The following is a 57,671-nucleotide window of genomic DNA, read 5'->3' as shown; positions in this document are numbered from 1 at the left end:
GGCTCGGCGATCGTCCTGGTCGAGGCGTCGGACACGGACACGATCACCAAGGCGATCGAGGAGGCGTTCGCCGCCGCCGGTTACACGGCACCTCGGGTGTTCCCGGCGGTACCGTCTGCCGGGGCACGCCGCCTGAGCTGATCCCGCCCCGGCTCAGTCGAGCCGCTTCGTCAACGTGTACTCCGTGATCCCCGGCGGGTAGTCGGGGATCACGCACACCACCTCGTAGCCCTGCTTCCGGTAGAACTCCGGCGCCTGGAAGTCCCACGTCTCCAGGCGGCACGCCGTGCAGCCGCGGTCCTCGTGGGCCGTCCGCTCCGCCTGCGCCAGCAACCGCGTGCCGAGGCCCGCGCCGCGGTGCCGGTCGTCCACCCACAGGTACGCGACGTGCAGCCACGTCGTCCAGGTGTGCCCGACCAGCCCGCCCGCCACCTCCCCCGCCGCGTCCAACGCCCACACGTGGAGCGGAACATCGCGCTCCGCCGGTGTTCCGCGCAGGGCGCGCAGCACCGGGGACGCCGCCGTGTTCGTCTCGCGCAGCCGAGCCCGAAGCAGATCCCGCCGCTCCTTGTCGACTTCTGTCTCGATACGAAACATGCGGCTCACCATAAACGCGTCGGCCGACCAGTTCTGCAAATCTCCTTCCGCTCCAGGCCGGCAGCCCTACCCTGTGAACAGCATCGGTGGGGGCCGGTGCTGATCAGGGGGCGAGACAGTCGGGTACGGCGCCCGGGGCGGGGGTAGCAGTTCCAGCACGGCGGCGGCCGTGCCGCTGCGTTACCCGTCCCAGGTGAAAATCCGGGGAGCGCTCCGGGCGCCGTATCCGCGCCGGGCCGTCCCCCGAACAGTGGGGGTATCAGTGGTTCGCATCCGAGTTCTGGTCGTCGACGATCACCGCATCTTCGCCGAGTCCCTCGCCGCCGCCCTGGCGGCCGAACCGGACGTCGACGTGTCCGCGGCCGGCAGCGGTCCGGCCGCGCTGCGCTGCCTGGAGCGGGCCGCCGCGGAGGGCCGCAGATTCGACGTGATGCTCGTCGACGCGGACCTCGGGGGCAACGTCCTGGGCTCACGCCCGGCGGTCCCCGTCCAGGACGGCGACGAGGACGGCCTCGTCGACGGCATCTCCCTCGTCGTCGGCGTCCGCTCCGGCCAGCCGAGCGTGCGGACCGTCGTCCTCGCGGAGAAGGACGACCCGCGCCGCGCCGCCCTCGCCCTGCAGGCCGGCGCCTCCGGCTGGGTCGCCAAGGACTGCTCGCTGCAGCGGCTGCTCACGGTCATCCGGGGCGTCCTGCGGGACGAGACGCACCTGCCGCCCGCCCTGCTCACCGGCGTGCTGCGCGAGCTGACCGCGGCCCGCAAGCACCGCACCGAGAGCGAGCGTCTGGTGGAGTCCCTCACGCCCCGGGAGCGGGAGGTACTGCGGTGCATGGTCGCCGGACTGGGCCGCAAGGCCGTCGCCGAGCGGCTGTTCCTGTCCCCGCACACCGTCCGCACGCACATGCAGAACGTGCTGGGGAAGCTGGGCGTCCACTCCACCCTCGCCGCCGTCGCCCTCGCCCGCCGCGCCGGCGTCGGGCCGGTCGACCTAGCCGGGGATGTTGTCGAACGGGGCGGTCAGCTGGCGTAGCAGCGCGGCCAGCTCACCGCGCTGGGCCGAGCTCAGCTCGGAGAGGATCGCGCGCTCCTGGTCGAGGAGTCCGGCCAGGGCCTGGTCGGCCCGGTCCCGGCCCTCGTCCGTGAGCCGCACCAGCACGCCCCGGCGGTCGCTGGGGTCCGGGAGCCGCTCGACCAGGCCCTTCTTCGCCAGGCGGTCGATGCGGTTGGTCATCGTGCCGGAGGTGACCAGCGTCTGGGTGAGCAACTGGCCGGGGGAGAGCTGGTAGGGGCTGCCGGCCCGGCGGAGCGCGGTGAGGACGTCGAACTCCCAGGGCTCCAGGCCGTGCTCCGAGAACGCCAGCCGGCGTGCGCGATCCAGATGCCGGGCCAGTCTGCTGACCCGGCTGAGCACCTCGAGCGGTTCCACGTCGAGGTCCGGGCGTTCCCTGCGCCACGCCGCGACCAGCCGATCGACCTCGTCCTCCATGCGATCAGTGTAGTGGTTGTGTCGATGTGAAGTCTCTTGATGTAAGACATCTTGATGTTGAGTCTCTTGACGTCGAGAGACTTGCGGTACGAGGATGGCGAACCGTACGGAGGCGACGTCAAACGGGGGCGACGCCTCCGTACGACGGCGCGCGTCCGACGCAGCGGCGCCCGCTCGTCCGTCCGCTCGTCCGTTCGCCCGCTCGTCCGTTCGCCCGCTCCGAGGAGGCCCCGCCATGCCCACCACCGGCCCCACCTGGGACCCCGCCCAGTACCTCCGCCACGCGGACCACCGCGCCCGTCCCTTCACCGACCTGCTCTCCCGCGTGCCCGGACTTCCCGGCGACCCGCCCCGCATCGCCGACCTGGGCTGCGGACCGGGCAACGTCACCGTCCTGCTCGCCGAGCGCTGGCCCACCGCGCACGTCACCGGCTACGACAACTCCCCGGAGATGCTCGAGAAGACCGACGCCTACGCGGGCCCCACGGCCGGCGGCGGCCGCCTGGACTTCGCGCACGCCGACGCCCGCACCTGGGCGCCGAAGGAGCCGTACGACCTGATCATCAGCAACGCCACCCTGCAATGGGTGCCCGGTCACGCCGAGCGGTTCGCCGAGTGGGTGACAGCCCTGAAGCCGGGCGGCACCTTCGCCTTCCAGGTCCCCGGCAACTTCGCCTCCCCCAGCCACCGGCTGATGCGCGAACTCGCCCACTCCGCCCGCTGGAAGGACCGCCTCGCCGAAACCCTGCGCCACGACGACGCGGTCCTCACCCCCGAGGCGTATCTGCACCACCTCACCGCGCTCGGCTGCACGGCGGACGTCTGGGAGACGACGTATCTGCATCTGCTGCCGGGCGAGGACCCGGTCCTCGACTGGGTGAAGGGCACCGGACTGCGGCCGATCCTCACCGAGCTCGGGGAGGAGGCGGAGGAGTTCGTCGCCGACTACCGTGCGGCGCTGCGCGAGGCGTACCCCGCGACCGAGCACGGCACCGTGTTCCCGTTCCGCCGCATCTTCGCCGTCGCGACGAAGGGGGCCTGACCGGTGCTGACCGCCGTCGACCACGTCCAACTCGCCGCCCCGCCCGGCTCCGAGGACTTGCTGCGCGCGTACTACGTCGACGTCCTCGGCATGACGGAGGTCCCCAAGCCGCCGGTGCTCGCGGCGCGTGGGGGCTGCTGGTTCCAGGCGGGGGCCGTGCAGCTCCACCTGGGTGTCGAGGACGCCCCCGCCGGGGGCGGAAAATGTCACTGTCGGCCCGCGAAGAAGGCCCACCCGGGGCTGCGGGTCACAGGGATCGAGGCGTACGCGGCGCGGCTCGCCGAACGGGGGGCGCCGGTCACCTGGGACGGCAACCTGCCCGGGCACCGGCGCTTCTACTCGCAGGACCCGGTGGGGAACCGGCTGGAATTCCTGGAGCCGGTGGCCGATGCGCCCTGAGCACGTGGCACGCGGGTCGCGCGGGCGCGCCTCAGCTCTTGCGGTGACCTATGAGCCGCGGCTTCGGCTCCAGCCCGTCCAGCCCGTGCCACGCAAGGTTCACCAGATGCGCCGCCACCTCCGCCTTCTTCGGGCGGCGCACGTCCAGCCACCACTGGCCCGTCAGCGCGACCATCCCGACCAGCGCCTGCGCGTACAGCGGCGCCAGCTTCGGGTCGAAGCCGCGGCTCTTGAACTCGCGGCCCAGAATGTCCTCCACCTGCGTCGCGATGTCCGAGATCAGCGACGCGAAGGAGCCCGTCGACTGCGGGATGGGGGAGTCCCGGACCAGGATCCGGAAACCGTCCGTGTACTCCTCGATGTAGTCCAGCAGCGCGAACGCGGCCTGCTCGCACAGCTCACGCGGGTGCCCCGCCGTCAGGGAGCTGGTCACCATGTCCAGCAGGCGCCGCATCTCGCGGTCCACCACCACCGCGTACAGCCCCTCCTTGCCGCCGAAGTGCTCGTACACCACCGGCTTGGACACCCCGGCCTTGGCCGCGATCTCCTCCACCGACGTGCCCTCGAAGCCCTTCGCGGCGAACAACGTGCGACCGATCTCCAGCAGCTGCTGGCGGCGCTCGGCACCGGTCATCCGAGTACGGCGCGGGCGCCGCGGCTTGTCGCTGCTGGGGGTGCTGGAGTCGGTCGCCACACCGCCATCATGCCGTGTCGGCGGTCACCTTCCCGCCTCGGGAGCCACTCCCGTCACCGTTGCGACGCGAATCGATACGCGAGCGTGACGGCCAGCGCACGTCGTACGCCCACCCCAGCTGCTCGAACCAGCGGATGATCCGCGCCGAGGAGTCCAGCTGGCCCCGCTCCACACCGTGCCGTGCCGACGTCGGGTCCGCGTGGTGCAGGTTGTGCCACGACTCACCGCACGACAGGACCGCCAGCCACCACACGTTGCCCGAACGGTCGCGCGACTTGAACGGCCGCTTGCCCACCGCGTGGCAGATCGAGTTGATCGACCACGTCACGTGATGCAGCAGAGCCACCCGGACGAGCGACCCCCAGAAGAACGCGGTGAACGCTCCCCACCAGGACATCGTGACCAGCCCGCCGATCAGCGCGGGCAGCAGCAGCGACACGGTCGTCCACAGCGCGAACTGGCGGGAGATCGCCCGCATCGCCGGGTCCTTGATCAGGTCCGGGGCGTACTTGTCCTGGGGCGTCTGCTCCTCGTCGAACATCCAGCCGAGGTGGGCCCACCACAGGCCCTTCATCAGCGCCGGGACCGTCTCCCCGTACCGCCACGGGGAGTGCGGGTCGCCCTCCGCGTCGGAGAACTTGTGGTGCTTGCGGTGGTCGGCCACCCAGCGCACCAGCGGCCCCTCCACGGCCATCGACCCCGCGATCGCCAGCGCGATCTTCAGCGGCCGCTTCGCCTTGAACGAGCCGTGCGTGAAGTGACGGTGGAAACCGATCGTGATGCCGTGGCAGCCCAGGTAGTAGAAGAAGACCAGCAGGCCCATATCGAGCCAGCTCACGCCCCATCCCCACGCCAGCGGCACCGCCGCGACAAGCGCCAGGAACGGAACGGTGATGAACAGCAGCAGCGTGATCTGCTCGATCGAGCGCTTCTGCTCGCCGCCCAGCGTCGCGGAGGGCAGCGGAGAGTCGTCGTTCGCCTTCGGGGCGTCTTCGATCACATCGGAGCTCGTGGTCATGGGGCGTCCCCTGTGGGGTCGAGGGTCAAGACATATGCCCGGATACGGCACCCAGCGTGCCCCGCCACCTGGCGGGACACCTACGGTTCCGTAACCTACGGCGTCGTAAGTATGGCAGTGCGTCGCCCGGCGGCAAGAGCCCGAAAGCCTGCGCGTCCGCATCGCCACCTATCCTTGGAGTCGGTCGGACAGCGCGGTCCGCTCTGATTTCTTCCCGGATGCCCGGACCGTATGCGGCACCCGCCGCGCACGGCACCCATCCGGGTCCCCTCCCAGACGAGCTTCAACACTGCAAGGAGCCGCACCTGTGAGCAGTGCCGACGACCAGACGACGACGACCAGCAGTGAACTGCGCGCCGACATCCGCCGACTGGGCGACCTGCTCGGCGAGACCCTCGTCCGCCAGGAAGGCCCCGAGCTCCTGGAACTGGTCGAAAGGGTCCGCCGGCTGACCCGCGAGGACGGTGACGCCGCCGCGGAACTGCTGCGCGGAACCGAACTGGAGACCGCCGCCAAGCTGGTGCGCGCCTTCTCCACCTACTTCCACCTGGCGAACGTCACCGAGCAGGTGCACCGCGGCCGCGAACTGCGCGCCAAGCGCGCCGCCGAGGGCGGCCTGCTCTCCCGCACCGCCGACCGCCTCAAGGACGCCGACCCCGACCACCTGCGCGACACCGTCCGCAACCTCAACGTGCGCCCCGTCTTCACGGCGCACCCCACCGAGGCCGCGCGCCGGTCCGTCCTCAACAAGCTCCGGCGCATCGCCGCACTCCTGGAAACCCCGGTCATCGAGTCCGACCGCCGCCGCCACGACACCCGGCTCGCGGAGAACATCGACCTCGTCTGGCAGACCGACGAGCTCCGCGTCGTGCGCCCCGAACCCGCCGACGAGGCCCGCAACGCCATCTACTACCTCGACGAGCTGCACGTCGGCGCCGTCGGCGACGTCCTGGAGGACCTCACCGCGGAACTCGAACGCGTCGGCGTCAAGCTCCCCGACGAGACCCGCCCCGTCACCTTCGGCACCTGGATCGGCGGCGACCGCGACGGCAACCCGAACGTGACCCCCCAGGTCACCTGGGACGTCCTCATCCTCCAGCACGAGCACGGCATCAACGACGCCCTGGAGACGATCGACGAGCTGCGCGGCTTCCTGTCCAACTCCATCCGCTACACCGGCGCCACCGAGGAACTCCTGGAGTCCCTCAAGGCCGACCTGGAACTCCTGCCCGAGATCAGCCCCCGCTACAAGCGCCTCAACGCCGAGGAGCCCTACCGGCTCAAGGCCACCTGCATCCGCCAGAAGCTCGTCAACACCAAGCAGCGCCTCGCCAAGGGCACCCAGCACGAGCCCGGCCGCGACTACCTCGGCACCAGCGAACTCCTGCACGACCTCAGAGTCATCCAGACCTCCCTGCGCGCCCACCGCGGCGGCCTCTTCGCCGACGGCCGCCTCGCCCGCACCATCCGCACCCTGGCCGCCTTCGGCCTCCAGCTCGCCACCATGGACGTCCGCGAACACGCCGACGCCCATCACCACGCCCTCGGCCAGCTCTTCGACCGGCTCGGCGAGGAATCCTGGCGCTACGACGACATGCCCCGCGAGTACCGCCACAAGCTGCTCGCCAAGGAACTCCGCTCCCGCCGCCCCCTCGCCCCCACCCCCGCCCCGCTCGACGCGGCCGGCGCCAAGACCCTCGGCACCTTCGAGACCATCAAGCGCGCCCTGAAGGTCTTCGGCCCCGAAGTCATCGAGTCCTACATCATCTCCATGTGCCAGGGCGCCGACGACGTCTTCGCCGCCGCCGTCCTCGCCCGCGAAGCCGGCCTCCTCGACCTCCACGCAGGCTGGGCCAAGATCGGCATCGTCCCCCTCCTGGAAACCACCGACGAGCTCAAGGCCGCCGACACCATCCTCGAGGACATGCTCTCCGACCCCTCCTACCGGCGCCTGGTCGCGCTGCGCGGAGACGTCCAGGAGGTCATGCTCGGCTACAGCGACTCCTCCAAGTTCGGCGGCATCACCACCAGCCAGTGGGAGATCCACCGCGCCCAGCGCCGCCTGCGCGACGTCGCCCACCGCTACGGCGTGCGCCTGCGCCTCTTCCACGGCCGCGGCGGCACCGTCGGCCGCGGCGGCGGCCCCACCCACGACGCCATCCTCGCCCAGCCCTGGGGCACCCTCGAAGGCGAGATCAAGGTCACCGAACAGGGCGAGGTCATCTCCGACAAGTACCTCATCCCGTCCCTCGCCCGAGAAAACCTCGAACTGACGGTCGCGGCCACCCTGCAGGCCTCCGCCCTGCACACCGCACCCCGCCAGTCCGACGAGGCCCTCGCCCGCTGGGACGCCGCCATGGACGTCGTCTCCGACGCCGCCCACGCCGCCTACCGCAGGCTCGTCGAGGACCCCGACCTGCCGACGTACTTCCTCGCCTCCACGCCGGTCGACCAGCTCGCCGACCTGCACCTGGGCTCGCGGCCCTCCCGCCGCCCCGGCTCGGGCGTCTCGCTCGACGGCCTGCGCGCCATCCCCTGGGTGTTCGGCTGGACCCAGTCCCGGCAGATCGTCCCCGGCTGGTTCGGCGTCGGCTCCGGCCTCAAGGCCGTGCGCGAAGCCGGCCTCGACACCGTGCTCACCGAGATGCACGAACAGTGGCACTTCTTCCGCAACTTCATCTCCAACGTCGAGATGACCCTCGCCAAGACCGACCTGCGGATCGCCCAGCACTACGTCGACACACTCGTCCCCGACAACCTCAAGCACATCTTCGACACCATCCGGGCCGAGCACGAACTCACCGTCCGCGAGGTACTCCGCGTCACCGGCGAACAGGAACTGCTCGACGCCCAGCCGGTCCTCAAGCAGACATTCGCCATCCGCGACGCCTACCTCGACCCCATCTCCTACCTCCAGGTCGCCCTCCTCAAGCGCCAGCGCGACGCGGCCGCCGCAGGCGAGGAACCCGACCCGCTGCTCTCCCGCGCCCTGCTCCTCACCGTCAACGGCGTCGCAGCCGGCCTGCGCAACACCGGCTGACACCGCCCCGGACACGAACAGTGCCCCCGAGCCCGTACAGGCTCGGGGGCACCGTCACATCCCGCGGACGTCAGCCCCGGGCGGCCCTGCGGCGCCACAGCACCAGACCACCACCGGCGGCCACCAGCGCCGCCGCCGCACCGGACAACAGCCCCACCGGAGCACCACTGCCCGTCTCGGCCAGGTCACCGCCGCCACCCTGCGCCGAGGGCGACGCGGACACCGAGGCCGAGGGGACCGCGCCCGCACCCGACGACGAACTCGGCGAGGCGCTCGCCCCGGCCGAGCCCGACGGGGAGGCGGACGCGGACGCCGACACGGACGCCGAGGGCGAGCCGGACGGCGTCGTACCGCCCCCGCCGGAACTCTCGCACTCCGTCCAGAACACCTTGTGCTTGGCCGCACCCTTCTCGCCGTCGAAGTTCCAGAACAGCTTGTAGTGCCCGTCGGGCAGCGTCATGTCGGCCGTACGGCCATGGCCGTCGGCGTCCAAGGTGATCGCACCGCTCTTCACGGTCTCACCCTTGGTGGCGGCGGTCGGGGCCCACGCCTCGATGTGCCAGTCCACCTGCTGCCGGCCATCGAAGTTGAAGGCGTCCAGGTAGAACGAGCACACGTGCGGCTCGTTGCGCTGGTCGTACTCGTCCGTGGCGGACTTGTGGATCTTCACGTCGCCGTTGTCGCCCCGAGCCGAGGCATGGGCGGACGCATGGGCGGACGGAGCGGTCAGCAACGCTGCTGAGGCGACGGCGACGAAGGCACCGGCGCGCATGAGGGTACGCATGGGCAGTCCATTTTCGAGAAACGGAACGGAAGATGTGGAGGGGGCAGCCCAGCATCCTGCCCACGAACACCACACGTCAATCACGAAGCGACAACAGCCACTTCAATCACAACGCCAGGTGAGCCGACAGGAGTCACAGCGCCACGAAGGCAGCCGTCAACAACGCCACCCCCGCACCTGCCAGCACCCACCCCGTCCGCCTCAGCCGCAGACCGCCCGCCACCACCACCGACGCCATCAACAACGCCCCGGCCAGCGGAAGCCACGCATACAGCACCCCCGCCGGACCCGAACGCACCACATCGTCCGTACCCGGCTTCACCACCACGGCGTACGTCCGCCCCCGCCGCACCGCCACCGTCTGCTCGATCGTCACACGCCCACGCGCCGTCGCCCCCGCCGACACCGGCCTGAACGGACCACTGCACGCATCCGCCCCACACCGCGTCACCTCGACCGTGCCGCGCTCACGACCCTTGGTCAGCATCACAAGCTGAGCCGTACTCCACGACCCCCACACCCCACCGACCAGAATCAGCACGGCGACCGCGCCCATCACCACCACCCGGACCGACCGGAGCGCAGCGGACGAGGCCCGACGAGAACGGGCGGCGGTGGCAGACATGGCGGGGATCATGGGACATCCCCGCACACCCGGTCAACCCCGCAGGGCGACACCTCACGAGTTGTACGTACCCTGCGCCCGCTCCAGCCCGTCGATCACCAGACACTCCACCGCATCCGCCGCCCGGTCCACGAAGTAGTCCAGCTCCTTGCGCTCCGCCGAGGAGAAATCCTTCAACACGAAGTCCGCCACCTGCATACGCCCCGGCGGACGCCCGATCCCGAACCGCGCCCGGTGATAGTCCGACCCCAACGCCTTCGTGATCGACTTCAACCCGTTGTGACCGTTGTCGCCACCACCCAGCTTCAACCGCAACGTCCCGTAATCGATGTCCAGCTCGTCGTGCACCGCGACGACATTCCCCACCGGCACCTTGTAGAAATCCCGCAGCGCGGTCACCGGGCCACCCGACAGGTTCATGTACGACATCGGCTTCACCAGGACCACCCGACGGCTCCCCGGACCGGGCGGCCCGATCCGCCCCTCCACCACCTGCGCCTGAGCCTTCCCCGCCCGCTTGAACTTCCCCCCGACCCGCCCCGCCAGCAGATCCACCACCATGAACCCCACGTTGTGCCGGTTCATGGCGTACTCGGGCCCCGGATTACCGAGCCCCACGATGAGCCAGGGCGCGCCTGGATCGGTCGTCACGTCCACGTCTCCTCGATACGCGCCAGCCGCCACTCCCGAAGGAGCAGCGGCTGACGAAACGGTGTCGGTGAGGGATCAGGCCTCGGCAGCGGCCTCTTCGCCCTCGGCCTCGCCCTCAGCGGCCTCCTCGGCCTGCGCGGCCAGCACCTGCAGGACCACCGCGTCCTCGTCCACGGCCAGCGTCACACCGCTCGGCAGCGCGACGTCCTTCGCGAGCACCGACGCGCCGGCCTCCAGGCCCTCGATCGAAACGGTCAGCGCCTCGGGGATGTGCGTGGCCTCCGCCTCCACCGGCAGCGCGTTCAGCACGTGCTCCAGCAGGTTGCCACCCGGAGCCAGCTCGCCCTCGGCGTGCACCGGGATCTCGACCGTGACCTTCTCGCCGCGCTTCACCAGCAGCAGGTCCACGTGCTCCAGGAAGCCCTTGATCGGGTCACGCTGCACGGACTTCGGGATCGCCAGCTCGTTGGACTTGCCGTCGATGTCCAGCGCGATCAGGACGTTCGGCGTACGCAGCGCCAGCAGCAGGTCGTGACCCGGGAACGTCAGGTGCAGCGGGTCGGAGCCGTGCCCGTACAGCACACCCGGAACCTTGCTGTCACGGCGGATACGACGCGCGGCACCCTTGCCGAACTCGGTGCGCGTCTCAGCGGCGATCTTCACCTCGGACATCTCTCACTCCTCGTAGTAGAACGTAGGACAAACGGTCGGGGTCACCCGGCCACGAACGGCCTGCTACGAAGAGCGCGTCGATAACGGACCGCCGCATCCGAAAAACGAGTGCGGCCTCCCTCGCCGAGCAACTGCAGCAGTTTACTCGCACAAGGAGGCCGCACCCAAAACGATCAGCACCAGCCCCAGGGCCGGTAGGTACTACCGGTACTACTGCTCGTCGAACAGGCTCGTCACCGAACCGTCCTCGAACACCTCACGCACCGCACTCGCGATCGTCGGAGCGATCGACAACACCGTGATCTTGTCCAGGTCCTGACCCAGCTCACCCGGCGTCGGCAGCGTGTCCGTGAAGACGAACTCACTCACCCGCGAGTTCTTCAGACGATCCGCCGCAGGACCCGACAGCACACCATGCGTCGCCGTCACGATGACATCCTCCGCACCATGCGCGAACAACGCGTCCGCCGCCGCACAGATCGTGCCACCCGTGTCGATCATGTCATCGACCAGGACACACACCCGGCCCTCGACCTCACCGACGACCTCGTGCACCGTCACCTGGTTCGCGACATCCTTGTCCCGCCGCTTGTGAACGATCGCCAGCGGCGCACCCAGCCGGTCACACCAACGGTCCGCCACCCGCACCCGGCCGGCATCCGGCGACACCACGGTCAGCTTGTCCCGGTCCACCTTCCCGCCCACGTAGTCCGCCAGCAGCGGCAACGCGAACAGGTGATCCACCGGACCGTCGAAGAAACCCTGGATCTGATCCGTGTGCAGGTCCACCGTCAGAATCCGGTCCGCACCCGCCGTCTTCATCAGATCAGCGATCAGACGCGCCGAAATCGGTTCACGTCCCCGGTGCTTCTTGTCCTGCCGCGCGTAACCGTAGAACGGCACAATCACGGTGATGGAACGCGCCGACGCCCGCTTCAGCGCGTCGATCATGATCAACTGCTCCATGATCCACTTGTTGATCGGAGCCGTATGGCTCTGGATCAGGAAGCAGTCGGCACCCCGCGCCGACTCCTGATAACGCACATAGATCTCACCGTTCGCGAAATCGAAGGCCTTCGTCGGGACGACCCCGACACCCAGCTGCTGGGCGACCTCCTCGGCAAGCTCGGGGTGGGCGCGGCCGGAGAAGAACATCAACTTCTTCAGGCCGGTCGTCTTGATCCCGGTCACGACACTGTCTCCTCAGAGGTCATAACTCAGCTGGGCATCCAGAGGCCCCCACAGCCACAACGGCTGGAAACGGACAACCGTCTCAGCTGGTGGGGTGCGGGTGTGCACTTATCACGGTACGCCGTCACAGACGCACCTGATTCCGGTCAGCCCTCGCCATCCGACTCCCGGGAAGCCGCCTCAGCCGCCTTCGCAGCCGCACTCCCCGGACGCTTACGAGCCACCCAACCCTCGATATTCCGCTGCTGACCACGGGCCACAGCCAACGAACCGGGCGGCACATCCTTCGTGATCACAGAACCGGCCGCGGTGTACGCGCCGTCCCCGACCGTGACAGGAGCCACAAACATGTTGTCCGAACCGGTACGGCAATGGGACCCCACCGTGGTGTGGTGCTTGTCCTGTCCGTCATAGTTCACAAAGACACTCGCGGCACCGATGTTCGTGTACTCACCGATCGTCGCATCACCCACGTACGACAGATGCGGAATCTTTGTACCCTCACCGATCGAGGCGTTCTTCGTCTCGACGTACGTACCGACCTTGGACTTCAGACCGAGACGGGTACCGGGACGGAGATACGCGTACGGACCCACGGAAGCCTGCGGCCCGACCACCGCACCGACGGACACCGTGTTGTCGACCCGGGCCCCAGCACCGACCTCCGTGTCCTTCAACCGCGCATTCGGACCCACCTCGGCACCCTCACCGACATGGGTCGAACCCAGAAGCTGCGTACCCGGGTGGACGACAGCGTCCTGCCCGAACGTCACAGTGACATCGACCCACGTCGTCGCCGGATCCACCACAGTCACACCCGACAACATCGCAGCCGTCAGCAACCGGTCATTGAGGATCCGACGCGCCTCGGACAACTGCACCCGGTTGTTGATGCCGGCGATCTCACGGTGATCGGCGGCAACACACGCCCCCACCCGATGCCCGGCCCCCCGCAGAATCCCCAGCACATCCGTCAGGTACTCCTCACCCTGACTGTTGTCCGTCCGGACCTGCTTCAGCGCCTCCGCCAGCAACCGGCCGTCGAAAGCGAAAACACCCGAGTTGATCTCACGAATCGCCCGCTGGACGTCACTCGCGTCCTTGTGCTCGACGATCGCGGTGACGGCACCCGAGTCGTCCCGCACGATCCGGCCGTAGCCCGTCGCATCCGGGACCTCGGCCGTCAGCACCGTGACGGCGTTCCCGTCCTCACCGTGGGTCGCCGCGAGCCGCCGCAGCGTCTCACCGGTCAGCAGCGGAGTGTCACCGCACACGACCACCACGGTCCCCTCGACGGACCCGCCCAGCTCCTCCAGAGCCATCCGCACGGCATGCCCCGTGCCGTTCTGCTCGGCCTGCACGGCCGTACGAACATCAGGGTCGATCTCGGCCAGGTGCGCCGAGACCTGCTCACGGGCATGGCCCACGACGACGACGAGATTCTCGGGCTTCAACTCGCGCGCGGAGGCGAGAACATGCCCGACGAGGGAACGACCGCAGATCTCGTGCAGAACCTTGGGTGTGGCCGACTTCATACGGGTGCCCTCACCCGCTGCAAGAACAACGACGGCGGCCGGGCGGTTGGCGCTCACGGGGATGCCCTTCGGCTTCTGGGGGTGGGGTGGACACCCGCAGGATACCGGGGCGTTTCTCGGGGGACATGCGAGCGGGCCCTGACTGTGGGGTGTCACTAGTCAGGACCCGAACCAAGCATGTGCTCCCGGGGGAGGACTCGAACCCCCATGATCAGAACCAAAATCTGACGTCTTGCCCTTAGACGACCCGGGATTACCGCTATGTCCGATTTGCTAGATCGGCTGCGGTGACAGCCCCTACTATGCCGTACCACCAGCCTTCGATGCGACGGTACAGGTCCGCTGCGCCGCGCACGTCGACTCGGAGACAGCCGTGATAGGTCTCGTCTGTGTTCTTGCGGTTCGTACTGGGGTTGTGCTTCTTGAGCGTCGTCTTCAGAAGTACCTCTCGTTCTACGCCCACGTGAGTCGCCCAGAACTCCTCGGCGGCCGCCACGTCTGCGGTCTCGTGAATGTGGACGGCGAACCTGAGGCGCTCCGGCTCGACCCCCAGTAAGTTGAGCCAGGCCAGGTACAGGCTGATCATGTTGGGGTCGCTGTTCACGAAGATGACACGCTCCTGCCGCCGGTAGGGCTTGCTCTTTGAGCCCTCGGCCCAGTACAGCCCCACGCCCACGAGGAACAACTCGCGGTTGGTCAGTTGCCCGATCTCTTGCAATGCCAGTTGCTTGGTTTGCTGGCGTTCCTCGTCGCGGATCCGCAACTTCGCCTCCCATCCCCGCCGGGCGATGGCCGCTGCTTCCTCATAGGAGCGCCTGCGCTCCGGCCTCGGCAGATCCCGTACCCACAGCGAGATCGAACTCTTGGAGCACCCCAGCTCCACCTGGATCTGGTCGTACGTCCAGCCTTGAAGCCGTAGCTCACGCGCCCTGTCGCGCAGGTCGTCCTTCGCGTTCGGGCGCTTCGTCCATTCCGGGGGCGGCTCGCCTTCCAAGAGCCGGTTGAGGATGTCGTTGTTGTCGACGTGCAGCCGGTCGCGGATCTGTCGGCGGCTGAGGCCCGCGCGCCGTAGTGCCACCGCTCGCTCCCGGAGGCTCTCGAAGTCCGCGTACTTGCCCTGTGCGTGTGCCATGGGCATAACCTCTGGGCGGAATCCGTCCTTCCGTGGTCGAACAGTGTGCGATTCAGCAGTTCGAGGGATTCCGGGGCGTTTCGCTTCTGTTCGGTTACGGAGTGTGGTGTGGCGCAGTCGTGGAAACTCGCCGGAAAAGCCGTGCGGGGCGCCCGTAGGCTGGAGCCATGACCACGTCGGGGGAAGTGCACACCGCGGCCGGGGGGCCGTGGTGGTGGGTGCGGTGGCGTAGTGCCGTGCTCGATATCGGGCTCGCTGCGGTGTCCGCCGTGGAGTGTGCGGTGGAGGGGCTTCAGTTCTCGCGGGATGCCGGGTTGCCGGCTCCGGTGGGGATGGTGTTCGGGCTGTTCGCGGGGCTGACGCTGTTGTTGCGGCGGCGGTGGCCCGTTGCTGTCGTGCTGGTGAGCATCGCCGTCACGCCGGCGCAGATGGGGTTCCTGATGGGGCTGGTCGGGTTGTACACCCTTGCGGCTTCGGAGTTGCCTCGGCGGATCATCGGTGCGCTCGCGGGGATGTCGTTCGTGGGGATGTTCGTCGTCACGTATGTGCGGGCGCATCAGGGGATGGTTCGGGGGGATCTGTCCATTGCTGGTGGGTTCATCCCGTTTCTGTCTGTCACGACCGCTCTTGGTATGACCGCCCCTCCCGTGCTTCTGGGTCTGTACGTCGGTGCCCGGCGGCGTCTGATGGAGAGCTTGCGGGAGCGGGCGGATTCGCTGGAGCGGGAGCTGATGCTGCTCGCGGAGCGGGCGGAGGAGCGTGCGGAGTGGGCGCGGAACGAGGAGCGGACGCGGATCGCGCGGGAGATGCATGACGTCGTCGCGCATCGGGTGAGTCTGATGGTGGTGCATGCGGCGGCGCTTCAGGCTGTCGCGCGGAAGGATCCTGAGAAGGCGGTGAAGAACGCGGCCCTGGTCGGGGACATGGGGCGGCAGGCGTTGACCGAGTTGCGGCAGATGCTGGGTGTGCTGCGGAGCGGGGACGGGGTGGTGGCGCGGCCGGCTCAGTCCGCTGTGTCTCTTGCCGCTGTGGGGGTGGCGGCTGCTGCTGCCGCGTCCCGGGTCGCTCAGCCGGATTCCTCCGAGGGTCCTTGCCTTGCGGAGTTGGAGGAGTTGATCGGGCAGTCCGCTGCGGCCGGCATGGTGGTGGATCTGTCTGTGGAGGGGGAGGTGCGGTCGTATGCGCCGGAGGTGGAGCAGACGGCGTACCGGGTGGTGCAGGAGGCGTTGACGAACGTCCACAAGCATGCGGCGGGCGCGAAGACGCATGTGCGGTTGGCGCATCGCAGTGCGGAGATCGCGATGCAGGTGGAGAACGAGCCGCCGCCGGAGCCGGGTGCGGTGGTGGCGGCGCGGTTGCCGAGTGGGGGCAATGGTCTGCTGGGGATGAAGGAGCGGGTCGGTGCGCTGGGTGGGGTGTTCGTGTCGGGGCCGACGGATGCGGGTGGGTTCCGGGTGTCGGCGGTGATTCCGGCGGTGGTGGCCTGAGTCACCCTGTGGTGAGTCGTGCGGGGGCGATTCCGGTGAGCAGGGTGGTGAGGCCGTGGTCGATGTCGGGGCCGAGGTACCAGTCGCCGGTGTGGTCGAGGGCGTAGACGCGGCCTTCGGTGTCGATGGCGATGAGGGTGTGGCTGTCGGTTTCCTCGCCGAGGGGGCTGACTTCGGTGTCGAGGGCGCGGCCGAGGTCGCCGAGGGTGCGGGCCATGTGGAGGCCGTGCAGGGGGTCGAGGTGGAGGGTGGCGGGGGCGAGTTGGCGGCCGGGGCCTTGGGCGGTGATGTGGAGGCCACCGAATTCGGCCCAGGCTTCGACGGCGGCGGGGAAGACGGCGTGCCGGTGGCCTGCGGGTGAGGTGTGGCTGCGGAGGGTGTCGGCCCAGATTTCGGCTTGCTTTATGTCCCAGCGGCCTGGTTGCCAGCCTGCGGTGCGCAGTGCGGCGTCGACGGGGACGGAGAAGCGGGTGGTGGAGCGGTCGGCGTGCATCTGCTCTTCGTTCGTCGGGTTCCTGGTCCGGCGTGGGGGGTGCCGTTGTGTGGGGGCGTGGGGTGTCAGTCCTGCGGTGTGGGGTCGATGATGCGGACGCCGAAGTGGGCGCTGAGTGCGGTGCAGGCGCGGCAGGGTGGGGCGAAGCTGCCGTGGAGGGGGTCGCCGTCCTCTCGGATGCGGCGGGTGGTGAGTTTGGCGTGTTTGAGGGCTTTGCGGGCTTCGCCGTTGGTCATGGGTCTGCGGGCGGCGCGTTTGCTGCGGGCGGCGTCGGCGGCGGTGATGTGGCGGGAGATGAGGATGGTTTCGGCGCAGCGTCCGGTGTAGCGGTCGCGTTGGCTGCTGGTGAGGGTGTCGAGGAAGTCCTGGACGAGGGGGTGGAGGGCGGGGGTTTGGTCGCCGCGGGCGGCGGTGCCGGTGAGGGTGGCGCCGCGGACGGAGAGGGCGGCGGCGACGGTGGGGAGGATGCCGTCGCGGCGGTGGCGGAGGGTGGGGGCGGGGGGCGCGTCGGTGGTGCTCCAGCCGATGCGCGGGTCGCCGGACGTGTCTGTCGGTGCCGTGTTCATGATCGTCTTTCCCCTCCCGTGCATCCCCCCGGTGGGGACACAGACTGCCAAATGCCGTGGCGGGTGCGGAAGCTGGGGCGGTGTGACACGCCCGGGTCGGGTTGTTCGGTCACGGTGGGGTGACGGCTGGTCACGTGGGGGTGGTGGGCCGGGGGGTTGGGGGAGTAGTGGGCCGGTGACCGGTGTCGTCGTACCGCATAGGCTGTCGGGGTCCGCGATCCGTATCGCCGTACAGGCCAGACAGAAAGCCGCAGGGGGCAACCGTGACGACAGGTCGGCTCGGGCAGCAGGCCGCGCCGCCGAACGCGGCATACGCCGGGCAGGTCGTGCACTTTCCGGATCCGGTGAGGGCGGCCAGGCATCCGAGGGGGGTGCGGGTCGACGAGTACGGTTATCCGGATTTCTCGCCGTATGCCCGTGCGGCCGCTGAGATCGCGGATCCGCCGGAGGGTTTCGGTGTGGACGAGTTGCGGCTGACGGACTATGTGTCGGCGAACGCGGCGTTGGCGGCGTCGGGGCACGAGTTGTGGGACACGGTCGCGTCGGTGGCGACGCCGCATGGGTGGACGTGGCATCACGTGCGGGGTTCGCGGCGGCTGGAGTTGGTTCCGGTCGAGGTGAAGGCGTTGTTGCGGCATCACGGGGGGATCGCGACGGCGAGGGTGGATCAGGGCAAGCGGGGGACGCGGCCGTTGCAGGAGACGCGGCCGGTGCATTTCGGGTTGCCGAAGTCGTCGGTGGCGGTGACGGAGTCCCAGGTGCAGGGGGTCGAGGAGGACCTGGGGTATCGGCTGCCGGGTGCGTACCGGTCGTTTTTGAAGGCGGCGGGTGGTTGTGCGCCGGTGGGTGCGGCGTTGGACGCGGAGTTGGGGCTGCTGGTGGACCAGCCGTTCTTCACGGTGCGGGACGAGGCGGCGGTCAATGACCTGGTGTATGTGAACAAGTGTCTGCGTGACCATCTGACGAAGGACTATCTGGGCGTCGGTTTTGTGCAGGGCGGGTTGCTGGCCGTGAAGGTGAAGGGTGACCGGATCGGTTCGGTGTGGTTCTGCGCGTATGACGATGCGCGGGATGTGGACGCGTCGTGGACGCCTGCGGAGCGGGTGGAGCGGTTGTTGCTGCCGTGCGGTGACGACTTCGACCAGTTCCTGGGGCGGCTCGCGGGTCAGCCGCCGGAGTTGGAGACCGTGGCGAATCTGATGGTGGACGGTGGGTTCGCGCGTGCGGTGCCGGTGTCGTCGGGGCCGTCGGCGTCTTCGGTGGGGGAGTGAGTTCGGGCGATGGTGACGTTCGCGCAGGCGCAGGAGCGCGCGGAAGAGTGGATCAACGGGGATGTTCCGGCGTATCTGCATCGTGAGGTGCGGGTGCGGGAGTTCGAGCTCGGGTTCGTGATGTGGGCGGAGGACCGGGAAGGGGGGCCGCGTTCGGACGGGGGCGCTCAGCGGCTGGTGATCGCCCGGGACAGTGGTGAGGCGACGCTGTGGCCGGGGCTGCCGGTGGGTGAGGTGATCCGCCGGTACGAGGAGGAGTACGGGGCGCGGGACGCGGAGGCACCCGCGGTTCCGGCGCCTGCGGCCCGGGTGGATCTGAACCAGACGTCGTTCCTGTTGACGCCGCCGGAGTGGCTCCAGGAGGCGGCGGACAGGAGGGGGGTTCCGGAGCGTCGGACGTCCGGTGAGGGCGCGTCGGACGGGGCGGGTTCGCGTCCGGCCGCGGCGGTTTCTCCGGGTGCGTCGGGTACGGCGTGGCCTGCGGCCGGTGGTGGCGAGGAGGTGCCGGGTGCGTCCGCGGGGGATACGCCGTGGGCGGGGACGGACACCAACGCGGAGGTGGGCGAGGACCGTTCGGTGCCGCTGCCGGAGACGGTGTTCGCTCCGCCGTTGAGCGACTCGGACGAGGGCGCCGCGCCGCCGGACGGGAAGGCGGCAAGGACGCCGGGCGGTACGCCGCAGGGTGCTCCGCACGTTCCGGGCGCGCCTGGTGCGCCGGGTGCCGCCACGCCCCGGGTGCGCCGGGGGCGGCGGCGTACGGCTACCCCCAGCCTGCCGGTGGTGTGCCGGGTACTCCGCAGGCGCCGGGCGCTCCGTCGTACGGCTATCCGCAGGCTCCGGGCGCGCCTGCGTCCGGCGCGCCTGCGTCCGGCGCCCCTGCGTCCAACGCCCCTGCGTCCGGCGCCCCTGCGTCCGGCGTGCCGCAGACTCCCGCGCCGAACGCCGCGGACATCGCGGATGCCGCGACCAGCAAGGCGGTGCCTCCGCGGGTCGCGCGCGCCGGTGGTCCGCCGCATCCGCCGGGCGCGCCCGGGATTCCGGGTGCGCGGCCGGGTGTCACGCCTCCGCCGCCTCCCCCGCCGCCGCCCGCACCGGGCGCTTCGGCGGGCGGGTATGTGCCGACCCAGCTCGTCTCGCAGCTCGGCCCGGGCGGGCCCGAGGGCGCGGCGGCCCCTGGGACGTCGCCTCCGCCGCCTGCGCCGGGCGGCCCGCAGCCGCCGGGTGTGCCGAACCATCCGGGGGTGCCGAACCCTCCGGGGGCGCCGGGTGCTCCCGGAGCGCCGACCCCTCCGGGGCCGCCCCCGGGTGGTGTGCACCACGCGGCCACCATGCTCGCGGACCCGAACCGGCCCGGCCCCGGCGCTCCGGACGCCCCCAACCCCCGGGCGCGCCGAGCCCTTCGGCCCTGCCCGCGGCTCCGGGACAGCCTGGTGCTCCGGGACAGCCCGCGGCTGGCGGGCAGCCCGGTGTCCCCGGCACGCCGAGCCCGTCGGGTGCTTCGCAGCCGCCCGGCGCCCCCGGTGCCGTACATCACGCCGAGACCATGCTGGCCGGGCCGCCGGCCGGAGGCCCCGGTGCGGCCCCGCCGCCGCCTCCGGGCGCCCTCGGCATGCCTCCGGGCGCCCCGCAGCCGCCGGGACAGCCGGTGCCCGGACAGCCCATGGGCGGACCGGTGCCCGGACAGCCGGTGCCGGGTCAGCAGCCGCCCGGGCAGCCCGTGCCCGGTGCGCAGCCGTCGTACGGTTATCCGCCGCAGGGCCCGCCGACCGTCGGCCCCGGCTACCAGGCCGTGCTGCGCTACCGTGCGCAGGACGGTTCCGAGCAGCAGCTGATCCGGCGTTCGGCGCCGGGCGTGCCGCACCCGGAGTGGCAGATCTTTCATGAGCTGCGTGCCATGAACGTGCCGCCGGGCCAGGTGCTGGAGCTGCACACGGAGCTGGAGTCGTGCGAGCTGCCGGGCGCGTACTGTGCGCGGATGATCCGGGAGAACTGGCCGCAGGCGCGGATCACCAGCATCGCCCCGTACGGCGCGGATCACGCCTCCCGCCAGCAGGGCATGCGGCAACTGCTGGCGCACCAGGGCGAGTTGCACCAGGTGGCGGACGGTCCGGCGCGTCCGGGGCCGGTGCGTGCGCCGTTGCCCGCGGTGCAGCCCGCGCCGCCGGTCCCGCCGGAGGGCGTCGCGCAGGAGCTGGCGGGTTCCTTCGGTCCGGGGATCTTCCGGTTCGAGCAGGCCGCGGTGTCCCGGCAGGGTGTGCCGCCGATCGTGGCGCACACCCTGGTGGTGGCGGGACTGCCGTTCGACATGGGCCCGTTCTTCTGGGCGCAGGCCCAGCCGGGCCGTCCGGTGCCGACGTTGGCGGAGCTGGCGCAGGAGCGCGGGGTGCAGCCGGCCCCTGACGCGGGCTCGTACCTGGTGATGGGCAGCGACTTCGGCAAGGCGATCTGTGTGCAGTACGGGACTGCGAACATCGTCGCGGTGCCCGTGGAGGCGGGGCCGGGCGGTGCTTCCGTGCCGCCGCAGTTCGTGAACACGGGACTGCCCGAGTTCGTGCGCGCTCTGGCCCTGCTCGGCCGCATGTGGCGGCTGCGCTACGGCCTCAACCAGGAGCAGGCGGGCCGCTGGACGGTGGACTTCCAGGCACAGCTCGCCTCCTTGGACCCGGCGGCGCTGAGTTCGCCGGAGAGCTGGTGGTCGGTGCTGCTGGAGCAGATGTGGGACGGGTTGCTGTGAGCTCATCCCGAACATCTCGTTCCTGACACCTCGTCAGTTCTGGGCCCGGTCGTACGGACGACCGGGCCCGGCCGCTTTTTCGGGTGATCTTCGGGGCGATCCGTTGCTTGTGCGTGGAGTGTCGCGTTATGAACACTTCTGACTGATCCATCAAGATGTGCGCAAAATCATCGATTCGTGGGTCAGCTGGAGAGGGGTTCCACGATGAGCAGCGCATCGAGGTCGCCGTACGGCTTCGTGTCCGTGCGGCGCGGCTACCGTCCCGACCAGGTCGACGCCTACACCTCGGCCCTCTCACGGGAGCGCGACGCCGCCTGGGAGCGGGCCGCCCGGCTGACGGTGCTGGCCAAGGAGATGGAGGCCGGCCTGCTGAGGCTGCGGGAGAGGGTGACGCAGCTTCCCGCCCAGACCTACGAGGGCCTGGGCGATCGGGCCGGCCGGCTGTTCGACCTGGCGCGGGAGGAGGCCGAGGCCCTGCGGGAGGACGCGCGGCAGGAGGCCGGGCGTGTGCTCGCGGAGGCGGAGCAGGAGGCGCGGCGGGTGCGGGACGAGGCGCAGGCGTACGCCGACGAGGTGCGCGGTGAGGCCGAGGAGCGGGTCCGCATCCGGCTGCTGGCGGCGAGGGCCGAGGCCGACGACGTACGGATCACGGCGCGGCGTGAGGTGAAGGAGGGGCGCGGGGAGGCGCTGGCCGCGCTGCGCGAGGTGCGGCAGCGCACGGCGGCGCTGCTCGCCGAGCAGGAGCGGGAGCACGCCGAGCGCTGGGCGGACGAGGAGCGGGTGGCGGCCGAACGGGTCGCGGAGGTCGAGGCGTGGGAGGCGGAGCGGGTGGCGCGCGCGGAGGTCGCGCTGTCGGAGGCGCAGCAGGCGCTGGCCGGGGCCGAGGAGTCGGCCCGGCAGGTGCAGCGGGACGCCCAGGCGCGCGCCGCCGAGCTGGTCGCGGAGGCGCGGTTGCGGGAGGACCGTATCGCCCGGGAGACGGAGCGGGTGCTGCGGGAGCACGGTGAGGTCTGGGACTGTGTGCAGGCCCAGATGGACCATGTGCGCAACAGCCTGGCGATGCTGACGGGCCGGGCTCCCGCGGAGTAGAGGGCCCGTGGAGCCCCGAACAGGATGGGAGCCCGGCTCGCGACGCCCGGCACGCACTCCCCCGAGCTCTTCGAGCAGGGGGGACCCCCATGACGCCGCGAGCTGATCGGACTCCCATTTCGTTCGGGGCTCTTACGGCCTCCGCGCGCCCGGCCGTTCGTCAGCCGTTCCCGCGGGTCGCCCCCGCCAGGATCCAGCCTTCGACCGCCTCGTAGTGCCGGCGCTGCTCGGCGGCCTGGCCGCGGCCGGAGGCGAGGGTGCCGAGCCAGCCGTAGGCGAAGCCGAGCGGGATGGAGACGAGGCCGGTGGTGGTGAACGGGAACCAGTTGAAGTCGGCGTCGGGGAAGGCCGCGGCGGGGGACCCGGAGACCAGGTTGGTGCCGGTCATGAGCACGAGGGTGGTCACGGTGCCGCCGATGAGCGTGCACAGCAGGCCGGTTCGGGTGTAGCGGCGCCAAAAGAGGCTGTACACCAGGGCCGGTGCGATGGAGGACGCGCCGATGCAGAAGGAGAGCGTGGCCAGCGGCTGCAGGCTGCGGTGCTGGACGAGGGTGGCGAGCAGGATCGCCACGGCACCCACCGCCATCGCCGACAGGCGTGCCGCGGTCATCTCGCGTCGCGGCGGCATCTCGTGCTTCAGGGCGGCGAAGACGTCGTGCGCGAGGGAGTTGGCGCAGGCGAGGATCATTCCGGCCACGGAGGCGAGGAGGGTCAGGAAGATCGCCGACGTGACCGCGGTGAACAGCAGTGTCGCGCCGGTCGACACGTCCGTCCCGAACGCGACCCGGGAGCCCAGCAGATAGGCCGTGCGGCCCTGGGGGTCGGCCGCCGCGATGGTGGCGCGCCCGATCAGGGCGGTCGCGCCGAAGCCGACGACCGTGATGACGGGCACGAACAGGGCCACCGACGGCACCGCCCAGGACATCGAGCGACGTACCTGGCGGGCGCTGTTCGCCGTGTACATCCGCATGGTGATGTGCGGCAGACAGGCGCCGCCGAGCACCACCGTGAGCTCGGAGCTGATCATGTCGAGGCGGGGTGCCGGGCCGCCCGCGAACTCCAGGCCCGAGTGAAGGAAGGCGGGGCCGACGCCGCTGTTCTTCGCGGCGGCTGCGAACAGCGCGCCCGGGTCCCAGTCGAAGCGGTGCAGGATGAGCCCGGCGACGACCAGTCCGGAGCCGAGCAGCATCACGATCTTCAGTATCTGGATGAGGGCTGTGCCCTTCATGCCGCCGATCGCCGCATAACTGATCATCAGCGCGCCGATTCCGATGATGCAGCCCGTCTTCAAGGCGTCGTTGGAGAAGCCGAGGATGAAGGCCAGCAGGTCGCCGGTTCCGGCGAGTTGTACGAGCATCAGCGGCAGCAGCGCGGCGATGGTCACGGCGCACGCCGTGATGCGCACCGCCCGCCCGGGCATCCGTCGTGCCAGCACGTCGCCCATGGTGAACCGGCCCGCGTTGCGCAGGGGCTCGGCCAGCAGGAACATCAGCAGCATCAGCGACAGTGCAGTGCTCAGCGCGAGGACGACACCGTCGTAGCCGGCGAGGGCGATGATCCCCCCTGTGCTGAGCACGGTGGCGGCGGAGATGTAGTCGCCCGCGATGGCGAGGCCGTTGCGCATCGGGGACAGGGAGTTGTAGCCGGTGTAGAACTCGACGAGGTCGTCTCGGTCGGGTCCGGTCATCACGCACAGCAGGAGCGTGATCGTGGCGACCGTGGTGAACGCCACGAGTGACATGGCCTGTGCGGAGCTGCTGAACCCGGTGATGCCTCCCGGCAGGCTCGCCGTGGTCATCGTGCCGCCCCCCGCCCGGTGTCCAGTTCGGCCTGTCTGCGGATGCGGTCGGCGATCGGGTCGACGCCGTGGCGTGCCGTGTACTCGTACACGGCGATCGCGACGCAGGTGACGGGGAGTTGGAGCAGTCCGAGCAGCAGCCCCATGGTGAGGCCGCCGGAGACCGTGGCCGTCATGAAGGAGGGCGCGAACGCGGACAGCAGGAGGAACAGCACGAAGTAGCCGAGGGCGGTCAGGGTGGCGACGCGCCGCTGCCATCGGTAGGCGGTGCGCAGGAGGCGCAGGTCGCTGTGGTGCCCGAGCGGCGGATGGGACGGCATCCGTGGCCGGGCCGGTGGGGCGGGCGGTTGCTGCCAGGGGTACGTCGGATAGGTCGGGTACGACGGTGGCGAGTGGTGCGGTGCTGAGTACTCGGGGGACGAGTGCCGCGGTATGAACGCGTCGGACATCCCGGTTCTCCTTGCGTGGCTCGGATCCGGTGCGGCGGACCGCAGGGAGCGGGGGGTGAGCGACGCACGCTACCCGTGGGTTCCGGGCGATGGGGGCTTTTCGGCAAACTGGCCGGTCGGTATGCGCTTACTACACCGACCTGTGACGTTACCCGCGGTAATCCAAGGGGAGGCCGCCGCGGCCGGCGGGTGGGGTGGATAGGCTGGCGGGCGTGTTCGTACTGGAACTGACCTACACCGCCCCGCTCGAAGCGGTCGACGCCGTCATTCCGGCGCATGTGGCCTGGCTGGACGAGCAGTACGCCTCTGGTGTCTTCCTCGCCTCCGGCCGCAAGGTCCCGCGTGACGGCGGGGTCATCCTCGCCGCAGGCGAGGACCGCGAGGAGATCGAGCGGCTCACGGCGACCGACCCGTTCGTGGCGGCGGGCGTGTGCGCGTACCGGATCACCGAGTTCCTGGCGACGAAGACGGCGCCCGCGCTGGCCGGGTACCGGCAGCAGCCGCCGTCCTGAGGCTGCGAGGCACGGCGCCCTACAGGAGTGCGCTACACTTGATCATGTGCTGGTCGCCCGGAACTCCCGGTGCCCGGTCGTGCGTTGGTGGTCCAAGGAAAGACGCCCCGCTTCCTGCGGGGAGATGCAGGTGCAAGGCCTGCCCGGCGCTCTGATGCGAACCCCCACTCCGCGGTCTGCGGGGTGGGGGTTCGTCTTTGCCCTTCCTGTGCGTGTGCGCGTTACGTCAGGGTCCACTTCTGGTTGTCGCCGCCGTTGCAGGACCACAGGACGAGGTTCGTGCCGTTGGACGTGGCCGCGCCCGACGCGTCCAGGCACAGGCCCGCGTTGACGTTCGTGATCGTGCCGTCGGAGTTGACGTTCCACTTCTGGTTGGCCTGGCCGTTGCAGTCCCAGATGACGACCTTGGTGCCGTTGGTGGTGCCGAGGTTGTAGGCGTCAAGGCACTTGTTGCCGTACACCACCAGCTCCTTGCGCGGGGTGTAGGTCCAGGACTGGTTCTGGCCGCCGTTGCAGTCCCAGAGCTCCGCCTGGGTGCCGTTGGTGATCGTGTTGTTGTAGATGTCGGCGCAGCGGCCGGACTGCCTGCCGGTGATCAGGGAGCCGTTCGTGCCCGGTATCGGGTGGACGGTGATCGCGCCCAGGCCCGGCAGCGAGGTTCCGGTCAGGGTGAGCGAGTTGGCGGATCCCTTGGAGAGGCCGGCCTCGACGGAGACGGTGCCCTGGGCGGAGCCGGTCGGCGGGAACGAGACGGTCGTCGGCGTCTGCCCGTCGACCTGGAGGGTCGCCGTGCGCGCGGTGGAGGAGGTGTTGGTGTAGGCGATGTCGACGACGTTCACACCGGTGCTCGTCGCGCCCACGCCGGTGTAGCGCCCGGTGGAGGTGGCGCTGTAGGTGCTGCTCGCCGCCTCGGTGCCGCCGCTGACCTTCAGCATCACCGTGCCGCCCGCCGGGACGTTCGCCGTGTAGCTCGTGCCGTACGTGCCCAGGTCCTTGCGGGCCCACAGGTCGCGGACGGTGGCCGAGGCGTTCGTCAGGCCCAGGTCGGACCAGCGGACGGTGATGTTCTGCGTGGCGGAGGTGCGGTTGAGCAGCACGACCGCGCGGTTGCCGGTGCCGGACAGCACCTTGCCGTACACCTGGAGGCCGGTGGTGTCCTCGGCGACCTTGACGCCCTGGAGGCCTCGTGGGTCCTGGTCGACCGCGACGACCTCGGGGTCGGTGAGGATGGAGGCGGTCTCGGACGTCATCGTCGTCAGGTCGTTGCCGGCGAGCAGCGGGGCTCCGGAGATCGCCCACAGGGCCATGTGGGTGCGGTTCTGGGCGGCGGTGAAGCCGTCCATGCCGACCATCAGCATGTCCGGGTCGTTGTAGGAGCCGGTGTGCTGGGCCGAGGGGTGCAGGGTCTGGTCGAAGTTGGACAGCAGGTTCGTCATCGACGGCTTGTTGCCGTAGTAGATGATGTCGGTGCTGGTCCGCCACATCGGGGCGAGGCCCGGCGCCCAGTTCCACGGGTTCTGCTTGCCCCAGTTGCAGACCGAGAGGGTCAGCGGGCGGCCGGTGGTCGCGGACGCCTTGGCGACGGCGTCGCTGATCGCCTTGTACGTGGTGGCGGCGTCAAGCCCTTCCGCGTCACCGCCGCACCAGTCGACCTTCACGAAGTCGAAGCCCCACTTGGAGAACTGCAGCATGTCCTGGTCGTAGTGGCCCTCGCTGCCGGAGCCGGGCGCGGCGGGGCGGCCGGTCGGGTAGTAGTAGCCGCAGCCGTCCTTGCCGGCGTCGGTGTAGATGCCGGCCTTCAGTCCTTTGCTGTGGATGTAGTCGGCGATGGCGCTCATGCCGCCGGGCCACTCGCCGGTGTCCACGGTGATGTTGCCGGCGCTGTCGCGGGTGCCCTGCCACCAGCCCTCGTCGATGTTGACGTACCTGTAGCCGGCCGCCGGCAGACCCGCCGCGACGAACGCGTCGACCTGACTCTTGATGACGTTGTAGTCGATCTTCGCGGCGAAGCTGTTCCAGGAGGCCCAGCCCATGGGAGCGGTGGGCACGGGGATCTGAGGGGGTGTGGTGGCCGCCTTGGCGGGCGGGGGCTGGACGAACAGGAGGGCGGCCGTCGCGGTGAGTGCGAGGGCGAGGAGGCGTACGGCGAGGGTTCTGGAGCGGTGGAGGAGGTGCCGTGGTGGGGGAAACATGCGGCTCCTAGCGTGAACGATACGTCGAAATTTCGAACAAGGATCGGCTAACCGAACGTGATGGCGCGCCGAACGTAGAGCCGGGGGAGGGGGAAGTCAACGGGTGTGACAGGAGCGGGATTTGTCGGAGCGCGCGGTTTACTTCGTGCCGGTGCCGCCGGTGCCGCCGGTGCAGTGAGGAGCAGTGAGCGGGCGCCGGTAGCGGATGCCGGGGCGGCCGACGAGCGTGATGTCCTCGACGGGGGCGAAACCGTTGCGTTCGAGGACGGTTCGGGACGCCGTGTTGTCGTAGTGGGTGACCGCGGTGAGGGCGTTGAGTCCGTACGCCGCGGCGGCCAGTCGGCACACCTCCGCGACCGCGGCCGTGGCCACGCCCCGGCCGGCGGCGCGTTCGCCGATGCGGTAGCCGAGTTCGGCGCATCCGTCCTCGACGTCGACGAGGTTGACCCGGCCGATCAGGGACCCCTGCTCGTCCGTAACGACGTGGAAGTGGCACACACCGGCGTCCTGCTCGGCGAGGAGCGCCCGATGGCGGGCGGCGAACTCGGCGAAGTAGGCGTCCCCGCGGTCCGACACGGTACGGGTGAAGTACGCGCGGTTCTCCCGCTCGAAGGCCAGCAGGGCCTCGGCATGGTCGGCCCGCAGTCGCTCCAGCTTCACCATGGTCACAGGCTAGGGCCCGCTCAGTCCTTGAGCACGGGAAATTTCCGCGGGGCCACGAACAGCAGCACCAGGAACGCCAACGCGGCCGCGCACGACGCGCCCAGATACACGGCGTGCACCGCGTCCGCGATCGCCCGGCGGGTCGCCTCCGGCGTGGTGCCCGCGTCCAGGCCGCGCGTCACCGCGTCCAGGCCGCCCGAGCCGCCCAGCCGGGACGCCAGGACCCCGTTGGCGACCGCACCGAACACCGACGCCCCGATCGTCTGGCCGGTCTGACGGCAGAACAGGACGGACGCCGTCGTCGTGCCGCGCTCCGCCCAGCCGACCGTCGACTGCACACCCACGATCAGCGGCAGCTGGAACAGGCCCAGCGCGCCGCCCAGCAGGAGCATCACGAGGGCCGGCTGCCAGGGCGAGCCGGGGTACGGCAGGAACGGGAACGCCAGCAGGAGCAGCGCGGCCAGGCCGATGCCCAGGATCGCCGTGTCACGGAAGCCGATGCGCCGGTACACGTGCTGGCTGAGCGCCGCCGACACCGGCCAGCTGAGCGTCCACACGGACAGGACGAACCCGGCCGCCACCGGGGCGAGACCGAGGACGGCCTGGGCGTAGGTCGGCAGGAAGACCGCCGGGGCCACCATCAGCAGCCCCAGCGCGCCGAGCGCCAGATTGACCGCGGCGATCGTACGGCGCCGCCACACCCACCCCGGGATGATCGGCTCAGCCGCCCGGCGCTCCACCGCCACCACCACCGCGACCAGCGCGAGCCCCGTCCCGAACAGTGCCAGGGACGGCGCCGACAGCCACGGCCAGGCCACCCCGCCCTGCACCAGAGCCGTCAGCAGCACGCCCCCGCAAGTGAACACCGCGAGTGCGCCCGCCCAGTCGACGCGGGGGCGCGGGCCCGACTCCCGGTCCGGCTCGTGCAGATGGCGGACGACCAGCCACAGCGCGACCGCCCCGATCGGCAGGTTGACCAGGAAGATCCACCGCCAGTCCGCGTACGCGGCGAGCACCCCGCCGAGCCCCGGGCCCGCCACCGCGGACACCGCCCACACCGTGGACAGCTTCGCCTGGATCTTCGGACGCTCCTTCAGCGGGTACAGGTCGGCTGCGAGTGTCTGCACCGTGCCCTGAAGGGCGCCGCCGCCCAGGCCCTGCACGATGCGGAACGCGATCAGCGCGCCCATGTTCCAGGCGAGCGCGCACAACAGCGAGCCCAGCAGGAAGACGGACGCGCCCGCGATCAGCACCGGCTTGCGGCCGAAGGTGTCGGACAGCTTGCCGTAGACGGGCAGCGTCACCGTCACGGCCAGCAGATAGCCGGAGAACAGCCACGAGAAGACGGAGAATCCGCCGAGATCGCCGACGATCTGCGGTACGGCCGTCGAGACGATCGTCGAGTCCAGCGCCGCCAGCGCCATCGCCATCATCAGCGCGGCGACGACGGCCCCGCGGCGTCGTGTCGCGTCCTGGGTGCGGCCGGCCGCGGCGGTCCGTATGTCCGTGTCCCCCTGGTCCACAGGAATCCTCTCCCGGTCGTTTCCCTGTGCACGTATCTGCCGTACGACACCCTCTCACTCGCGGCCCCTGCCTGGGGAGAGTTGACCCTCACGCGACGTCAGGGTGGAGAGTGGGTGGGCCGACGGGTGGAGGCGGGCCCCGAGACCGGTCCACCTCGAGGTGGAGGGCCCCTAGGGGTTCCTCCGTATCAGGGCTCGGGGAGGGCTCGTCCCACCGGAGGACGAGAGGGACCGGTCCCGTTCCTTAGCCTGGCTTTACGCCGCTGGGGAGCGGTCGGGGCGCACGGGGGTCGCGCCGGCCGCACCAGAGGGGGGTGGGGTTTTCCCCAGCGGAAGACGGGGTTGGGCACCAGCGCGCCGGGCCGTGCGCCGGCACCAGACTGACCGGCGTACTCATCACACCGATCGACCACCGATCGACCACTGATCGGCACCGATCGACCACCGATCAGCGCATTCACGCGCATGGCATTCATTGATGGACAAAAGGGGATCAACCATGACATCGGCCGTGACCATTCCCAGGCACGGGGGCACTGGAGGGCGTACGGCCGTTGCCGCGCGGGCTCGGCAGGTCGTGAAGGCGTACGGGGCGGGGGAGACGCGGGTCGTCGCCCTCGACCACGTCGACGTGGACATCGCCCGCGGCCAGTTCACCGCCATCATGGGCCCCTCGGGGTCCGGCAAGTCCACGCTGATGCACTGCCTGGCCGGGCTCGACACCGTGACGAGCGGCCAGATCCACCTCGACGAGACCGAGATCACCGGCCTGAAGGACAAGAAGCTCACCCAGCTGCGCCGGGACCGCATCGGGTTCATCTTCCAGGCGTTCAACCTGCTGCCCACCCTGAACGCGATCGAGAACATCACGCTGCCCATGGACATCGCCGGCCGTAAGCCGGACAGGGCGTGGCTGGACCGGGTCGTGGAGACCGTCGGGCTCGCCGGGCGCCTCAAGCACCGGCCCAGCCAGCTCTCCGGCGGACAGCAGCAGCGCGTGGCCGTGGCCCGCGCCCTGGCCGCCCGTCCCGAGATCATCTTCGGTGACGAGCCGACCGGAAACCTCGACTCCCGCGCGGGCGCCGAGGTGCTGGGCTTCCTGCGCCGGTCCGTGGACGAGCTCGGCCAGACCATCGTCATGGTCACGCACGACCCGGTCGCCGCCTCCTACGCCGACCGCGTGCTGTACCTGGCCGACGGCCGGATCGTCGACGAGATGTTCAAGCCGACCGCGGACACCGTCCTGGACCGCATGAAGGACTTCGACGCCCGGGGGCGCACGTCATGACCGTCCTGAAGACCTCGCTGCGCAACTTCTTCGCGCACAAGGGGCGCATGGCGCTGTCGGCAGTCGCGGTCCTGCTGTCGGTGGCGTTCGTGTGCGGCACGCTCGTGTTCACGGACACGATGAACACGACGTTCGACAAGCTGTTCGCGGTGACAGCGTCCGACGTGACCGTCTCGCCGAAGGTCGCCAAGAGCGACGAGACCCCGCAGAACGGCGTGCCCGAATCGCTGCCGGCCTCGGTGCTGGACAAGGCCCGGCACGCCGAGGGCGTCAAGTCGGCGGAGGGCGGCGTCAGTTCGATGAACGTGACCGTCGTCGACAGCGACAACGAGAACATGGGCTCCTCCACCGGCGCTCCGACGATCGCCGGCAACTGGACGAGCAACGACCTGCGGTCGATGGAGATCACGTCCGGTCACGCCCCGCGCGGGCCGACCGAGATGATGGTCGACGCCGACACCGCCGACAAGCACCACCTCGAACTGGGCGACGAGCTGCGCACCATCGCGCAGACCGGTGACTTCCGGGCGCGGATCGTCGGCATCGCCACCTTCAAGGTGACCAACCCCGGTGCCGCGGTCGTCTACTTCGACACCGCCACCGCACAGCGCGAACTGCTCGGGGCCACCGGCCGGTTCACGAACATCAACGTCACCGCGGCGTCCGGTGTGTCGGACGAGCAGCTGAAGCAGAACGTCACACGGACACTCACCGGGGCGGGGTCCTTCAAGGTCCAGACCGCCAAGGAGAACGCCGACGAGAACCGCAAGGACGTCGGTCAGTTCATGAACGTCATCAAGTACGCCATGCTCGGCTTCGCCGGGATCGCGTTCCTGGTCGGCATCTTCCTGATCATCAACACCTTCTCGATGCTGGTCGCCCAGCGGACGCGGGAGATCGGCCTGATGCGGGCGATCGGCTCCTCCCGCCGCCAGGTCAACCGATCCGTGCTGGTCGAGGCGCTGCTGCTGGGTGTCCTGGGGTCGGTCCTCGGGGTGGGCGCGGGTGTCGGTATCGCGATCGGCCTGATGAAGGTCATGGGCTCGATGGGCATGGACCTGTCGACGCGGGACCTGACGATCAAGGCGACCACACCGGTGGCCGGCCTGGTCCTGGGCGTCGTCGTCACCGTCCTGGCCGCTTACCTGCCGGCCCGCCGCGCCGGCAAGGTCTCCCCGATGGCCGCCCTGCGGGACGCCGGCACGCCGCCGACGGCAGGGCGGGCCGGGTCCGCGCCCTGATCGGCCTCGTCCTCACCGGCGCCGGTGCCGCCGCCCTGTACGCGGCGGCGAGTGCCAAGAAGGCGAGCGACGGCTCGCTCGTCCTGGGCGTCGGCGTGGTCCTGACCCTGATCGGCTTCGTGGTCATCGGCCCGCTGCTGGCGGGCGGGGTGGTCCGGGTGATCAGCGCGGTGCTGCTGCGGACCTTCGGCCCGGTGGGCCGCATGGCCGAGCGCAACGCCCTGCGCAACCCGCGCCGCACCGGCGCCACCGGCGCGGCCCTGATGATCGGCGTCGCACTGGTCGCCTGCCTGTCGGTGGTCGGCTCCTCGATGGTGGCCTCGGCGACCAGCGAGCTGGACAAGTCGGTCGGCGCGGACTTCATCGTCCAGGGCAACCAGCGGATCGTGCCGCAGGCCGAGAAGGCCATGCAGCAGAGCCCGCACCTGGCGCACGTCACCCGCTACAAGATGCTCGACGCCACCCTGACCTCGCCGGACGGCAAGGCCGACGACACCGGGATCACGGCCGCGGACCCGTCGTACGCCGACGACCTGCGCCGTACGACCACGCAGGGCTCCCTGTCCGCCGCCTACGGCGACGACGCCATGTCGGTCGGCTCCGACTACGCCAAGAAGCACGGCGTGCACGTCGGCGACACCATCATCGTCGCCTTCAAGGGCGGCCGGACGGCGAAGCTCAAGGTCGCGGCGATCACCAGCGACGACACCGCCCTCGACCAGGGCGCGCGCTACATGAGCATCGCGACCATGGAGAAGTACGTCCCGAAGGACAGGATCCCGCCGAACCAGATCATGTTCGCCAAGGCGAAGGACGGCCAGGAGAAGCAGGCGTACGCGGCGCTGAAGCAGTCGATGAAGCCGTACCCGCAGTACCAGGTGCGCGACCAGACCGACTACAAGAAGGAGCTGAAGGACCAGGTCGGTCAGCTGCTCAACATGGTCTACGGCCTGCTCGCCCTCGCGATCATCGTCGCGGTCCTGGGCGTGGTGAACACGCTGGCCCTGTCGGTGGTGGAGCGGACGAGGGAGATCGGCCTGCTCAGGGCGATCGGCCTCTCCCGCCGCCAGCTGCGCCGCATGATCCGCCTGGAGTCGGTGGTGATCGCCCTCTTCGGCGCCCTGCTGGGACTCGGCCTGGGCATGGGCTGGGGCGCCACGGCCCAGAAGCTCCTCGCCCTGGAGGGCCTGAACGTCCTCCAGATCCCGTGGGGCACGATCACGAGCGTCTTCGTCGCCTCGGCCTTCGTGGGGCTGTTCGCGGCCCTGATCCCGGCGTTCCGGGCGGGCCGGATGAACGTGCTGAACGCGATCGCGACGGAGTAGCCCCCCGGGGCGGGGAGCACGGGGGAATCGGGCGGAGCCCGGCGCCGGGGAGCACAGGCTCTCCGACGCCGGGCTTTCCTGCGCCGCCCGGTCCGGCCTGAGAGTTTTTCGCCCCCGCCGCCCCTACCCTTCCCGTCCCCAGGGGCTCCGCCCCTTCGACCCCGCCAGGGGCTCCGCCCCTTCGACCCCACCAGGGGCTGTGCCCCTGGACCCGGCTGGGGCTCTGCCCCAGACCCCGTTCGGGGGCCAGCCCCCGGACCCCCGCTCGGACCCCCGCTCCTCAAACGCCGGAGGGGCTGAATTTTCAGCCCGTCTGGGGGTCCCTCCTGCTCGAAGAGCTTGGGGCAGTTTGAGGACGAGGCCGTCAAGGCCGAAGCGGGGTCTGGGGGCGCAGCCCCCAGGGACGGGAAGGGTAGGGGCGGCGGGGGCGAACACCATCCGGTACCCGCACCCCGCGACCGGTGGGACGTTGTCCACAGCCCCGACGGTCACGCGCCCGGCGTCGTAGGCTGGAGAACCCCGGCCCCAGAAAATCTCGCGGCCGGGTGTTCGTGTTGCCCACCCCGGGACGGATGCCCCTCCATGAGCCTGCACGGTCTGCTCGACGCCGTAGTCAAGGACGCCGCACTCGCGGAAGCGGTCAAGGCCGCGACCGACGGCAACCGTATGCACGTCGACCTCGTCGGCCCCCCGGCGGCACGCCCCTTCACCGTGGCCGCACTCGCCCGCGACGCGGGCAGGCCCGTCCTCGCCGTGACCGCGACCGGCCGCGAGGCCGAGGACCTCGCCGCCGCGCTGCGCTCCCTGCTGCCGCCCGACGGCGTCGTGGAGTACCCGTCCTGGGAGACCCTCCCGCACGAGCGCCTCAGCCCCCGCAGCGACACCGTCGGCCGCCGCCTCGCCGTCCTGAGACGGCTCGCCCACCCGAGCTCCGACGATCCCGAGACCGGCCCGGTCTCCGTCGTCGTCGCCCCCGTGCGTTCCGTGCTCCAGCCCCAGGTCAAGGGCCTCGGCGACCTGGAACCGGTGTCCCTGAGAACCGGCCAGAGCGCCGACCTGAACGACGTCGTGGAGGCCCTCGCCGCCGCCGCGTACTCCCGCGTGGAGCTGGTGGAGAAGCGCGGCGAGTTCGCCGTGCGCGGCGGCATCCTGGACGTCTTCCCGCCCACCGAGGAACACCCCCTGCGCATCGAGTTCTGGGGCGACGACGTCGAGGAGATCCGCTACTTCAAGGTCGCCGACCAGCGCTCCCTGGAGGTCGCCGAGCACGGCCTGTGGGCACCGCCCTGCCGCGAGCTGCTGCTCACCGACGACGTGCGGCAGCGCGCCGCCGCCCTCGCGGAGGACCACCCGGAGCTGGGCGAACTGCTCGGCAAGATCGCCGAGGGGATCGCCGTGGAGGGCATGGAGTCCCTCGCACCCGTCCTCGTCGACGACATGGAGCTGTTGCTCGACGTCATGCCCGCGGGCGCCATGGCCGTCGTGTGCGACCCGGAGCGGGTCCGCACGCGCGCCGCGGACCTGGTGGCCACGTCACAGGAGTTCCTCCAGGCGTCCTGGGCGGCCACCGCCGGCGGCGGAGAGGCACCCATCGACGTCGGCGCCGCCTCCCTGTGGTCCCTCGCTGACGTCCGGGACCGGGCCGGCGAGCTGGGCATGATGTGGTGGTCGGTGTCCCCGTTCGCCGCGGACGCCGACCTGACGGTGACATATGCCGCTGACGCGGCGGGGGACACGCTCACGCTCGGCATGCACGCGCCCGAGACCTACCGCGGCGACACCGCCAAGGCGCTCGCCGACACCAAGGGCTGGCTCGCCGACGGCTGGCGCACCGTGTTCGTCACCGAGGCCCACGGCCCGGCGTCCCGCACCGTCGAGGTGCTGGGCAACGAAGGCATCGCGGCCCGCCTCGACGCCGACCTCGGGGCGCTGTCCCCGTCGGTCGTGCACGTGGCGTGCGGCTCGATCGAGTACGGCTTCGTCGACCCGGCCCTCAAACTGGCCGTGCTCACGGAGACCGACCTGTCCGGCCAGCGGGCGGCCGGCCGCGACGGCACCCGGATGCCGGCCCGCCGCCGCAAGACGATCGACCCGCTGACCCTGGAGTCCGGCGACTACATCGTCCACGAGCAGCACGGCGTGGGCCGCTACATCGAGATGGTGCAGCGCACCGTCCAGGGCGCCACCCGCGAGTACCTGGTGGTGGAGTACGCCCCTGCCAAGCGCGGCCAGCCCGGCGACCGCCTCTACATCCCGACCGACCAGCTGGAGCAGATCACCAAGTACGTCGGAGGCGAGGCCCCGACCCTGCACCGCCTGGGCGGCGCCGACTGGACCAAGACGAAGGCGCGCGCGAAGAAGGCCGTCAAGGAGATCGCCGCCGATCTCATCAAGCTGTACTCCGCGCGCATGGCGGCCCCCGGCCACGCCTTCGGCACGGACACCCCCTGGCAGCGGGAGCTGGAGGACGCGTTCCCGTACGCGGAGACCCCGGACCAGCTGACCACGATCGCCGAGGTCAAGGAGGACATGGAGAAGTCGGTCCCGATGGACCGCCTGATCTGCGGCGACGTGGGCTACGGCAAGACGGAGATCGCGGTGCGGGCCGCGTTCAAGGCGGTCCAGGACGGCAAGCAGGTCGCCGTCCTCGTACCGACCACGCTGCTGGTGCAGCAGCACTTCGGGACGTTCTCCGACCGTTACTCCCAGTTCCCGGTGAACGTGAGGGCGCTGTCGCGTTTCCAGACGGACACGGAGGCCAAGGCGGTCCTGGAGGGACTGCGCGAGGGCGCGGTGGACGTCGTCATCGGCACGCACCGCCTGTTCTCGTCGGAGACCAAGTTCAAGGACCTCGGTCTGGTCATCGTCGACGAGGAGCAGCGTTTCGGCGTCGAGCACAAGGAGCAGCTGAAGAAGCTGCGCGCGAACGTCGACGTGCTGACGATGTCCGCGACCCCGATCCCGAGGACGCTCGAGATGGCGGTGACGGGCATCCGCGAGATGTCCACGATCACCACCCCGCCGGAGGAGCGGCACCCGGTGCTGACCTTCGTGGGGCCGTACGAGGAGAAGCAGATCGGCGCCGCGATCCGCCGTGAGCTGCTGCGCGAGGGCCAGGTCTTCTACATCCACAACCGGGTGGAGTCGATCGACCGGGCGGCGGCGCGGCTGCGGGAGATCGTCCCCGAGGCGCGGATCGCCACGGCCCACGGCCAGATGTCCGAGCAGGCGCTGGAGCAGGTCGTCGTCGACTTCTGGGAGAAGAAGTTCGACGTGCTGGTCTCCACGACGATCGTCGAGTCGGGCATCGACATCTCCAACGCCAACACACTGATCGTGGAGCGCGGCGACACCTTCGGCCTGTCCCAGCTGCACCAGTTGCGCGGACGTGTCGGCCGTGGCCGGGAGCGCGGCTACGCGTACTTCCTCTACCCGCCGGAGAAGCCGCTGACGGAGACCGCCCACGAGCGGCTGGCGACCATCGCCCAGCACACGGAGATGGGCGCGGGCATGTACGTGGCGATGAAGGACCTGGAGATCCGCGGCGCGGGCAACCTGCTCGGCGGCGAGCAGTCCGGTCACATCGCGGGCGTCGGCTTCGACCTGTACGTGCGGATGGTCGGCGAGGCGGTCGCGGACTACCGGCGCCAGCTGGAGACCGGCGAGATCGAGGAAGAGGCGCCGCTCGAGGTCAAGATCGAGCTGCCCGTCGACGCCCACGTCCCGCACGACTACGCGCCCGGCGAGCGGCTGCGCCTCCAGGCCTACCGCGCGATCGCCTCCGTGAACTCGGAGGAGGACATCAAGGCCGTCCGCGAGGAGCTGGTCGACCGCTATGGCAAGCTGCCCGAGCCGGTCGAGAACCTCCTCCTGGTGGCGGCCCTGCGCATGCTCGCCCGCGCCTGCGGTGTCGGCGAGATCGTCCTTCAGGGCACCAACATCCGCTTCGCCCCGGTGGAGCTGAGGGAGTCCCAGGAGCTGCGGCTCAAGCGCCTGTACCCCGGCACCATCGTCAAGCCGACCGTCCACCAGGTCCTGGTCCCCCGCCCCAAGACGGCGAAGGTCGGCGGAAAGCCGCTGGTCGGACGGGAGTTGCTGGGCTGGGTCGGGGAGTTCCTGACGTCGATCCTGGGATCGTAGCCGGTCTGGCGGGTCCTATCGGCCCCATCCCGCCTGAGCGGCCCGGATGGGGGCGGAGGGGCCCTAGTGAGTCCTAGCGGGTCTTGGTGGGCCCTAGCGGGTCGGTGGTGGGTCGGAGCGGTCGTATCGGGGTCGCGGCGCGTGAGTGGGGCGGTTCTCGTACGCATGACGAAGGCGATGTGAGGGACATAACCCCTTGACGGCTACCGTGAGACCGGGAGAACGGCCCGGCGCGGGCGGTACAGGCAAGGGGAGGGCGTCGCGTAATGCGTACTGAGCGACACGTCGGGCACGGTGGCGGAAGGCGGCGCGTCCTGCTGACATCCGCCGCGCTGCTGGCCACCGGGTTGATGGTGACCGGGTGCAAGGGCCTCGCCCCGCCCGTGGACGGCGGACCCTCCGGTGCCGCCGTCCCGACGGCCGCCGACGGCCGGGCGGTGAACCCGCTGGACAACCCCGACGGGACGAAGCCGGGCCTGGCAGCCGTCACTTCGAGCGCGGACAAGGCCAAGGCCCGGTCGCTGATCGAGAAAGTGGCGACGAAGGGCCGCGGACCCAAGACGGGGTACGAGCGGGACAAGTTCGGCTACGCCTGGACCGACGCGGCCCCGGGCGGCATCCCCTTTTCCCACAACGGGTGCGACTCGCGCAACGATCTGCTGAAGCGCGATGCCGAGAAGGTCCGCTTCCGCGCGGGCTCGGACTGCGTCGTCACGTCCATGACGCTGCATGACCCGTACACGGGGAAGACGATCGAGTGGACCAAGTCCCATGCGGCGGCAGTGCAGATAGACCACGTCATGCCGCTGTCGTACGACTGGCAGATGGGTGCCTCGCGCTGGTCGAAGGACAAGCGGGAGGACATCGCCAACGACCCGCTGAACCTGATCCCGGTGGACGGCCCGACCAATGGCGCGAAGGGCGACTCCGGGCCGGCGACCTGGCTGCCTCCGAACACGCAGATCCGCTGCGCCTACTCGGTCCGCTTCGCCCAGGTGTCGCTCAAGTACGACCTTCCCGTGACGGCGGCCGACAAGCAGATGATGCTGCGGCAGTGCGGCGGCTGAAGCGGCGGCCTCGCGGACGACTTCCCCTGTCGGCATCGTCCGGCCGGGGAGGAACCCTACGGCGTCCCATCCGTATTCGTGTATATGTACGGATCTCTATGTAGGCGTTTCTGAGAGGCGAAGGTGAACGGCCGTGAAGCATGACATGGTCGCCGCGCGCGCGACTCAAGCGGTGACAGGCACCGTGCCCGGGCTGCTGCCCCGGGCGGCACTGGCGGCCGTACCCCTGTTGAGTCTGGGAATGCTGGGTGCTGTGCCCTCGCTCGTGCTGGCCTTCCGGCGGGGCACGCGAGCGGACTGGCTGGCGGCGGTGCTCTTCAGCGCGGTGAACGTGGCATGGCTGTTCGAGGCCGTGCTCACACCGGTGGACACCCACGGCCCGCAGTACGCCGCCGACGTCCTGCTGCTGTTCGCCTCCACGCTCGGAGCGGCGCTGCACTGCCTGTTCGTCAGGCCGTCGGTGGAAGGCGCCCGATGAAGACCCGGCGTGGCTGGCGTGTCGGCAAGAAGAAGACCCGATCCACGCGCGGGGCGCCGGTGGTCCGCGCGTTGGCGGCGGCGGCCGGCGCGTTGCGGGGCCGTGCGGCCTGGGTGGCCGGCGGTGCGGCCGTCGTCGTGCTCGGGCTGGTGGGCGCCTGGCTGTTCGCCGGGGAGGAGCAGGCCGCGCCCCCTGATCCGCGGGCGCGCCAGTACCGGGACTTCGACGCGTGCATGCTGACGGGGGACAAGGGCATCACCCGGGGAACGCTCGCCGCTTCGGCGTGGGAGGGCATGCAGCAGGCGTCCCGGGACACGCTGGCCCGGGTCGTCTATGTGCCGGTCACGGGGCCGCAGTCGGTGGGCAACGTGCAGCCGTTCTTCAACAGCCTGATCCAGCGTCAGTGCGATGTCGTGGTGGCGGTCGGCGCACCGCAGGTTCAGGTCACGCGGGCTGCCGCCGCGAAGAACGCCGCGGTGCGCTTCGTCCTGGTCGACGACGACGCATCGGCGGCGAAAGCGGAGACGGCCGGGAACGTGACCGTCGCGAAGCCGGACGAAAGCCTCAAGGAGACGGTGGCGCAGGCGATCAGACAGGCCGTGAGGGCGTCTAACGCGTGAACTGCGCCCAGAGTTCCAGCCCCTTGGTAAAGATCGGCTAACGTTGCCGATCTCGTGTGGAGCCTTTGCATGCTCTTGGGGCAAACTTGCGAAGCTTTTGTCGGCTCGTGAGTAAAGGCTTGCCATGCGTGTTCGCTGGGTGCGTAGCCCTCGCTTGTACCCTCCGGGTGGTTCCGGACGGCGTAGAGCGAGGGCTACCGCACTTTCTGTCCTTGTGTCCCTGTCGTTCATGCTCACCACAGAGACGGCAGAGGCCACCGGCGCCACCCTTTCGGCACCGAAAATGCCCGAGATGTCCCTCTCGGGTCTCTGGAAGTGGGTAAGCGAACCGGACGATCCGGACACCCCGGACCAGGAGGGCGGCACCGCCCGCGGCAAGAGCCACCACGCCTCCGCCGACGCCACCGACGCCGACCGCGGCGTCGGCCGCGCGCCCGGCAAGGGCAAGGGCGAGCTCGACGCCTACCAGCGCCCCGTGGACAAGCCGGAGCAGGCCACGACCGGCCCCGCCCGGGGCACCGGCAAGAGCTTCGACCCGGCCACCAGCAAGCGCGACGCGAAGAAGTCGACGGAGACCTCGGACTACTACGTCAACGAGGACGGCTCCACGACGATCCGTCACTACAGCGGCCGCACCAACTTCAAGGCGGCCGACGGCACCTGGCAGCCGATCGACACCCGCCTGGTCAAGGACGAGGAGGGCCGCTTCGAGCAGAAGGCCAACTCCCTCGACGTCGACTTCGCCCCGAACGCGGCCGACGACGAGCTGGCCTCCGTCGGCCTCGGCTCCGGCCGTGCCCTCGCCTACGAGCTGAACGGCGCGGCCAAGGTGGCCGCGACCAAGGGCACCGACGGCACGGTCGTCTACAACGGCGTGCTGCCCGACACGGACGTCCAGCTCGTCCCGATCGCCGACGGCTTCAAGGAGAACGTCGTCCTGCGCTCGCCGGACGCCGCCAACTCCTGGGTCTTCAAGCTGGACGCCCAGGGCCTGACCCCGCGCCTGGCCGAGAACGGCGACGTGGATTTCGTGGGCGCCGACGGCAAGGTCGCCGCCACCGTCCCGCACGCCTACATGGAGGACGCCAACATAGACCGGCGCTCCGGTGAGGGCGCGCGCTCCGCGAAGGTCTCGTACGAGCTGACCACGGTGGACGGCGAGCCGGCGCTGCGGATGACCGCGGACCGGTCCTGGCTGGACGACCCCGAGCGGGTCTACCCGGTCACTGTCGACCCGACCACGGTCCTCGCGAGCGAGGCGACGTACGTCCAGACCGACTACGCCGCCAACCGCTCCGCCGAGACGCAGATCAAGGTCGGTTCGTACGACAGCGGCACCACCAAGGCCAACTCGTTCCTGCAGTTCTCCAACCTGGGGACGACGCTGGCCGGCCAGAAGGTGTCCGCCGCCACGCTGAACGTCTGGGCGCTGTGGTCCTCGACCTGCACGCCGGAGGCGTTCTCGGTCTACCCGGTGACCCAGTCGTGGTCGCCGTCGACGACCACCACCTACCCCGGCCCGTCCTACGGCTCCGCCATCGGCACCACCACCCCCGACCCGGGCGCCTCCTGCACCAACAGCTCCGGCAGCGCCAGTGTCGGTGTGAAGATGCCGGTGACGCTGTCGACCTCGTGGTTCACGCAGGTCGCCACCGGCGGTGCCAACTACGGCCTGGCCATGGCCGCGCCGACCGGCGACGGCCTGCACTGGAAGAAGTTCCACTCCGAGGACTCGGCCACCGCCGCCTGGCGGCCCTCGCTGGACCTGACCTACGCGCCGAACACCGCGCCGCAGGTCAACGCCCAGTACCCGCCGGAGAACTTCCAGGCCAACACCCTCCAGCCGGAGCTGCTGGTCTACGCGAGCGACGCCGACAAGTGGCCGAACGCGAGCCTGACCTACAGCTTCGAGGTGTACGACGCCGACTCCGGCAGCACCACCCCGGTGGTCACCTCCGGCAACCTCACCAAGAGCAGCTGGAAGATCCCCGCGGGCAAGCTGACCTGGTCGAAGAACTACGCCTGGTACGTGGGTGTGACCGACGGCTACGAGGAGGTGACCTACTCCAGCCGCTTCACCACCGCGGTGCCGCAGCCGCCGGTGACCTCGGGCCTGGCCCAGAACAACGACGGCCACGAGTTCGACCCGTCGGAGGCGAACTACACCACCGACGACAGTGACGCGGACGTCGAGGTGGTCGGCCCCTCGCTGGAGATCGAGCGGTCGTACAACAGCATCGACCCGCGTATCGACAGCGCCTTCGGCGCCGGCTGGTCGACGGTCGTCGACATGAAGGCCGCCGAGGTCAAGGACCCGGCGGGCACGGTCACCAGCGTCATCGTCACCTACCCGGGCGGTGAGCAGGTCGCCTTCGGCCGCAACAGCGACGGAACGTTCCAGCCCCCGCTGGGCCGCTACGCGCGTCTGCAGTCGGTGACCGGCGGCTACACGCTGACGGACAAGGACTTCACGGAGTACGCCTTCAAGCAGGCGACCGCGAAGGCCGGCACCTATGCCATCTCCAGCATCAAGGACTACGCGGGACGCACCGAGACGTTCACGTACAACACGTCCAAGCAGCTCACGAAGATCACCAACGACACGTCCAAGCGCTCCCTGACGCTGGCGTGGCAGACCCCGGCCGGTGCCACCACCGCGCACGTCGCGACCGTGGCCACCGACCCGTCCACCGCGGGTGACTCCAGCACCGCGCAGACGTGGCAGTACAGCTACAGCGGCGACCAGCTGACCAAGGTCTGCCCGCCCGCCGACTGGACGCACTGCACGTCGTACTCGTACGTCACCGGCAACCACTACCGCACCACGGTCCTGGACGCCGACCCGTACGCGTACTGGCGGCTCGGCGAGGCGGCCGGGGCGACCGTCGCCAAGGACACGGTCGACCTGAACCAGGGCCGCTACGACGGCCTGTACCACAACGTGACCCTGGGCAGCTCGTCGGTCCTCGCGGGCTCGACGCAGACCACGGCCACGTTCAACGGCACCACCTCCTACGTGGAGATGCCGTCCGCGCCGGGTGCGACGCCGTCGTACACGTCGGTCTCGCTGTGGTTCAAGACGACCACGGCCGGCGGCGTGCTCTTCTACTACGGCGACAAGCCGCTGAGCGACGCCAACCCGGTGGCCAACACGACGAAGAACACCCCCGCGGTGTACGTCGGCACCGACGGCAAGCTGCGCGGCTGCCTGGCCATGTCGCCCAGCTGCAGCCCCAACATCGTGTCCACCGCCACCGTCACCGACGGCCAGTGGCACAACGCGGTCCTCACCGGTCAGGCCACCAGCCAGACGCTCTACCTGGACGGTGTCGCGCAGGGCTCCCTGTCGGGCACGATCAACGACTGGAACCAGCCGTACATCTCGCTCGGCGCGGGTGTGAACACCCAGGGCTGGCCGGCGATGAACCCGAACGACCAGCTCGGGCACTACACCGGTCAGATGGCCGAGGTCGCCATCTACTCCGAGCCGCTCGACCCGTCGGTGATCACCGCGCAATACCAGGCCGCCAAGCGGTCCGCGGGTCTGCTCAGCAAGATCACCACGCCGGGCGGCAAGACGCAGGCGGCCATCACCTACGGCCCCACCGACGACCTGGTCACGCAGGCCACGGACGGCGACGGCGGCACCTGGAAGCTGAATCCGCCGACCGTCACCGGTTCCTCGCAGGTCTACCGCTCCGCCGTGATGGGCTCCGCCCCCTCCGGCTACTGGAGGCTGTCCGACACGGGCGGCGCCGCGCAGGCGGCCAACGAGATCCACACCGGTTTCGGCACGTACAACACCGTCACGCAGGGTGTGGCGGGTCCGTTCGGCACGGGTGACGTGACGGCGGTGTCCTTCAACGGCACCTCCTCCTACGCGGAGATCCCCTTCACCCCGTGGCACTCCTCCGCGAACCGCGCGGTCGAACTGTGGTTCAAGACGGCGAAGCCCGGCGTGATCCTCTCGGACCAGTCGACGGCACCGACCGGCACCACGCCGAGCGGCACCTGGAACCCGCTGCTGTACGTGGGCGCCGACAACAAGCTGCACGGCCACTGGTGGACCACCGCCGGCACCGGCGGCACGGCCTTCGGCACCACCGGCACGGTCACCGACAACCAGTGGCACCACGCGGTCCTGTCGTCCTCGGGCACGACCCAGACGATGTACCTCGACGGCGCCAAGGTGGCCGACTTCACCGGCGCACCGGCCGACCAGTCGAACACCCGCACCTTCATCGGCGCGGGCTACGGCAAGAACTGGTACCAGTCGCCCGGTGACGTCAGCTACTTCACCGGTTCCGTCGCCGAGGTCGCGGCCTATGACCACGCGCTCGGCGAGGACGAGGTCGACCGGCACTGGTCGGCGTACAAGGCGTCCTCTGGCATCGCGCCGGTCAAGACGGTCAAGCTGACCGACCCGACGAACAAGACGCTGACGTACGTGTACGACGCGGAGATGGGCGACCGCCTGCTCGCCGCGATCGACACCGAGGGCAAGCGGACGACGTACGGCTACGACACGGGCGGCTTCCTGCACACCGTGACGGACGCCAACGGCAACCGCAGCATCACCGGTCACGACGTGCGCGGCAACACGGTCTCGCAGACCGACTGCCAGGACACGGCGACGAACAAGTGCGCGACGGAGTACTACACGTACTACCCCGACGCGACCACCGCGTTCCCGCCGATGGACCCGCGCAACGACCTGCTCCTCACCGAGCGGGACGCGCGTTCGGCGTCCGCGACGGACAACACGTACCTGACCAGCTACGCCTACGACACCGGCGGCAACCTGCTGTCGGTGACCACCCCGCCGGTGCCCGGCCACCCCAACGGCCGCACCGCCACCACCACGTACACCACGTCCACGACCCCCGCGGCCGAGGGCGGTACGGCGGTGGCCCCCGCGGGTCTGGTCGACACGGTCACCACGCCGGGCGGCAAGACGACGAAGCACGTCTACTACGCCAACGGCGACCTGGCCTCGGTCACGGACGCCAACGGCGCCAAGGTGACGTACACGTACGACAACCTGGGCCGTAAGGTCTCCCAGAAGGAGATATCCGACTCCCAGCCGAGCGGCCTGACCACCACCTGGACGTACGACAAGAACGACCAGGTGACCACTGAGACCGCCCCGGCAGTCACCAACCGCGTCACCGGCGCGGTGCACCAGGCGAAGACGACGACCGTCTACGACTACGACGGAGACGTCACCTCGCAGACCGTCGCCGACCTCACCGGCGGCGACGCCTCGCGGACGACGTCGATGACGTACGACGCCTACAACCGTCTCGCCACGCGCACGGACCCGGGCGGCGACACCACGTCGTTCGAGTACGACGTCTACGGCAACAAGGTGAAGGAGACCGACCCCGCGGGGAACGTCAACACCTACACCTTCGACGGCGAAGGCCGCCCGCTCACGACGAACCTGCTCAACTACACCGGCGACCCGAACAACCCCTCGGCTCCGACCACTTTGGTCCAGGAGTCGCGGGCGTACGACCCGGCGGGCCGGCTCGCGTCGATCACCGACGCCATGGGCTGGGTGACCGAGTACACCTACACCGACGACGGCCTGGCGGCCACGGTCACCCGCAAGGACCCGGCGAACGGCAAGCAGTTCGTCGAGGAGTCCAACACCTACGACATGGCCGGGAACCTGATCAAGCAGGTGACCAACGACGGCCGCACCACGACCGCGTTCACCGTGGACGCGGACGACCGGGTCACGTCGTCGGTGCTCGACCCGACCGGTGCCAACCGCTCCACGAAGGTCTCCTACGACCCGGACGACAATGTCGTCAGCGAGACGGAGACCGATCCGGCGACCGGTGACGTCAGCGCCACGGACACGCAGTACGACAACCTGGGCAATGTCACCGCGACCACCGTGCACGACGGGACGACTGCTCCGGTGGCGCGCTGGAAGCTGTCGGAGACCAGCGGCCTGACGGCCAACGACTCCTCCGGCGGCAACCGCAAGGTGACGCTGGGCAGCGCCGTCACCCGCTCCACCGAGAAGGGCGGCTCGGCCGTCTTCAACGGCACCGCCAACGCCTACGGCCAGGCGGACGGCCCGGCGGTCAACACCAGCGGCAGCTTCACCGTCTCGGCGTGGGTCAAGCTCGCCTCCACGAGCGCGAACAGCACCTTCCTCGGCCAGGACGGCAAGGTGGCCAGCGGCTTCCAGCTGTACTACTCGACGGCGTACGGCTGGACGTTCAACCGGCACGCGACCGACACCACGGGTGCCGCGACCATCCGGACCTACTCCGGCACGTCGGCGGTGACGACCGGCACCTGGACCCACCTCACCGGTGTCTACGACCAGGCCACCGCGTCGCTGAAGCTGTACGTCAACGGCTCCCAGTCCGGGACCACGACCGCCTTCACCTCCCCGTGGGAGGCCACCGGCCCGCTGCAGATCGGACGACGGCTCTACAACGGGACCTACGCCGAGAACGCCAACGGCTCGATCGCCGACGTCCAGGTCTACGGTGAGGCACTGACAGCCTCGCAGGTGTCGTCGATGTACAACGGCACCCTGCCCGCGGCCGACAGCTCGATCCGGTCCACCACCTGGAAGCTGGACCAGCGCGGTCTGCCCACGTCGATGACCGACCCCAACGGCAACACGACCGACTACGGGTACGACGAGGCCGCACAGCAGGTCACCGTTACAGAGCCTGTGGTCAATGCCGAGACGAACGGCGGTAGTGCCACTGCTGTCCGTCCGGTGACGATGACGGGGTACAACACGTTCGGTGAGCCTGCCGAGACCTCCGACCCGCTCGGCAATGTCACGGTCACCGCCTACGACGCCGAGGGCCAGGAGACCTCGACGAAGCTGCCGAACTACACCCCGCCGGGGTCCACGACGCCGGTGACGGCCATGTCCTGGAACGAGTACAACGACCTGGGACAGGTCTCGGCCGAGGTCGACCCGTTGGGCAACCGGACGACGTACTCGTACACGCAGCTCGGCGACGTGGCCTCGGTCACGGAACCGGGTGGCGACAAGACGACGTACGTCTACGACACCAACGGCGACCTGCTGTCGACGACCCGCCCGAACGGCGCCCGTGAGGAGTCCACCTGGGACTACCTCGGCAACGAGCTGACCAGCACGGAAATCGTGCGCCAGCCGACGCAGCGGGCCTACACGGCGATCAACGAGTACAACGCGCCCGGCGGTGACCTGTCGCGGACGGTGTCTCCGACGGGTGTGACGGAGTCGTACAAGTACAACGCCCTGGGTGAGGTCACCGACGTGACCGACGCAGCAGGCAACGTGTCGACGTTCACCTACGACATGGACGGCCAGCTCCTTGTCGCGAAGGACCCGGACGGAACGAGCACCAGGAACACCTACGACGGGTTCGGTCAGCTGATCGCCACGCAGGACCTGGACGCGATGGGTGGGGTGCTCCGCACCAGCAGCTCCACGTACGACCGGGTCGGCAACCCGTTGTCTGTGACCGACTACCGGGGACACACGACCACGTTCACTGTGGACCCCACGGGTCTGGTCACCAAGGCGGTGGAACCGGTCTCCGCGACCGAGTCCATCACCACGACCTACGGCTATGACGTGGCCGGAAACCAGACGCGGTTCACCGATGGTCGTGGCAACGCGTTCATCACGACGTACAACAGGTGGGGCCTGCCGGAGTCGGTCATCGAACCGTCCACTCCTGCACATCCGGATCTGGCGGACCGCACCTTCACGACGGTGTATGACGCCAACGGCCGGGTGACGGAGACGCGTTCTCCGGGCGGTGTGGTCGTCACCAACGAGTACGACGCCAAGAACCGGCTGACCAAGCAGACCGGTACTGGCGCTGAGGCCGACACGGTCGACCACACGTTTGCGTACGACTCCGACGACCGCGTCACGGCCGTCGCGGGTGCGGGTACGGATCAAAACACCTTCACCTATGACGACCGTGGTCTGCTGCTGTCGGCGTCCGGCCCGTCGGGTAGCTCGTCCTTCGCCTACAACGGCGATGGGGCCATGACCTCCCGCACGGACGCCTCCGGCACGACGACCTACGGGTACGACACGGCCGGCCGGCTGAAGACGGTCAACGACGGTGCCACCGGTTCCGCGCTGACCTACACCTACGACGTCAACAACAACGTCAAGCAGATCGACTACGGCACCGGCAAGTCGAAGCGTGAGTTCTCCTACGACTCCCTGGAGCGCATCACCAACGACAAGCTGACCTCGCCCACCGGCAACGTCCTCGCCTCCATCGCCTATGGCTGGGACGAGAACGACAACCTGACGTCGAAGACGACGACAGGGGTCAGCGGCGCCTCGTCGAACACGTACACCTACGACTGGGCAGACCGCCTCTCGTCATGGAACAACGGCACCACCACGGAGGTCTACGGCTACGACGCCTCGGGTAACCGCACCCGCATCGGCGGCGACACGTACACGTACGACGCCCGCAACCGGCTCACGTCGGACGGGCACAGCTCGTATACGTACACCGCCCGCGGCACGCTGAAGACGATCACGGACGAGAGCGGGACGCAGACCCTGCTCAAGGCCGACGCCTTCAACCGGGTGATCAACGAGGGCGACCGGACGTACACGTACGACGGTCTGGACCGCGTCCTGAGTGCCAAGGACGGTACGGGCACCGACGTCTTCTCCTTCAAGTACAGCGGCGTCGGCAACGACGTGGCCTCGGACGGCATCGCCTCCTACAGCCGCGATGCGGACGGGTCGCTGCTGGGCGTGAAGACTGGCGTGGCCTCGCGACTGGCTCTGACGGACGTTCACGACGACGTGGTGGCCCAGTTCACCGACTCGTCGGAGGCGCTGACCGGTTCCACGACGTACACGCCGTTCGGAAAGACGTCCTCGACCAGCGGCATGTTGGGCAACCTGGGCTACCAGTCCGGTTGGACCGACCCGCAGACGGCCAAGGTCAACATGGCCGCGCGCTGGTACTCGCCGCAGACCGGCCAGTTCAACAGCCGTGACACGGTGAGCAACGAGCCGCTGCCGGACTCGGTGAACGCGAACCAGTACGCGTACGCCAACGACAACCCGATGACGGGCACCGACCCGACGGGTCACTGGTTCGGCTTCATCAAGAAGGCCGTCAAGAAGGTCACCAAAAAGGTCAAGAAGGCCGCCAAGTCGGCCTGGAAGAAGACCAAGCACGCCGTCAAGAAGGCCGCGAAGGTCGTCCGCAAGGCTGCCAAGAAAATCAAGAAGGCGGCCAAGAGGGTGGTCCACAAGGCCCGCCGGGCGGTCCGGAAGGCCGTGCACTATGTGCACGACAGCGTCAAAAAGATCAAGAGATACGTCAAACGGACCTACAAACGGGTAAAGAAGTACGTCCATAAGGTCGTCCATCACATCAAGAAGACCGTCCGCAAGGTTGCCAAGGCGGTCAAACATGCAGCCAGCAAGGCTGTCAAGGCGGCCAAGAAGGCCGTCAAGAAGATCGGCAGAGGCATCAAGAAGGCGGCCAAGGCCACAGCCCACTTCGTGAAGCAGCACGCCGCGACCATCGCCTCGGTGGCGGTCGGTGTCGTGGTCTTCGCGGGCTGCACAGCGGCCACGGCCGGTGCCGGTGCGATCGGCTGCGCGGCCCTCGCGGGCGCCGCGGCCAACGGCGTCGGCTACATGATGAGCGACGGACCCAAGTCCGTCGGCGGCTTCCTCGGCGCGGTCGCGATCGGCGGTGTCACCGGTGCTCTCGGTGGCGCGGCCGGCGGTGCGGCCTCCGGCGCGGTGGGCCGCCTGCTCGCCGGTGTCGGCGGCAAGGTCGTGCAGGGCGCGGCCATGGGTGCCGCAGGCGGTGCCGCGGAGGGCGCGGTCAGCTACGGCGTCACGTGTGCGACGACCGAAGAGGGCTGCAGCGCGAGCGGGGCGGCCAAGGCCACAGCGGTCGGGGCTGTGACGGGCGGCGTCTTCGGAGCAGCGGTCAGCAAGTACGGACCCAAGTCGAAGTCGGCGTCCTCGGACGATGCCGCGCCTCAGTCGCGTCCGGGCAGCTGCCCCATCACGCCGCACAGCTTCACCGGTCTGACCGGGGTGCTGATGGCCAACGGGTTGGTCAAGCCGATCTCCCAGGTCAAGGCCGGGGACTGGGTCCTGACGGCCGAGCCCGGGAAGGACAAGAAGGAGAAGCACCGGGTCAAGGAGGTGATCGTCACCAAGACCGACCGTGAGTACGTGGATGTCGTCGTCGCCACGAAGTCGGGTCCCAAGACGATCCAGACCACCAAGCACCACCAGTTCTATGAGGTCAGCCGCGACACCTGGACCCAGGCCGGTGACCTCAAGGCCGGACAGAAGCTGCAGAACGGAGACGGTGCTCCCACCGAGATCCTTGCGGTCAAGTCGTACACGGCCCAGCGGGTCACCTATGACCTGAGCGTCGAGGATCTGCACACGTACCATGTGATGGCGGGGCCGACGCCGGTCCTCGTGCACAACAACAATCCCCGCTGCCCGAATGCGGCACCGAGGACGTTCGCCGTCGATTCCCGCGGTGTCGTGGAGGATCTGGGCGCCGATATGCAGCGCGCAGGAAAGCCGTTCACCAGGGCAGGAAAGAGGAAGGTGGTCGAAAAGAGCCGCCAGAACAACGGTGGTCGCACTGTGTGTGACGACTGCCAGGTCGAAACAATCCCGGCCAAGCGGTCCCAGAAGGGTGTCGCCCCCGATCCACGAGAAACGCGAGTCGACCATATATGGCCGGAGTCGCTGGGTGGTCCAGGTGCTCCATGGAACGGGCGTGTGACATGCGTGGTCTGCAACGGGAACTGGAGTAACAACCCGAAGGGGAAGATCTGATGACTGGCGGGCAACATTCCACCGATGAGGGCGACCTCATTCAAGTGGCATTTCCGCTGGAGCAGGACGAGGACGGATACCCTCCGGTCAACGAGGAGCGCCTGCCGGTCCGCAAGCTCACCGATACGGTGGGGCAGATCGTCCGTGCTCCGTTCTTCATCACGGGTGTCAGCAACGGAGACATGATCGCTTTCTCCGATCCCTCAGAAGGGGTGGCTCGATTCGGCGAGCTGCTCTCGGTGCGGGGACACTCGACGCTCCGGGTGATCTTCTTCGACGAGTCGCAGGAACGGCGCCTCGTGGACGAACTCCAACAGCTCGGCTGCATTGTCGAGACTGGCGGAATTCCCGACCTCATCGCGGTCGATGTCCCACCAGCTGTGGACTACCGGAGGGTGCGTGCGGTGCTGTCCGCCGGGGAATCCGCAGAGCTGTGGGAATACGAGGAAGGCTGCCTTTCGGCGGAGCACAGGGCTCAGTCGTAGCGTGAGCCCGCACATCGCGTCCGGCTGCTAGGCAGGAGCAGGACTTGGGCCCCTCCGGGATTTCCTGGAGGGGCCCAAGTGTTATAAGCGGGCCCCTCACTCGTAATCAATCCGGTGGCGGTGCGGCACCGTTGTCCCAAAGGTGACCCGTCCGTGCGTCATCTGTGATCGGTCACCCGGGATGATCAGATACTCACCCGTTCGAGCACGCTCAGGACGTACGCACCACCATGCCTCCCCTGCTCCAGTACCTCGCCGTGGCCATCGGTCTCCCCGTCATGGCCCGGGCCCTGTGGAACAGCGCCCGCCTGGCCCGGGCCAACCGCAACGGCACGGCGGGCATGGACGTCACCGAACTCCCAACGCCAGGCCCCCGGACCCCCGGGTCAAGAACTTCCCCCACCCGTAAAGCAGTTCTCAAAACGCAAACGGGCGAGCAAGGCCGACCCGGACAGGTTCATCGAGGACCGGTCAAGACCAGGGCAAGATCACTTCCATGACCTGTTCACGGCAAGTTCACAACGGGCAAGATCGGCGCGCTTCTTGTGTCCTTCCTGACTGTTGGAGTCGTTGCTGTGCGCGTTCGGTCGTTCCGCCGGGTTCGCCCCGCTCGTCGTGCCCACAGAGTGCGCCGTCGCGTCGCCGTGCTGCTTCTCGCCGCCTTGGCCCTGTCGTTGACGACGAATCAGGCCATGGCCGAGGGCATGGAGCTGGGCTCGGTCCAGATGCCGGAGCTCAGCCTCAGCTCCATGGCGCGCTGGTTCACCGACCCGCACTGGGGCGACCTGCCCCACCAGCAGTCCGGCACGGCCGCGGGGCGTGCCCATCACGTGTCGGCGAAGGCCACCGAGGCCGGCCGGGGCGCGGGCCACGCACCCGGCAAGGGGCGCGGTGAACTGGCCGCCTACCACCCGCACCAGCCCGCCATCAAGCAGGGCCGCAGCCGCGGCGGCAGCTTCAACCCCCGGACCAGCAAGCGCGACGCCGTCAAGTCCTCGCGCACCGCGACGGTCTACGACAACGCCGACGGCTCGATCACCCGTCAGATGCACCTGTCACCGGTCAACTACCAGGTGGGCAAGGGCAGATGGGCGCCGATCGACGTGGACGTGCGGGCCGGCCCGGACGGCCGCTGGCACGAGAAGGCCAACTCCCTCGCCGTCGACTTCGGCGCCAGGGCCACCGACCCCGCCCTCGCCTCCCTCGCGACCGACTCCGGCCACCGCGTCGCCTACGCCCTCAAGGGCGCCGCTCCCGTCGAGGGCACCGCACACGGCTCCACCGTCACCTTCGCGGGTGTCCTCGACGCCACCGACCTGAAGGTCGCGCCCACCGCCACCGGCGTGAAGGAGTCGGTCGTCCTGCACTCCGCGGACGCCGGCAACACCTGGACCTTCCCGCTCACCCTGAAGGGCCTCACCCCCGTCCAGCACGACAACGGCTGGATCGACCTCAAGGACTCCGCCGGCAAGACCGTCGAGCGCATCCCTCCGGCGTACGCGTACGACTCGAAGGTGAACCGCCGCTCCGGCGACCCGGCCACCACCCACGACGTGACCACCGAACTGGTCCACGACAAGGACGGCTACGCGCTGCGGGTGACCCTGGACAGCCGCTGGCTGCACGACACGCACCGCGTCTTCCCCGTCACCGTCGACCCGACCGTCACCGACGGCTGGACCACCACCTACGCCGAGTCCGGCGCCCCCGGCGACCACTCCTACGAGCAGACCATCAAGGCCGGCTCCTACGACTCCGGCACCCACTCGGCGATCGGGTTCGTCAACCACTGGGACACGGCCTGGGACAACAGCAAGAACACCGTCACCGCCGCCAGCCTGAAGCTGTTCGACACCTGGGCCTCCACCTGCACGGCGGAACGTTTCGACGTCGCGCTCGTCACCAGTTCCTGGACGCCCGAGTCGGTCACCGCTTATCCCGGCCCGTCCAAGGGCTCCTCCATCGGCAACGCCACCCCGAGCGTGCCCGACGCCTGCGCCAACACCGCCGCGGACCGCACGGTCGGCGACTTCGTGACCGTCTCGCTGTCCACCTCCGCCATCCAGGGCTGGTTCAGCGGCACCACCGCCGACTACGGCCTGGCGGTGTACGCGTCGACCACCGACAACCTGCACTGGAAGCAGTTCGGCTCGTTCAACGACCCCGGCTACGGCCCGGTCCTGTCGGTCACCTACACCGGCAACACCGCGCCCCAGCTGTACGAGCAGTTCCCGAACGACAACGCGGTCGAGTACACCACCACCCCGGAGCTGACCGCGTGGGCGGGCGGCGCCAACTCCAGCAGCGGCAGCAGTAACCAGTACCTCTTCCAGGTCTTCGACTCCACCGGCGCCAAGGTCGCCGACTCCGGCCTGCTCGCCACCGGTGACTGGACCGTCCCCGCCGGGAAGCTGGCCTGGGGCAAGAGCTACACCTGGGCCGTCCAGGCGTACGACTCCGCCACCAACCTCTACTCCACGGCCACCCCGTACGCGATGGCCATCGAGGTGCCGCAGCGGGTGATCACCTCGGGCCTGTCGCAGAACAGCAGCGACCACGGTTTCGACGCGTCCATCGGCAACTACACGACGTCCGACACCGACGCCTCGATCTCCACCGTCGGCCCGTCCCTGGACGTGGAGCGCGACTACAACTCCCGCGACCCGCGCTGGGCGGGCGCGTTCGGCGCCGGCTGGTCGAGCATCTTCGACGCCCAAGCCACCGAGCAGTACACCGCCTCCGGCGCGGTCTCGAGTGTCTACGTCACCTACCCCGACGGCTCCGAGGTCGGCTACGGCAAGAACAGCGACGGCACCTTCACGCCCGGCAACGGCCGTTTCGCCACCTTCACGTCGGTCACCGGCGGTTACACGCTCACCGACAAGGACGACACCGTCTACACCTTCACCCAGTCCCTGGGCTCCGGCGCCTACGGCCTGACCTCGGTGACGGACGCCAACGGGCGGTCGGTGAACTTCACCTGGGCCAGCGGCCACATCACCAAGATGACGTCCGCGGTCTCGGGCCGCTCGCTCAACCTGACCTGGTCCACGCCCACGGGCGCCCAGGCCGCCCACGTGGCGACCGTGGTCACCGACCCGGTCACCTCCGGCGACTCCTCCACCGTCCAGACCTGGACCTACGGCTACAGCGGCGACCAGCTGACGAAGGTCTGCTCGCCGGTGTCCTCCACCAAGTGCACGACGTACGGCTACACCAGCGGCTCCGGCTACCGCAACGCCGCCCTCGACCTGGACCCGCACACCTTCTGGCCGCTGTCGGAGTCCTCCGGCACCGCGGCCAAGGACAGCGTCCTGGCCAACGAGGGCACCACGGACGCCACCTACGAGAACGTGACGCTGGGGCAGCCCGGTCCGCTGACCGGTTCCTCGGCGACGGCGGCCGGCTTCAACGGCACGTCCTCCGACATCTCCCTGCCGAAGAACCTCGGCAACGACACCGACTCCGGTGCGCTCTCCCTGTGGTTCAAGACCTCCCAGGGCCCCGGCGTCATCTACTCCTACGCCTCCCAGCCCATCAGCTCCGGCCAGGCCGCCGGCTTCTACACGCCGTCCATCTACGTCGGCACCGACGGCAAGCTGAACGCCGAGTTCTGGTACAGCGGCGGCGTCAACCCGATCGTGTCCACCGCCTCCGTCGCCGACGGCAAGTGGCACCACGTGGTGCTGTCCGCGGCGGGCAACTCCCAGAGCCTGTACCTGGACAACACCAAGGTCGGCTCGCGTACCGGTTCCGTCTCCATCAAGAGCGCGACCGCCTTCGGCAAGAACCAGTCGTTCAACTACCTGGGCACCGGGTTCCTCGGCGGCAGCTGGCCCGACGAGCCGAACTACTCCACCTCCTCCGGCTACGGCTACCCCACCTACTTCAACGGCTCCATCGCGGACGCCGCCTGGTACAGCCGCCCGCTCCAGGCCGCCGACGTCAGTGAGCTCTACAAGTACGGCACGCACAGCACCAGCCTGCTGACCTCGATCACGCGCCCGTCGGGCAAGACGTTCGCGGCGATGACGTACGACCCGGCCACCACCACCCTCACCCAGCTCACCGACGAGAACGGCGGCGTGTGGAAGCCGGGAGCACCGACGGTCGCCGGCTCCAGCAACACCTACCGCGGCGCGGTGCTGGGCGCCGCCCCGAACCAGTACTTCCGCTTCGGTGAGGCGGCCGGCGCGTCCCAGGCGCTGAACGAGGTGCGCGGCGGCACCGGCACCTACAACGCGGTCACGCTCGGCGCCTCGGGACCGTTCAGCGACCACACCACGGCGTCCTTCAACGGCAGCACCTCGTACGTGAGCCTGCCGAGCGGCGCCGTACCCGGGTCCGGTGCCGAGTCGGTCGGCCTGTGGTTCAAGACCTCGACCGCGGGCGGCGTGCTGCTCGGCACCTCGCGGGATCCGCTGAGCTCGGGGACGACGCCCGGCAACTACACGCCCGTGCTGTACGTCGGCAGCAGCGGCAAGCTCTACGGCGAGTTCTGGTTCTCCGGGGGCGCCGGAAAACCGCTCGCCTCCTCCGCCGCCGTCACCGACGGCAAGTGGCACCACGTGGTGCTGTCGTCGTCGGCCACCAGCCAGTCGCTCTACCTCGACGACACGCTGGTCGGCACCCAGACCGGTACCGCCGCCATGAGCAACCAGCCGTACCTCTCCGTCGGCGCGGGCTACATCGGCGGCTCCTGGCCCGACGAGGCCCACGCCAGCACCACGTCCAACACCGGTTACGTCACCTACTTCAACGGCTCGGTCGCCGAGGTCGCCACCTACCGGTCCGAGCTGTCCGCGGGCGATGTGAACGAGCAGTTCCAGGCGGCGAAGAACTCCACCGGCCTGCTGCCCGTCGAGACGGTCAAGGTGACCACGCCGACCAACGCGACGCTCACCTACACCTACGACGTCACCCACGGCAACCGCGCCCTGACCGAGACCGACGCCCTCGGCAACAGGACCAGCTTCGGCTACGACACCGCCGGCTTCGAGCACACGGTCGTCGACCCCAACGGCGCCATGACCGTCACGGGCCATGACGTGCGCGGCAACATCGTCTCCTCGACGACCTGCCAGGACCAGGCCGCGAACAAGTGCAACACCGAGTACTACACGTACTACCCGGACGACACCACGGCCCAGCTGACCACCGCCGACCCGCGCAACGACCAGGTGCTGACCGCACGGGACGGCCGCTCCTCGTCCGCCACCGACAACACCTACCTGACGTCGTACACCTACGACTCGGCGGGCAACCAGACCGCCATCACCGGCCCCGCCGTCCCCGGCTTCCCCAGCGGCCGCACCACCACGACCGTCTACAGCGACGGCACCAGCACCTACCCGTCCGCCGACGGCGGCGTGGTGCCCAAGGGCCTGCCGGTGAAGACCGTCAGCCCCGGCGGCGCGGTCAACCAGGTCTCCTATTTCTCCAACGGCGACGTGGCCTCCACCACCGACGCCATCGGCCTGGTCACCCAGTACACCTACGACGGCCTCGGACAGGTCACCAGCCAGAAGGTGGTCTCCGACACCTACCCCAGCGGCCTGACCACCACCTACAAGTACGACGCGGCCGGCCAGGTGACCGAGGAGCACGACCCACAGCTCACCGACCGCGTCACCGGCGCCACCCACTCCGCCGTCACCACCACCGTCTTCGACGACGACGGCAACGTCACCTCGCAGACGGTCTCCGACGGCAGCGGCGGCGACCAGGCCCGCACCAAGACCTGGACGTACGACGACTACGACCACGTGGCGACCGAGTCGGACGCCAACGTCGCGGCGGGCGCCTCCTACGGCAACACCACGACGTACTCGTACGACACCTCCGGCAACAAGACGAAGGAGGTCTCGAGCGCGGGCAACGAGATCGACTACACGTACGACGCCGAGGGCAACCTGCTCACCCAGGGCCTGATGTACAAGGGCGACCCGGTCAATCCGGGGACCCCGAGCCTGCTCATCGAGTCCTCCCGCGCCTACGACCCGTCCGGACGCCTCGCCTCGGTGACCGACGCGATGGGCAGCACCACGTCGTACACCTACACCGACGACGGCCTGCTCGCGACGGCGACCAAGAAGAGCGCCGACGGCTCCAGCAGCTACGTACTGGAGTCGAATTCCTACGACGCCGCCGGCAACCTCGTCTCCAAGACGACGGACAACGGCGAGAACGTCACCGACTACACGGTCGACCCGGCCTCCCGCACCACCTCCACCACCATCGACCCCACCGGCGTCGACCGTGTCACGACGGTCTCGTACACGCCGGACGACCAGGTCGCCAGCCAGAACGACCACGACTCCTCGGGCTACGACCGCACCGTCACCAGCACCTACGACGACATGGGCAACCTGCTCAGCGAGACGCTGTACGGGGACGCCTCCGGTCACCCCGCGGGCTGGTGGAAGCTGAACCAGACCTCCGGCACCAACGTCACCGACGCCTCCGGCAGCGGCAACACCGCGCAGGCCACCGGCGTCACCTGGAGCGACGACGCCGCGAACTTCGCAGGGAGCACCGGTCAGCA

The 57,671-nt window shown here is 69.6% G+C and carries 35 protein-coding genes, 1 tRNA gene and 2 pseudogenes (2 of these 38 running past the window's edge); 19 read left to right on the top strand and 19 right to left on the bottom strand.

Annotated elements, in window-relative coordinates; genetic code table 11:
* Positions 1-141, top strand: the 3' portion of a protein-coding gene (galK, locus tag N8I84_RS17280; RefSeq protein WP_263230366.1) for a galactokinase. It extends 1,002 nt beyond the left edge of the window; only the last 141 of its 1,143 coding nucleotides appear in the window; its start codon lies off the left edge, out of view; it ends in the stop codon at positions 139-141.
* A gap of 12 nt (positions 142-153) precedes the next feature.
* On the opposite strand, the gene N8I84_RS17275 is transcribed toward galK, so the two are convergent.
* Positions 154-609 (bottom strand): GNAT family N-acetyltransferase, encoded by a 456-nt coding sequence (locus N8I84_RS17275; protein ID WP_200420680.1) that lies wholly within the window; start codon positions 607-609, stop codon positions 154-156.
* Positions 610-859: 250 nt separating this feature from the next.
* Between N8I84_RS17275 and N8I84_RS17270 the strand changes: the two genes are divergently transcribed.
* Positions 860-1,627 carry a LuxR C-terminal-related transcriptional regulator gene (locus N8I84_RS17270; RefSeq protein WP_263230365.1) on the top strand — a complete coding sequence of 256 codons (768 nt, stop codon included), beginning with the start codon at positions 860-862 and terminating at the stop codon, positions 1,625-1,627.
* On the opposite strand, the gene tamR is transcribed toward N8I84_RS17270, so the two are convergent.
* Complete coding sequence (gene tamR, locus N8I84_RS17265) at positions 1,586-2,083, bottom strand: MarR family transcriptional regulator TamR (RefSeq protein ID WP_103837595.1); 498 nt, start codon at positions 2,081-2,083, stop codon at positions 1,586-1,588. The two genes, N8I84_RS17270 and tamR, sit on opposite strands and share 42 nt — an antisense overlap.
* 235 nt (positions 2,084-2,318) lie before the next feature.
* On the opposite strand from tamR, the gene N8I84_RS17260 reads away from it, so the two are divergent.
* Together N8I84_RS17260 and N8I84_RS17255 are read left to right on the top strand one after the other, a co-directional pair.
* Positions 2,319-3,125, top strand: a complete 807-nt coding sequence (locus tag N8I84_RS17260) for a trans-aconitate 2-methyltransferase (protein WP_263230364.1) — start codon at positions 2,319-2,321, stop codon at positions 3,123-3,125.
* Positions 3,126-3,128: 3 nt separating this feature from the next.
* Positions 3,129-3,524 (top strand): VOC family protein, encoded by a 396-nt coding sequence (locus N8I84_RS17255; RefSeq protein ID WP_263230363.1) that lies wholly within the window; start codon positions 3,129-3,131, stop codon positions 3,522-3,524.
* A 31-nt stretch (positions 3,525-3,555) separates the two neighbouring features.
* Here N8I84_RS17255 and N8I84_RS17250 read toward each other — a convergent pair whose 3' ends face one another.
* Together N8I84_RS17250 and N8I84_RS17245 are read right to left on the bottom strand one after the other, a co-directional pair.
* Positions 3,556-4,158: a TetR/AcrR family transcriptional regulator gene (locus N8I84_RS17250; protein WP_236041747.1), complete on the bottom strand. Its 603-nt coding sequence runs from the start codon at positions 4,156-4,158 to the stop codon at positions 3,556-3,558.
* Positions 4,159-4,225: 67 nt separating this feature from the next.
* Positions 4,226-5,236, bottom strand: a complete 1,011-nt coding sequence (locus N8I84_RS17245; RefSeq protein WP_263230362.1) for an acyl-CoA desaturase — start codon at positions 5,234-5,236, stop codon at positions 4,226-4,228.
* A 307-nt stretch (positions 5,237-5,543) separates the two neighbouring features.
* On the opposite strand from N8I84_RS17245, the gene ppc reads away from it, so the two are divergent.
* Positions 5,544-8,276: a phosphoenolpyruvate carboxylase gene (gene ppc / locus N8I84_RS17240; protein WP_263230361.1), complete on the top strand. Its 2,733-nt coding sequence runs from the start codon at positions 5,544-5,546 to the stop codon at positions 8,274-8,276.
* A gap of 70 nt (positions 8,277-8,346) precedes the next feature.
* Here the strand turns inward: ppc and N8I84_RS17235 are convergent, their stop codons facing one another.
* The 8 genes from N8I84_RS17235 to N8I84_RS17200 form a co-directional block, all read right to left on the bottom strand.
* Positions 8,347-9,060: an LPXTG cell wall anchor domain-containing protein gene (locus N8I84_RS17235; RefSeq protein WP_263230360.1), complete on the bottom strand. Its 714-nt coding sequence runs from the start codon at positions 9,058-9,060 to the stop codon at positions 8,347-8,349.
* A gap of 133 nt (positions 9,061-9,193) precedes the next feature.
* Positions 9,194-9,697 carry a hypothetical protein gene (locus N8I84_RS17230; RefSeq protein WP_263230359.1) on the bottom strand — a complete coding sequence of 168 codons (504 nt, stop codon included), beginning with the start codon at positions 9,695-9,697 and terminating at the stop codon, positions 9,194-9,196.
* Between the two features lie 42 nt (positions 9,698-9,739).
* The gene (gene pth / locus N8I84_RS17225) at positions 9,740-10,342 is read right to left on the bottom strand and encodes an aminoacyl-tRNA hydrolase (protein ID WP_263230358.1); all 603 of its coding nucleotides are present in this window, start codon (positions 10,340-10,342) and stop codon (positions 9,740-9,742) included.
* A gap of 69 nt (positions 10,343-10,411) precedes the next feature.
* Positions 10,412-11,008 (bottom strand): 50S ribosomal protein L25/general stress protein Ctc, encoded by a 597-nt coding sequence (locus N8I84_RS17220; protein WP_263230357.1) that lies wholly within the window; start codon positions 11,006-11,008, stop codon positions 10,412-10,414.
* Positions 11,009-11,218: 210 nt separating this feature from the next.
* On the bottom strand, positions 11,219-12,199 hold the full coding sequence (locus N8I84_RS17215; RefSeq protein WP_263230356.1) for a ribose-phosphate diphosphokinase: 981 nt from the start codon (positions 12,197-12,199) through the stop codon (positions 11,219-11,221).
* Between the two features lie 146 nt (positions 12,200-12,345).
* Positions 12,346-13,791, bottom strand: coding sequence for a bifunctional UDP-N-acetylglucosamine diphosphorylase/glucosamine-1-phosphate N-acetyltransferase GlmU (gene glmU / locus N8I84_RS17210; protein WP_263230355.1), 1,446 nt, complete (start codon positions 13,789-13,791; stop codon positions 12,346-12,348).
* A gap of 125 nt (positions 13,792-13,916) precedes the next feature.
* Positions 13,917-13,987: transfer RNA gene (locus N8I84_RS17205), tRNA-Gln, on the bottom strand.
* Between the two features lie 6 nt (positions 13,988-13,993).
* Complete coding sequence (locus N8I84_RS17200; protein ID WP_263230354.1) at positions 13,994-14,866, bottom strand: hypothetical protein; 873 nt, start codon at positions 14,864-14,866, stop codon at positions 13,994-13,996.
* 167 nt (positions 14,867-15,033) lie between these two features.
* Here N8I84_RS17200 and N8I84_RS17195 point away from each other — a divergent pair, with 167 nt between their 5' ends.
* Positions 15,034-16,353, top strand: a complete 1,320-nt coding sequence (locus N8I84_RS17195) for a sensor histidine kinase (protein WP_263230353.1) — start codon at positions 15,034-15,036, stop codon at positions 16,351-16,353.
* A gap of 1 nt (position 16,354) precedes the next feature.
* Here N8I84_RS17195 and N8I84_RS17190 read toward each other — a convergent pair whose 3' ends face one another.
* Positions 16,355-16,846, bottom strand: coding sequence for an SUKH-3 domain-containing protein (locus N8I84_RS17190; protein WP_263230352.1), 492 nt, complete (start codon positions 16,844-16,846; stop codon positions 16,355-16,357).
* 65 nt (positions 16,847-16,911) lie between these two features.
* A complete protein-coding gene (locus tag N8I84_RS17185) occupies positions 16,912-17,412 on the bottom strand; it encodes a YwqJ-related putative deaminase (protein ID WP_263230351.1) in 501 nt (166 codons plus the stop codon).
* A 263-nt stretch (positions 17,413-17,675) separates the two neighbouring features.
* Here N8I84_RS17185 and N8I84_RS17180 point away from each other — a divergent pair, with 263 nt between their 5' ends.
* The 3 genes and pseudogenes from N8I84_RS17180 to N8I84_RS17170 all read left to right on the top strand — a co-directional run bounded on the left by N8I84_RS17180 (position 17,676) and on the right by N8I84_RS17170 (position 22,506).
* Positions 17,676-18,683 carry an SMI1/KNR4 family protein gene (locus tag N8I84_RS17180; RefSeq protein ID WP_263230350.1) on the top strand — a complete coding sequence of 336 codons (1,008 nt, stop codon included), beginning with the start codon at positions 17,676-17,678 and terminating at the stop codon, positions 18,681-18,683.
* Positions 18,684-18,692: 9 nt separating this feature from the next.
* Positions 18,693-21,417, top strand: a pseudogene (locus N8I84_RS17175) (SUKH-4 family immunity protein).
* 204 nt (positions 21,418-21,621) lie between these two features.
* Positions 21,622-22,506 (top strand): coiled-coil domain-containing protein, encoded by an 885-nt coding sequence (locus N8I84_RS17170; protein ID WP_263230349.1) that lies wholly within the window; start codon positions 21,622-21,624, stop codon positions 22,504-22,506.
* Positions 22,507-22,666: 160 nt separating this feature from the next.
* Here N8I84_RS17170 and N8I84_RS17165 read toward each other — a convergent pair whose 3' ends face one another.
* The gene (locus N8I84_RS17165; RefSeq protein ID WP_263230348.1) at positions 22,667-24,304 is read right to left on the bottom strand and encodes a sodium/solute symporter; all 1,638 of its coding nucleotides are present in this window, start codon (positions 24,302-24,304) and stop codon (positions 22,667-22,669) included.
* On the bottom strand, positions 24,301-24,753 hold the full coding sequence (locus N8I84_RS17160; protein ID WP_263230347.1) for a DUF485 domain-containing protein: 453 nt from the start codon (positions 24,751-24,753) through the stop codon (positions 24,301-24,303). Before N8I84_RS17160 ends, N8I84_RS17165 begins: the two co-directional genes overlap by 4 nt.
* 212 nt (positions 24,754-24,965) lie before the next feature.
* Between N8I84_RS17160 and N8I84_RS17155 the strand changes: the two genes are divergently transcribed.
* Positions 24,966-25,265, top strand: coding sequence for a YciI family protein (locus N8I84_RS17155; RefSeq protein WP_263230346.1), 300 nt, complete (start codon positions 24,966-24,968; stop codon positions 25,263-25,265).
* A gap of 221 nt (positions 25,266-25,486) precedes the next feature.
* Here N8I84_RS17155 and N8I84_RS17150 read toward each other — a convergent pair whose 3' ends face one another.
* The 3 genes from N8I84_RS17150 to N8I84_RS17140 form a co-directional block, all read right to left on the bottom strand.
* Positions 25,487-27,457, bottom strand: a complete 1,971-nt coding sequence (locus tag N8I84_RS17150) for a ricin-type beta-trefoil lectin domain protein (RefSeq protein WP_263230345.1) — start codon at positions 27,455-27,457, stop codon at positions 25,487-25,489.
* A 138-nt stretch (positions 27,458-27,595) separates the two neighbouring features.
* On the bottom strand, positions 27,596-28,120 hold the full coding sequence (locus N8I84_RS17145; RefSeq protein WP_263230344.1) for a GNAT family N-acetyltransferase: 525 nt from the start codon (positions 28,118-28,120) through the stop codon (positions 27,596-27,598).
* A 20-nt stretch (positions 28,121-28,140) separates the two neighbouring features.
* On the bottom strand, positions 28,141-29,679 hold the full coding sequence (locus tag N8I84_RS17140) for an MFS transporter (protein ID WP_390899034.1): 1,539 nt from the start codon (positions 29,677-29,679) through the stop codon (positions 28,141-28,143).
* Between the two features lie 463 nt (positions 29,680-30,142).
* Between N8I84_RS17140 and N8I84_RS17135 the strand changes: the two genes are divergently transcribed.
* The 9 genes and pseudogenes from N8I84_RS17135 to N8I84_RS17095 form a co-directional block, all read left to right on the top strand.
* Positions 30,143-30,931: an ABC transporter ATP-binding protein gene (locus N8I84_RS17135; protein ID WP_263230343.1), complete on the top strand. Its 789-nt coding sequence runs from the start codon at positions 30,143-30,145 to the stop codon at positions 30,929-30,931.
* Positions 30,928-33,497: pseudogene (locus N8I84_RS17130) on the top strand (ABC transporter permease). Before N8I84_RS17135 ends, N8I84_RS17130 begins: the two are co-directional and overlap by 4 nt.
* A gap of 582 nt (positions 33,498-34,079) precedes the next feature.
* Positions 34,080-37,637, top strand: a complete 3,558-nt coding sequence (mfd, locus tag N8I84_RS17125; RefSeq protein WP_263230342.1) for a transcription-repair coupling factor — start codon at positions 34,080-34,082, stop codon at positions 37,635-37,637.
* Between the two features lie 350 nt (positions 37,638-37,987).
* Complete coding sequence (locus N8I84_RS17120) at positions 37,988-38,704, top strand: HNH endonuclease family protein (RefSeq protein ID WP_263234790.1); 717 nt, start codon at positions 37,988-37,990, stop codon at positions 38,702-38,704.
* 133 nt (positions 38,705-38,837) lie between these two features.
* Positions 38,838-39,182: a hypothetical protein gene (locus tag N8I84_RS17115; RefSeq protein ID WP_263230341.1), complete on the top strand. Its 345-nt coding sequence runs from the start codon at positions 38,838-38,840 to the stop codon at positions 39,180-39,182.
* Positions 39,179-39,802 carry a type 1 periplasmic-binding domain-containing protein gene (locus N8I84_RS17110; protein WP_263230340.1) on the top strand — a complete coding sequence of 208 codons (624 nt, stop codon included), beginning with the start codon at positions 39,179-39,181 and terminating at the stop codon, positions 39,800-39,802. The genes N8I84_RS17115 and N8I84_RS17110 overlap by 4 nt, the downstream gene beginning before the upstream one ends.
* A gap of 292 nt (positions 39,803-40,094) precedes the next feature.
* Positions 40,095-50,642 carry a LamG-like jellyroll fold domain-containing protein gene (locus tag N8I84_RS17105; protein WP_263230339.1) on the top strand — a complete coding sequence of 3,516 codons (10,548 nt, stop codon included), beginning with the start codon at positions 40,095-40,097 and terminating at the stop codon, positions 50,640-50,642.
* Positions 50,642-51,127, top strand: a complete 486-nt coding sequence (locus tag N8I84_RS17100; RefSeq protein WP_263230338.1) for a DUF4265 domain-containing protein — start codon at positions 50,642-50,644, stop codon at positions 51,125-51,127. The genes N8I84_RS17105 and N8I84_RS17100 overlap by 1 nt, the downstream gene beginning before the upstream one ends.
* A 692-nt stretch (positions 51,128-51,819) precedes the next feature.
* A protein-coding gene (locus N8I84_RS17095) for a LamG-like jellyroll fold domain-containing protein (protein WP_263230337.1) crosses the window boundary here: on the top strand, positions 51,820-57,671 show its 5' portion. The gene runs 5,173 nt beyond the window's last position; only the first 5,852 of its 11,025 coding nucleotides appear in the window; the start codon lies at positions 51,820-51,822; its stop codon lies beyond the right edge, outside the window.

Source organism: Streptomyces cynarae, assembly GCF_025642135.1.
GTDB classification, from domain to species: domain Bacteria; phylum Actinomycetota; class Actinomycetes; order Streptomycetales; family Streptomycetaceae; genus Streptomyces; species Streptomyces cynarae.
This window is presented reverse-complemented; position numbering and strand designations above follow the sequence as displayed.

Bases quoted from the DNA above. Each gene is read 5' to 3' on its own strand.
- N8I84_RS17200 (WP_263230354.1), bottom strand. From the start codon at position 14,866: ATGGCACACGCACAGGGCAAGTACGCGGACTTCGAGAGCCTCCGGGAG.
- N8I84_RS17260 (WP_263230364.1), top strand. From the start codon at position 2,319: ATGCCCACCACCGGCCCCACCTGGGACCCCGCCCAGTACCTCCGCCAC.
- N8I84_RS17120 (WP_263234790.1), top strand. From the start codon at position 37,988: ATGGTGACCGGGTGCAAGGGCCTCGCCCCGCCCGTGGACGGCGGACCC.
- N8I84_RS17185 (WP_263230351.1), bottom strand. From the start codon at position 17,412: ATGAACACGGCACCGACAGACACGTCCGGCGACCCGCGCATCGGCTGG.
- N8I84_RS17165 (WP_263230348.1), bottom strand. From the start codon at position 24,304: ATGACCACGGCGAGCCTGCCGGGAGGCATCACCGGGTTCAGCAGCTCC.
- N8I84_RS17135 (WP_263230343.1), top strand. From the start codon at position 30,143: ATGACATCGGCCGTGACCATTCCCAGGCACGGGGGCACTGGAGGGCGT.
- N8I84_RS17250 (WP_236041747.1), bottom strand. From the start codon at position 4,158: ATGACCGGTGCCGAGCGCCGCCAGCAGCTGCTGGAGATCGGTCGCACG.
- tamR (WP_103837595.1), bottom strand. From the start codon at position 2,083: ATGGAGGACGAGGTCGATCGGCTGGTCGCGGCGTGGCGCAGGGAACGC.
- N8I84_RS17100 (WP_263230338.1), top strand. From the start codon at position 50,642: ATGACTGGCGGGCAACATTCCACCGATGAGGGCGACCTCATTCAAGTG.
- mfd (WP_263230342.1), top strand. From the start codon at position 34,080: ATGAGCCTGCACGGTCTGCTCGACGCCGTAGTCAAGGACGCCGCACTC.
- N8I84_RS17190 (WP_263230352.1), bottom strand. From the start codon at position 16,846: ATGCACGCCGACCGCTCCACCACCCGCTTCTCCGTCCCCGTCGACGCC.
- N8I84_RS17195 (WP_263230353.1), top strand. From the start codon at position 15,034: ATGACCACGTCGGGGGAAGTGCACACCGCGGCCGGGGGGCCGTGGTGG.
- N8I84_RS17145 (WP_263230344.1), bottom strand. From the start codon at position 28,120: ATGGTGAAGCTGGAGCGACTGCGGGCCGACCATGCCGAGGCCCTGCTG.
- N8I84_RS17275 (WP_200420680.1), bottom strand. From the start codon at position 609: ATGGTGAGCCGCATGTTTCGTATCGAGACAGAAGTCGACAAGGAGCGG.
- N8I84_RS17170 (WP_263230349.1), top strand. From the start codon at position 21,622: ATGAGCAGCGCATCGAGGTCGCCGTACGGCTTCGTGTCCGTGCGGCGC.
- N8I84_RS17150 (WP_263230345.1), bottom strand. From the start codon at position 27,457: ATGTTTCCCCCACCACGGCACCTCCTCCACCGCTCCAGAACCCTCGCC.
- N8I84_RS17105 (WP_263230339.1), top strand. From the start codon at position 40,095: ATGTCCCTCTCGGGTCTCTGGAAGTGGGTAAGCGAACCGGACGATCCG.
- N8I84_RS17235 (WP_263230360.1), bottom strand. From the start codon at position 9,060: ATGCGTACCCTCATGCGCGCCGGTGCCTTCGTCGCCGTCGCCTCAGCA.
- N8I84_RS17220 (WP_263230357.1), bottom strand. From the start codon at position 11,008: ATGTCCGAGGTGAAGATCGCCGCTGAGACGCGCACCGAGTTCGGCAAG.
- N8I84_RS17245 (WP_263230362.1), bottom strand. From the start codon at position 5,236: ATGACCACGAGCTCCGATGTGATCGAAGACGCCCCGAAGGCGAACGAC.
- N8I84_RS17230 (WP_263230359.1), bottom strand. From the start codon at position 9,697: ATGATCCCCGCCATGTCTGCCACCGCCGCCCGTTCTCGTCGGGCCTCG.
- N8I84_RS17160 (WP_263230347.1), bottom strand. From the start codon at position 24,753: ATGTCCGACGCGTTCATACCGCGGCACTCGTCCCCCGAGTACTCAGCA.
- N8I84_RS17110 (WP_263230340.1), top strand. From the start codon at position 39,179: ATGAAGACCCGGCGTGGCTGGCGTGTCGGCAAGAAGAAGACCCGATCC.